The sequence below is a fragment of the Streptomyces sp. NPDC006655 genome (genome assembly GCF_040703965.1).
Taxonomy (GTDB): Bacteria; Actinomycetota; Actinomycetes; order Streptomycetales; family Streptomycetaceae; genus Streptomyces.
Genome location: NZ_JBEYJU010000039.1, coordinates 1 through 57,671, shown reverse-complemented (window position 1 = coordinate 57,671; position 57,671 = coordinate 1). Strand labels below are relative to the sequence as shown.

Genomic DNA, 57,671 nt, shown 5'->3' with positions numbered 1-57,671 from the left:
CCGGGCGCGTTGCGTCAGCCCGTGCGCCACGCGAGGCAGGTCCGTCCGGGCGGCGCCGCCCCGCACGCCGGCTGCCCGCCCCCCGTGGCCCTCAGGCCGCCGGCCGGATCAGTCCCGATTCGTAGGCGAAGGTGACCGCCTGTACGCGGGCGCGCGCCCCGATCTTCCCCAGGACGTTGCTGACGTGGGTCTTCACGGTGGTCGGGGCGATGGACAGCCATTGTGCGATCTCGGCGTTGGTCCAGCCGGAGGCCACGGCGATCAGGACGTCCCGTTCGCGCTGGGTGAGGGTGCCGATCCCCGAGGTGCGGGGGAGCGGGCGGACGGTCTGCTGCTGGCGGACGGCGTCGATGAGTGCGCGGGTCAGCCCGGGCGTGATCACGGCGTCCCCGGTGGCCACCACTCTGATGGCCGCGGTCAGCTCGGCCGGGTCGGCGTCGTTGAGCAGGAAGCCGGCGGCCCCCGCCCGCAGCGCCGCCCAGGCGTCGGCCTCCCGGTCGGCCGCGGTCAGCACCAGCACCCGGGTGGCGAACGGCTGCTCGCGGGGGATCCCCGGAGTGTGCGCCGGGGCGGCCGGGGCGGCCGGGTGGGCTGGATGAGCTGGATGGGCCCGGTGGGTTGGATGGGCCGTGTGGGCTGGATGGGCCGGGTGGGTTGGATCGGCCGGGCGGCTGATGCGCCGGATGGTGTCGGTGGCGTCCGCCCGGGACAGCCTGCTGTCCATCACCACGACGTCGGGACGGAGTGCGGCGCTCGCCCGGATCGCCTCGTCCCCGTCCGCCGCCTCCCCGACGACCGTCAGTCCCGGCTCGGCGGTCAGCAGCATGCGCAGCGCGAGGCGCTGGAGGGACTGGTCGTTGACGACGAGTACGGAGACGGTCTTCTCCCTGCGGGGTTCCACGCGAGGTTCCATGCGAGGTCCGTTCCCTGAACGAAACAGTTTCGTTCACATGCTACGCCCGCAACCGCCCTGCCGGGAGAGGGGGGCACGGGACCGACGCGGCGCCGGCTTCGCGGTACGTGACGCGGGTGCCGGACGTGGGCCCGCGCCCTCGGTGGGCGCGCTTCAGCGCAGGGCGTCGAGAAGGTCCACTCTGTTGGTCGTGATCGAGTCGACGTTCATGTCCAGCAGGCGGCGCAGGGAGCGGCGGGTGTCCGGGGTCCAGCAGGAGACCAGGTGGCCCGTGTGGTGGACGTGCTCGGTCAGGGCGTGGTCGAGCAGGGTGAAGCGGTAGTTGAGGTAGCGGGGGCGGATCGCGGCCAGCAGCACGGGACGGGTCGGGGCCAGCGTCGTGCGGGTCAGGGCGATCTCCGCCGCGGTGTCCGCCGCGCGCACCGCCAGCATCGCCGACGCGTCCCCCGTGTAGAAGACGCGGTCCGTCGCACCGCACTCCCGGACCACGGCCACGATCCTGGCCACCGCGCGCTCGCTCGGGCCCCCGGGCAGGTCGATCATCACCCGGCCGCCCTCCGTGGCCGCCAGCGCCTCGGCGAGGGTCGGGACGCCCCCCGCCGTGAGACCGCGGACCTCGTCCGCCGACAGGGCGTTGAGCGGGCGGTCGTGTTTCCACAGCCGCTTGAGCGTGGCGTCGTGCAGGAGGACGGGGACGCCGTCACGGGTGAGGCGTACGTCGATCTCCACCGCGTCCGCGCCCCGGCGGAGCGCGGAACGCAGCGAGTCGAGCGTGTTCTCACGGAAACGGTAGGGGTCGCCGCGATGGGCCACGGCGGTCACGGTCTGCATGAGCCCATGTTCTCAGGGCCCCGCAGGAGACCGTCGGCCCGTCAGGGGGCGAACCTCGCCCGTCGGGTACGTCAGGGGCGAGCCACGGCATCGGGTACGTCAGGGGCGAGCCACGGCATCGGGTACGTCAGGGGGCGAGCCACGCCTTCGTGTACGCGTCGATCTCGGCCGAGATCCTCGCCTTGCCCGGCTGGTCCAGGAAGGACGCCTCGACCGCGTTCTTGGCGAGGTCGGCGATGCCGTTCTCGCCGAGGCCGAGGAGACGGGCGGCGACGACGTACTCGTTGTTCAGGTCGGTGCCGAACATCGGCGGGTCGTCGGAGTTGACCGTGACCAGGACACCGGCGTCCACGAAGGCCCTGATCGGGTGCTCTTCCAGGGTGCGGACCGCGCGCGTGGCGATGTTGGAGGTCGGGCAGACCTCCAGCGCGATCCGGTGCTCCGCGAGGTGCGCGAGGAGCTTCGGGTCCTGCGCGGAACTGGTGCCGTGGCCGATGCGCTCGGCGCCCAGCTCGACCAGGGCGTCCCAGACCGTTCCGGGACCGGTGGTCTCACCGGCGTGCGGGACGGAGTGCAGACCGGCCGCGACCGCCTGGTCGAAGTACGGCTTGAACTGCGGCCGGGGCACCCCGATCTCGGGACCGCCGAGACCGAACGAGACCAGGCCCTCCGGGCGGAGCCGGTCGTCGGTCGCGAGCCGTACCGTCTCCTCGGCGGCCTCCAGACCCGCCTCGCCGGGAATGTCGAAGCACCAGCGCAGCACGGTCCCGAACTCGGCCTCGGCCGCCTTGCGCGCGTCCTCGATCGCGTCCATGAAGGCCCGCGCGTCGATGCCGCGCCGGGTGGACGAGAACGGGGTGATCGTCAGCTCGGCGTAGCGCACCTGCTGGCGGGCCAGTTCGCGGCCCACCTCGTAGGTGAGCAGGCGGACGTCCTCGGGCGTGCGGATCAGGTCGACGACCGACAGGTAGACGTCGATGAAGTGCGCGAAGTCCGTGAACGTGAAGTAGTCGACCAGCGCCTCGGGATCCGTGGGCACCTTGGAGTCGGGGTGCCGGGCGGCCAGTTCCGACACGATGCGGGGGGAGGCGGAGCCGACGTGGTGGACGTGCAGTTCGGCCTTGGGCAGCCCGGCCACGAAGGCGTGCAGGTCGCGCGGGGCGGCGGGTTCGGCGTGGCGGTCGGTCAAGGGTTCCTCCCCGGAACGGCGCGGGGGCCGCCGGTGGCGGCGGTACGGCCGTGAGCTGGCGCCCTGCGCGGTGATCGGCTGATCGGTGGTTCGGGGTCATCGTAGGCCGGACCGGTGTTCGACATGACCGGGCCTTAGCATGACGGGCGGCACGCGCGTGGGAGAGGGGACACCGACAGATGGCTGACGAGGCGCCTGGGGCTCCGAGGATACGGCTGGACAAGGGCGCGGAAGCGGGGGAGGGGGCCGGGCGGGCGGCGGACGCCGCAGTGACCGGCGACGCCTCGCGGCGATGGGCCGCACCCGCGCCCGCGGGCGGCCCCGGTGAGACGGCGCTGTCCGCCGGCCCGGACACTCCGGGGACGCAGGCACCGTCGCTCCACGACCAGCGGACGGTCGCCGCGCCACCGAACACCCCTCCGGCGTCCGCCGCGAACCCCTTCGCCGCACCGACCGCCCCGCCCCCCGCGCCCGGCCCCAACCCCTTCGCGCCGCCGTCGGCCACCCCTCCGGTGCCGTCCCCCACCCCCTTCGCGCCCCCGCCCCCCGCCCCGACGGAGTCGCAGACCAACCCCTACGCCCCGCCCGGTGCCCACGACGCGCCGCACCCCTACGCCCCGCCCGGTGCCCACGACGCGCCGCACCCCTACGCCCCGCCCGGTGCCCACGACGCGCCGCACCCCTATGCCCCGCCGGTGCCTCCGGTCGGCGCGGCCGTGCCTCCGCCGCCCATCGCCCCCGACGGGCCCGGGCAGGTGCCGTACGGCTACCCGGGCGCGCCCGCTCCCGGCACGGTGCCCGCGGGCCCCGGCTACGGGTACCCCGGTCCTCCGCTGCCGTCGTATCCGGGCGGGCCCGGAGGGTACGGCGGCTGGCCGGGGATGCAGGCCGCGCCCAACAACGGGATGGGCACGGCCGCCATGGTCACCGGGATCATCAGTGCCATCGGGTTCTGCCTGACGCCGGTCGCACTGGTCACCGGGATCCTGGGGATCGTCCTCGGCGTCCTCGGGCGGGCGCGGGTCAGGCGCGGGGAGGCCACGAACCCCGGGCAGGCGCTGGCGGGGATCATCTGCGGGTCGGCGGGGCTGGTGCTGGCCGCCGCGTTCATCGCACTGATCGTCTTCGCCGAGACGCGCAGCTAGCTACGAGGAAGTCGGGACGCGGGGCCGTACGCACGTACGGTCCCGCACCCTCACCCGGGGCCGGTCCCGTCCGCCAGCAGTCGCTCTCTCGCCCCCATCAGCGCGAACCCCAGGAGGTTCGCCCCTTTCCACCGCTCCGGGTCGTCCGCCCCCGCATCCGTCGCCGCCAGGCCGATCCCCCACACCCGGTCCACCGGGCTCGCCTCCACCAGGACGCGGTCACCCGTGCCCAGCAGGAAGTCCCGCAGTCCGGCGTCGGCCGCGAACTTGTGCACGCTGCCCTCGGTCACGATCCCCAGCCGCTCCCGCTGCCAGGTCGCCTCGTCGAAGCCCCGGACCAGACGGCCGGCCTTCTTCGCCTCGGCGGGATGCGCGGCCGCCAGCACCCGGCGCTCCGCCTCCGCGTCCGCGAAAAGCCTCGCCTTGGCCGCCATCATCCAGTGCTCGGCGGTCGCGTACTCGACACCGTCGACCACGAAGGGTGACGGCCACCACTGACTCAGACAGCTCGCCGAGACCTGGCCGTCCGGCCGCGGCCGGTGCCCCCAGAAGTGCAGGTACTTGATCCTGGCCCCCGCCCGGACCGCCCTGATCAGGGCTTCCACAGAATCGATCTCCACCATGCACGCCAGTCTGGCAGGCACCACTGACACTCCGTCCCGCCTTTTCCGTTCCCACTCGACACCTGGTCGACAGATTCCGTCGCGTAACCAAAAGGCAACAACGGAATCACTTGTTGGACTCCCCTTGCTCTGTCAGGATCGGCAGTCAAATCGAGCTGGAGCTACGCCACCCGCCTCTCGGGACGGGCGCACGGCGGAGGAGAAGCGACATGGACAACCCGGGCACCGCCACCCCGGAGACCTTCCCCGCGCAGGAGCGGCTCGCCGGCGGCGCGCAGTACATCGCGGGACGGTTCACCCAGGGCACGTCGGGCCGTACGCACGCCGTCGTCGACCCGGCCACCGGCACGGACGTGTACACCTACGAGCTGGCGAGCGCGGCGGACGTGGACGCGGCCGTGGCCGCCGCACGGGACGCCTTTCCCGGCTGGGCCGGGGCGACCCCCGGTGAGCGGTCCGACGCGCTGCACCGGTTCGCCGCCGTGCTCGCCGACCGCGCCGAGGAGTTCGCCCGCGCCGAGTCGCTCCAGTGCGGCAAGCCGCTGAAGCTGACGCGCGAGTTCGACGTGCCGGGGACCATCGACAACACCGCGTTCTTCGCGGGCGCCGCCCGGCACCTCCAGGGGCAGGCGGCGGCGGAGTACTCGGGCGACCACACGTCGTACGTCCGCCGGGAGCCCATCGGGGTCGTCGGGTCGATCGCGCCCTGGAACTACCCGCTCCAGATGGCCGCCTGGAAGATCCTCCCGGCGATCGCCGCGGGCAACACGGTCGTGCTCAAGCCGGCCGAGCTCACCCCGCTCACCTCGCTCCTCTTCGCCGAGGCCGCCACCGTGGCCGGGATCCCCGACGGTGTGATCAACATCGTCACCGGGACCGGGAAGGAGGCCGGTGAGCACCTCGTCGGCCATCCCGACGTCGCCATGACCTCCTTCACCGGCTCCACCGGCGTCGGCAAGCGGGTGGCCGAGATCGCCACGGCGACCGTCAAGCGCCTCCACCTGGAGCTGGGCGGCAAGGCGCCCTTCGTGGTGTTCGACGACGCCGACCTGGAGGCCGCGGTGCACGGGGCGGTCGCGGGGTCGCTGATCAACACCGGGCAGGACTGCACGGCGGCCACGCGCGCGTACGTGCAGCGGCCGCTCTACGACGCCTTCGTGGAGCGGACGGCCATGCTCATGGAGACCGTCCGGCTCGGTGACCCGTTCGCTCCCGGTACCGACCTCGGGCCGCTGATCTCGCACGCGCAGCGGGACCGGGTCGCCGCCTTCGTGGAACGGGCGCGCGGCTACGCGCGCGTGGTGACCGGCGGCGAGCCCCCGCAGGACGAGCTCAAGAGCGGCGCGTACTACCGGCCGACCCTGATCGCCGACGCGCCGCAGGACAGCGAGATCGTCCAGGCCGAGATCTTCGGTCCTGTGCTGGTCGTGCTGCCGTTCGACACTGATGATGAGGGCATCCGGCTGGCCAACGACACCCCGTACGGACTGGCCGCCTCCGCGTGGACCGGCGGCGTCTACCGCGCGGGCCGCGCGACCCGTGAGATCAAGGCGGGGTGCGTATGGGTCAACGACCACATCCCGATCATCAGCGAGATGCCGCACGGCGGCTACAAGGCGTCCGGCTTCGGCAAGGACATGTCGGCGTACTCGTTCGAGGAGTACACCCAGGTCAAGCACGTAATGTTCGACAACACGGCGGTGGCTCGGAAGGACTGGCACCGCACGATCTTCGGGGACCGATAGTCATACCTCCGGCCGCTCGGTGAACGGCCGTCTTCCCGAAAGGGCATCAAGCGCATGAGGCAGTACGAGCCCGACCGCCCGACCCCGGTCGAAATGGCCGCGATACGGCGCAGCCTACGCACCGGCCGGGCCGCCCTGGGCCGCCGTTCGTTCCTGGGCGGCGCGCTCGCGGTGGGCGGCGTCGGGGCGCTGAGCGCCTGCGGCATCCCCGCGGCCGGCAAGACCCAGGGCGGGGTCTCCGCGGACGACCACTCGGCCAAGGAGAAGGTGGTCAACTTCTCCAACTGGCCCGAGTACATCGACGTGGACGACAGCGGGAAGACCCATCCCACGCTGGACGAGTTCCGCAAGCGGACCGGCATCACCGTCAAGTACACCGAGGACATCAACGACAACGACGAGTTCTTCGGCAAGGTCCAGCCGCAGCTCGCCGCCGGCCAGGACACCGGCCGGGACCTGATCGTCCTCACCGACTGGCTGGCCGCCCGGATGATCCGGCTCGGCTACGTCCAGCAGCTGGACGCGTCCAACCTGCCGCATGCCTTCGCCAACCTGTCCGACCAGTTCCGCAGCCCCGACTGGGACCCCGGCCGCGCCTACTCGTACCCCTGGCAGGGCATCTCCACCGTCGTCGCCTTCAACAAGAAGGCGCTGAACGGCGTCGAGGTGAAGTCGGTCTCCGACCTGCTCGACAACCCCGCGCTCAAGGGCCGGGTCGGACTGCTCACGGAGATGCGGGACACCGTCGGCATGACCATGCTCGACATGGGCATCGACCCGGCGAAGTTCGGCGACGACGACTACGACGCCGTGATCGCCCGCCTGCAGAAGGCCGTCGACAAGGGACAGATCCGCCGCTTCACCGGCAACGACTACACCTCGGACCTCAGCAAGGGCGACCTGGCCGCCTGCGTCGCCTGGGGCGGCGACATCGTGCAGCTCCAGGCCGACAACCCGGACGTCGCCTACGTCATCCCGGACAGCGGCTACATGACGTCGACCGACAACATGATGATCCCCAACAAGGCCCGTCACAAGACGAACGCCGAACGGCTCATCGACTTCTACTACGAGCCCCAGCCGGCCGCGGAACTCTCCGCCTACGTCAACTACGTCAGCCCGGTCGCGGGCGTGCAGCCGTACCTCGCCAAGATCGACAAGGGGGCGGCGAGCAACCCGCTGATCGTTCCCGACAAGGCCATGCAGGCCAAGTCCCATGCCTTCAGGGCCCTCAGCTCGAAGGAAGAGACGGCCTACCAGCAGAAGTTCGCGAAGCTCACAGGGGCGTGACGACACCATGACGAAAGACAGCAGCGGCGACGTCCGCCTCACCGGCATCGGCAAGACCTACGACAACGGCTTCACCGCCGTACAGCCGATGGACCTGACGGTGCCGCAGGGCTCCTTCTTCGCCCTCCTCGGCGCCTCGGGCTGCGGCAAGACCACCACCCTGCGCATGATCGCGGGCCTGGAGGAGCCGACCAGCGGCACCGTGCACCTCGGCGACCAGGACGTCACCCACCTGCCGCCGTACAAGCGGCCGGTGAACACGGTCTTCCAGTCCTACGCCCTCTTCCCGCACCTCGACATCTTCGAGAACGTCGCCTTCGGACTGCGTAGGCGCGGCATCAAGAGCGTCAAGAAGCAGGTCGAGGACATGCTGGAGCTGGTCCAGCTCGGCGAGCAGGCCCGTAAGAAACCGCACCAGCTCTCCGGCGGCCAGCAGCAGCGCGTCGCGGTGGCCCGCGCCCTCATCAACCACCCCAAGGTGCTCCTCCTCGACGAGCCGCTCGGCGCCCTCGACCTCAAGCTGCGCCGTCAGATGCAGCTGGAGCTCAAGCGCATCCAGACCGAGGTGGGCATCACCTTCATCCACGTCACGCACGACCAGGAGGAGGCCATGACCATGGCCGACACGGTCGCCGTGATGAACGCGGGACGCGTCGAGCAGCTCGGCTCGCCCGCCGACCTCTACGAGAACCCGAACACCACGTTCGTCGCGAACTTCCTCGGCACCTCGAACCTCATCGAGGCCGAGGTCGACACGAAGAACGGCGACGACATCGTGCTCAAGGCCGGCGACGGCAAGCTGGTGCTGCCCGAGGCGCGATGTTCGGCGCCCACCACGACCGGCGGCAAGGTGCTGGTCGGGATCCGGCCCGAGAAGATCTCCCTCACCCACGCCGACGACGCGGGCACCATCCCCGAGGGCCGCAACCGGATCACCGGCAAGGTCGCCGACGCCAGTTTCATCGGCGTCTCCACGCAGTACGTCATCGACAGCGCGGTCTGCCCCGAGTTCGCGGTGTACGTGCAGAACGTCGAGCGCGACGGACGGCTCGTCCCCGGCGCCGACGTGGTCCTGCACTGGAGCCCCGCCCACACCTTCGGTCTCGACGCCGCCCAGGACATCGACGCCGGCACCGAGGAGGAGGCCGTCTGATGGCCACGCTCTCCGAGGCGCCGCCGCCCCTGGCGCCCACCGCACCCGAGGCGAAGAAGCCCCCGCGCAGACGCGGCCGGTTCACCCCGTACTGGCTGCTGCTGCCCGGCATCCTCTGGCTGGTCGTCTTCTTCGCGCTGCCGATGATCTACCAGGCGTCCACGTCGGTCCAGACGGGCTCCCTGGAAGAGGGCTACAAGGTCACCTGGCACTTCGCGACGTACTGGGACGCGCTGAGCGAGTACTGGCCGCAGTTCCTGCGGTCCGTCTTCTACGCGGCCGCGGCCACCGTCCTGTGCCTGCTGCTCGGCTACCCGCTGGCCTACCTCATCGCCTTCCGCGCGGGACGCTGGCGGAACCTGATCATGATCCTGGTGATCGCGCCGTTCTTCACCAGCTTCCTGATCCGCACCCTGGCCTGGAAGACGATCCTCGCCGACAACGGCCCGGTCGTGCACGTACTGAACTCGCTGCACGTCCTGAGCGTCACCGACGTCCTCGGCTGGACGGCCGGCGACCGGGTCCTGGCCACCCCCCTGGCCGTCGTCTGCGGCCTGACGTACAACTTCCTGCCGTTCATGATCCTGCCGCTCTACACCTCGCTGGAGCGGATCGACGGACGGCTGCACGAGGCCGCCGGCGACCTGTACGCCAAGCCGTGGACGACGTTCCGGAAGGTCACCTTCCCGCTGTCGATGCCGGGCGTCGTCTCCGGCACCCTGCTGACGTTCATCCCGGCGGCCGGTGACTACGTCAACGCCGAACTCCTCGGCTCGACCGACACCCGCATGATCGGAAACGTGATCCAGACGCAGTTCCTGCGCATCCTGGACTACCCGACGGCGGCAGCCCTGTCCTTCATCCTCATGGCGGCGATCCTCGCCATGGTCACGATCTACATTCGCCGGTCCGGGACGGAGGACCTGGTCTAAATGCCCTTCGTCAACTGGCTCAAGAAAAACCTCGTCGTCATCGCGGGACTGCTGACCCTCGGATATCTGCTCCTTCCGAACATCATTGTCACGGTGTTCTCCTTCAACAAACCGAAGGGGCGCTTCAACTACGAATGGCAGCAGTTCTCACTCGACGCCTGGAAGCAGCCGTGCGGGGTCGCCGACATGTGCGGCTCGCTCTCCATCAGCCTCCAGATCGCCGTCTGGGCGACGATCGGCGCCACCGTGCTCGGCACGATGATCGCCTTCGCGCTGGTCCGCTACCGCTTCCGCGCCCGCGGCGCCGTGAACTCGCTGATCTTCCTGCCGATGGCGATGCCCGAGGTCGTGATGGCGGCCTCGCTGCTCACGCTCTTCCTCAACATGGGCGCCCAGCTGGGCTTCTACACCATCCTGATCGCCCACATCATGTTCTGCCTCAGCTTCGTCGTCACCGCGGTCAAGGCGCGCGTGATGTCGATGGACCCGCGCCTGGAGGAGGCCGCCCGGGACCTCTACGCCGGACCGGCGCAGACGTTCCTCAGGGTCACCCTCCCCATCGCGGCCCCCGGAATCGCGGCGGGCGCGCTGCTGTCCTTCGCGCTCTCCTTCGACGATTTCATCATCACCAATTTCAACGCGGGTTCCACCGTCACCTTCCCCATGTTCGTCTGGGGTTCGGCACAGCGCGGCACGCCCGTCCAGATCAACGTCATCGGTACGGCCATGTTCCTGGTCGCCGTACTGTTCGTCCTGACGTCGATGCTCATCACGAACCGCCGCAACCGGCAAAAGGCATAACCACTTAATTGACTCTGTAGGGAGTTGGAAATCATGGCCCCAAGCGCCATGAGCCGTCAGGCAGATTGGACCACGTCACTCTCTGAAGCACAGCCGGTCGCGTACTGGCTCGAAGACCCCGGCAAGCCCCACCCCGAGCCCGCGCTCACCGGCGCCGACACCTGCGACCTGCTGGTCGTCGGCGGCGGGTACAGCGGACTGTGGACCGCGCTCAACGCCAAGGAGCGCGACCCCGGGCGCGATGTGGTCCTGCTGGAAGGCCACGAGGTGGGCTGGGCCGCCTCGGGCCGCAACGGCGGCTTCTGCGCCGCCTCCCTCACCCACGGGCTGTCCAACGGGCTCGCCCGCTGGCCCGGGGAGATCCACCGGCTCCAGGAGCTCGGCCTGCGCAACCTCGATGAGATCGAGGCCGCCGTGGCCCGGCACGGCATCGACTGCGAGTTCGAACGCACCGGTGAGATCGACGTCGCCACCGAGACCTACCAGGCGTGGGAACTGCGCGACCGCTACAAGGAACTGGAACAGCACGGCCTCGCGGACGACATCGAGTTCCTCGACGCCGACGCCGTGCGCGCCCAGGTCGCCTCACCCACCTTCGAGGCCGGCCTGTGGGACCGGCGGGGCGTGGCCATGCTCAACCCGGCCAAGCTCGCCTGGGGCCTCAAGCGGGCCTGCCTCGCCCTCGGCGTCCGGGTGTACGAGCACACGCCCGCCCTCGAACTGAAGCAGTACGGCGCCGGCATGGCCGTACGCACCCCGTACGGCGTGGTCCGTGCCCGGCAGGTCGCGCTCTGCACGAACATCTTCCCGAACCTGCTCAAGCGGGTCCGCGCCTACACCGTCCCGGTCTACGACTACGCCCTGATGACCGAGCCGCTCACCGCCGGACAGCTCGAGGCGATCGGCTGGCGGAACCGGCAGGGACTCGGCGACTCCGCCAACCAGTTCCACTACTTCCGGCTCTCCGCCGACAACCGCATCCTGTGGGGCGGCTACGACGCCGTCCACCACTACGGCGGCCGGGTGCGCCGCGAGTACGACGACCGCCCGGAGACCTACGCCAAGCTCGCCGGCCACTTCTTCGCGTGCTTCCCGCAGCTGGAGGGCGTCCGCTTCAGCCACGCCTGGGGCGGCGCGATCGACACCTGCTCCCGCTTCTCGGCGTTCTTCGGCACCGCGCACCAGGGGAAGGTGGCGTACGCGGCCGGGTACACCGGCCTCGGCGTGGGCGCGACCCGGTTCGGCGCCGACGTGATGCTGGACCTGCTGGCCGGGGAGGACACCGAGCGCACCCGCCTGGAGATGGTCCGCAGGAAACCGCTGCCGTTCCCGCCCGAGCCGTTCGCCTGGACCGGTATCGCCCTGACCAAGTGGTCGCTGGCCCGCGCGGACGCGCACGGAGGACGCCGGAACCTGTGGCTGAAGGCCATGGACCGGCTGGGCCTCGGCTTCGACAGCTGACGGCCCGGCAGGTGACGGGCCGGCAGGTGACGGTCCGACAGCTGACGGCCCGGGAGGTGACCCGGGTCACCCGACCGGGTCGGTGAAACCCGCGTAATGCTCCCGCAGGACCTCCCTCTCTCCTCGTGGACGCGACGCCCGCGTCCACGAGTCGGATCGGGAGGTCCTCTTGATGACTGGGGCGAAAACGGCGGTCGAATGGCTGGCATCCGTCGCACCGGACCCCGAGTCCTGCCGCTGGGAGTGGGAGCGCAACCCCCTGGGGGTCGCGCTGCTGCCCGCCGGCAGGGCCTGGGACGTGCTGATCCTGCCGGGCGAGCTCGGCGGTCTCACCCTCGACGTGCTCACCCGCGTCCTCGACCGACCGGGGCCCGTCCTGGTCGACTTCGGGGACCACCGGGTGGGCTTCTTCGTACCGCCCGGCACGGCCGCGCGGTGGCTGGGCACGGGGATCCGCGCGGCGGGGGCCGGCACCTGGATCGTGGTGCCGCACCCCGGGCGGTCGGCCCACGGCGTGCGGTGGCTGGTGACGCCGGACGGGTCGGGGACGCTGACGGATCCGGCGCTGCTGGAGCTGGCGATGCACGAGGCCGCCGCCGGCCCGGCCGACGGTGACTAGGCGCCGTTCGTATGCGGATTGTCGGTCGGCCGCGGGTGGGTGGGGGTTGTTCGCGCCCACGCGGCGGAGCCGCACATGTCACAGCCCCGCGCCCCTTTCGGGGCGCTGTTGTGCGGGCGGTTGTGAAGGGCCGTAGCTCTTGACAGGTGAATTGGTCTGGACCAAGTTGAGTGCGCACTCCACCTCCAAGCCCCCCACCCCCGGAGGCACTTGTGGTTCGCGCGAGACCTGTCCTCACCTTTCTCACGGCTCTGCTGCTGGCCCTGCCCGGTGTCACCGCGCTCTCGTCGGCCGCCCGTGCGGCCGATGCGGACCTCGTCGTCAACGGCGGTTTCGAGTCCGGCCTCACCGGCTGGACCTGCACGGCCGGTACGACGGTCGGCTCGCCCGTGCACAGCGGCGGCTCGGCACTCCAGGCAACCCCGGCCGGCAGCGACTACGCCCAGTGCGCGCAGACGGTGACCGTCCAGCCCGGTGCCCAGTACACGCTGTCCGGCTACGCCCGCGGCTCCTACGTCTACCTCGGCGCGAGCGGCACCGGCACCACCGACGTCTCCACCTGGACCCAGTCCGCCCCCGACTGGCAGAAACTCACCACCGCCTTCACCACCGGCGCCTCGACCACCAAGGTCACGATCTACACCCACGGCTGGTACGGCACCGGTGCCTACTACGCCGACGACGTGTCACTCGTGGGCCCGGGTGCCCCCGTCGGCCAGCCGCCCGCCGCGCCCACCGGGCTGCGGACCGGCACCGTCACGTCCACCGGCGTGGCCCTGTCCTGGACCGCGGTCACCGGCGCGACGAGCTACGCGGTCTACCGGGACGGGGTGAAGGACCGGACGGCGACCGGGACCTCGGCGACCGTGACCGGCCTGTCCCCGTCCACCGCGTACAGCTTCCAGGTCACCGCCCTGAACGGCGCCGGCGAGTCGGCGAGGTCCGCCGCGGTGTCCGCCACGACCGCCGCCGGGTCCTCCGGTGGGTCCACCGGCCTGCCCACCCACGCCCTGGTCGGCTACCTCCACGCCTCCTTCGCCAACGGCTCCGGCTACACCCGCCTGGCCGACGTGCCCGACAGCTGGGACGTCATCGACCTGGCCTTCGGCGAGCCGACCTCCGCCACCTCCGGCGACATCCGCTTCCACCGCTGCCCGGTCACCGAGTGCCCGAACGTGGAGAGCGACGCCGAGTTCAAGGCGGCGATCAAGGCCAAGCAGGCGGCGGGCAAGAAGGTGCTGATATCGATCGGCGGCGCCAACGGCCAGGTCCAGCTCACCACGGCCGCCGCCCGGGACACCTTCGTCTCCTCCGTCTCGAACATCATCGACACCTACGGCCTCGACGGCCTCGACGTCGACTTCGAGGGTCACTCGCTCTCCCTGGACGCGAACGACACGGACTTCAGGAACCCGACGACCCCGGTGATCGTCAACCTGATCTCCGCGCTGAAGACGCTGAAGGCCACTTACGGCTCGAAGTTCGTGCTGTCCATGGCGCCGGAGACCTTCTTCGTGCAGATGGGCCACCAGTACTACGGCACCGGCAAGTGGGGCGGCCAGGATCCGCGCTGCGGGGCGTACCTCCCGGTCATCCACGCCCTCCGCGACGACCTGACCCTGCTGCACGTCCAGGACTACAACTCGGGCCCGATCATGGGCCTCGACAACCAGTACCACTCCATGGGCGGCGCCGACTTCCACATCGCCATGACCGACATGCTGCTCACCGGCTTCCCGGTGGCGGGCGACGCCGGCAACGTCTTCCCGCCGCTGCGCCCCGACCAGATCGCGATCGGCATGCCGGCGTCGACCAACGCGGGCAACGGCTACGTGGCGCCGTCCGAGGTCACCAAGGCCCTGGACTGCCTGACGAAGAAGACGAACTGCGGCTCGTACACCACGCACGGCACCTGGCCCGCGCTGCGCGGCCTGATGACCTGGTCGGTCAACTGGGACCGGTACGCGAACTGGGAGTTCCAGAAGAACTTCGACGCCTACTTCGGCTGAGCAGCAGGGCCAGCGCCGTCAGCATGATCGTGCCCAGGCACCAGCTGGCCAGCACGTCCAGCGGCCAGTGCCAGCCGCGGCGGACCAGACCGTAGGAGACGCCGAGGACCAGGGCCGCGCAGCTCCCGACGGCCAGTCGGCGGGCTCGCGCGGAGGGCAGCCAGGGGAGGAGGATCAGGGTCGCGGAGCCGTACGCGATCGCGGCCGTCGCCGTGTGGCCGGAGGGGAAGTAGCCGACCGCCGGGGGCACCACGGGGGTCCCCGGGCGGGCGGTCCAGTCCTTGAGCGGGACGACGATCGCGGGGACCAGGGCCATCAGGACGGCCGCCGCCGTGGGCGGCAGCCACCAGCGGTCCGTGCCGGCGGTACGGCCGCGCCGGCCCACGTAGGCGATCGCGATCACCAGGACCGGGACCGCGACCTGTACGTTCCCGAGGTCGGAGAGGCCCGAGGAGAACCGGTCCGGGTGGACCAGGGCGCTGCTCAGACGGCTGTCCAGGCGCAGCAGGGGGCCGTGCGCCACGACCTGCCAGGTGATCAGCGCGAAGAGGACGGCCGGAAGGCCCATGAGTCCCGCGAGGAGGAGAAGAAAGGAGGTCGGCCGCCCCGGAACAGGGGGGGTGGTTCCGAGGCGGCCGTCCGGACCGGAACGCCGCACGCCCCGGGGGGTTTGGGGCGGGCGACCGTCCGATCGGTGAGGAGATCCGGAGCCGGAGGCCCCGGTTGTGTGCGCGAGGGCACGACCAGGTCGAAGCTGGGGAGGCCCCGTCCTGAAGTCGCCCACAGTCCCCTGTGGGCGGGGTGTATCTCTCATCTGCTCAGAACCTACGGCAGGGTGCGGCACGGCGACAGGCGCAATCGCGTCCCGCCATCCACCTCGCACACCTTCTTCACACGGCCTGACGGGAGCCGCCCAAGCCTCCCACATCCCACCGGACGGGACGGCCGGGGCGGCGGTGACGCACGGGACCGGGCCCCCTGGCGGGGCCCGGCGGAGCCCGGTGGCTCAGATCCGCGCGAAGGCCTGCTCGATGATGTCGAGGCCCTCGTTGAGGAGGTCCTCGCCGATCACCAGCGGGGGCAGGAAACGCAGCACGTTGCCGTAGGTGCCGCAGGTCAGGACCAGCAGGCCCTCCTGGTGGCAGGCCTTCGCGAGCGCGGCGGTCGCCTCCGGGTTCGGCTCCTTGGTGGCGCGGTCCTTGACCAGCTCGATGGCGATCATCGCGCCCCGGCCGCGCACGTCACCGATGACGTCGAACTTCTCGGCCATCGCGGTCAGGCGAGGCTTCATGATCGCCTCGATGTTCTTCGCCCTGGTGTTGAGGTCGAGCTCCTTCATGGTCTCGATGGCGCCGAGCGCACCGGCGCAGGCGACCGGGTTGCCGCCGTACGTGCCGCCGAGGCCGCCGGCGTGGGCGGCGTCCATGATCTCGGCGCGGCCGGTGACGGCGGCCAGCGGCAGACCGCCCGCGATGCCCTTGGCGGTGGTGATCAGGTCGGGGACGATCCCCTCGTCCTCACAGGCGAACCACTGGCCGGTCCGGCAGAAGCCGGACTGGATCTCGTCGGCGACGAAGACGATCCCGTTGTCCTTGGCGAACTGGCTGATCGCGGGCAGGAAGCCCTTCGCCGGCTCGATGAAGCCGCCCTCGCCGAGCACCGGCTCGATGATGATCGCGGCGACGTTGTCGGCGCCGATCTGCTTGGAGATCTGGTCGATGGCCTGCTTGGCGGCCTCCGGACCGGCGTTCTGCGGGCCGGTGGGCCAGCGGTAGGCGTAGGCGACCGGCACCCGGTACACCTCGGGCGCGAACGGCCCGAAGCCGTTCTTGTACGGCATGTTCTTGGAGGTCAGCGCCATGGTGAGGTTCGTACGGCCGTGGTAGCCGTGGTCGAAGACGACCACGGCCTGCCGCTTGGTGTACGCACGCGCGATCTTGACGGCGTTCTCGACGGCCTCGGCACCGCTGTTGAACAGCGCGGACTTCTTGGCGTGGTCGCCGGGGGTCAGCTCGGCGAGCGCCTCGGCGACCTCGACGTAGCCCTCGTACGGAGTGACCATGAAACAGGTGTGCGTGAAGTCGGCCAGCTGGGCGCTCGCCCGGCGTACGACGGCCTCCGCGGAGGCGCCCACGCTGGTCACCGCGATACCGGAACCGAAGTCGATCAGACGGTTGCCGTCGACGTCCTCAATGATGCCGCCGCCCGCGCGGGTGGTGAACACCGGCAGCACGGAGCCGACGCCCTGCGCGACCGCGGCGAGACGGCGGGTCTGCAGCTCCTGCGACTTGGGGCCGGGGATGGCGGTGACGACGCGGCGCTCCTGCGGAAGTGCGGTCATGGGGGGCTCCCTGGTGAATCGTGCGAACCGGCGAGTCCCGGCTGCGGACCGAGTGGTCTTCCGGGTGACTCCGGCGGTGCGTTTTCGGACGCTTTCCTTCTTTCTTCGCAGGCTAGGGCCGGGTGTGGGAGGTGGGCATGCTCCATGTGGGCGTTGTCGGGCCGTGGCGTTGTCCGTCATGGACATAGGGCAGCGGGAGGGACCGTGGCCGGACCGCGAGGCTCCTCGGCCGCGTAAGCGGTGAACTCCCTTGGGGTGAGCGTTAGATTGGCCGCTGACGGTGGACGGAACGGCTGGTCAGGGAGCGAGAGCGATGGACAGCGACGGGACGCGGGACGCCCGGGGCACGCATGCGAATCCTGTGCCCCGTCCGGCGGGACCGCAGGACACGGGCGCCGCGCCGGCCGAGGCGTCCGCGGTACCGACCGAGGCGTCCGCCGGGCCGGCCGGCACCTTCTCGGTGCCGCCGCGGCCGACGGCACCGCCGACGGTGCCCCCGCTGCCGGACGGCGCGGCCTTCCTCGGCTGGCTGCGCACCCCCCGGCCGGAGGCGGCCCCGGGGGTGTGGCGGTTCGGGTACCGGGCGCGGCCCACCGAGGAACCCGAGGCGATCCCGGCCAGGCAGCTGCTGAGCGGCGCGCTGATCGCGTTCCTGGTCGGCTGGCTGCTCTGGTCGCTGCTGTGGAACGGCTACCTGGGCGGCTGGTGGGTGGTCCCGCTGGAGCTGTTCACCCCGGACTCCTGGCGGCACAGCGACGACGCCGTGGGCAACGCGTTCCTCTGGTACGGCTACTACGCGCTGATCGCCCTCGCGATCGCGCTCGTCGTCGGCCGGCTCGGCCGCTGGGGCGAGGTCTGGCGCCGCTACGGCCCGCCCGCCTGGAGCCCGGCCAGGCCGGCCGCCGAGCGGCCGCCCGCCCCCGAGCAGGACCCCGCCGAATTCGTGTACCTCCGGCAGGCCGGCGCGCACGAGGCCGCCGATCGACTGGCCGGGGAGGCGCGTGGCGGGCTGATGCGGGACGTGGACCATGCCCGGATCGCCCGTGCCTGGCAGGGGGTGCAGAGCGGCCGGCACGGCATGGCCGCCTTCTGCGCCGCCGTCGTCAAGGACGGCGCCGCCGCCTGCCTGCACCCCTCCGGCGAACGCGACCTGCCCGCCCGGCACGCCCGGCACGACCTGGTGACCGGCCAGGTCCGGCTGGGTACGACGGCCGACGACCCCCGCAACCCCTACCACTACCGGGGCACCGGCCTCGCCCTCGGCCCCGACCTGCTCGGCACCTCCCTGCTCGCCGTCGGCCCGGCCGGCTCCGGCAAGACCGGCTCCCTGGTCCGCCCGCTCGCCGAGTCACTGTGCCTGCACGCGCTCGCCGGGCGTGCCTCCGTGGTCGTCGTCGGCGCGGCCGGCGCCGGGCTCGGACCCGCCGACGCCTACGACGTCGTCGTCCGCATCGCCCACCCCGAGTCCGTCTACGACCTCGACCTGTACGGCGGCACCACCGACCCCGACGAAGCCGCCGCCATACTCGCCGAGGCCCTCGTCGGCGACCTCGCCGACCCGCACCCCGGCAGCGACAGCCGCCGCTCCACCACCGTCCTCGCCCAGCTGCTCGGCCCCTTCAGGGCGGTGCACGGCCGCTTCCCCTCCGTACCCGAGCTCCGCCAGCTCCTCGACGGCGCGGCCGGCCCGCTGGCCGCCCTCCGCAAGGGGCTCGGCGCCACAGGACACGAGTCGCTGCTGCGCGAACTCGACGCCCGGGAACGGCAGATGGGCCACCCCGGCGACGTGGGCGCGGTTCTCGCCGACCGCATCGCCCTGCTCGACCGTCCGGCGTTCGCCGGCTTCTTCGACACCTCGGGACAGACCCGCCCCTTCTCCCTCAGGGCCCTCGACCACCCGGTCCGGGTCCGCATCGACCTGCCCGAGCGCGGCCACGCCGACGCCTCCCGCATCCTGGCCCGCCTGGTGCTCGCCCAGTTCACGGCGAGCGTGACCGTACGGGACGACCGCTCGCTCTTCGCCTGCCTGCTCCTGGACGACGCTACGGGCGTCGTCACCCCCGAGGCGGTGCGCGGCATCCAGCGGCTGCGCTCGACCAACGCGGGCGTCGCGCTGACCCTCCGTACGCTCGACGACGTACCCCGCCCGCTGCGCGGTCCGCTGCTCGGCGCCGCCGGCTGCCGGATGGCCTTCGCCGGCCTCACCCCCTGGGACGGGCAGGACTTCGCCGAGGTGTGGGGCAAGGAGTGGACCGAGGCCCGGGACGTCACCGACCGGCAGATCATCGCGGAGACCCCGGCCGGCAAGGCGCTGCACGTCGTACGCCGGGTGATCACGGGCAAGGCGCCCACCGCGCGGGCGGTCACCGTACGGCAGGTGGAGCGTGAGCGCTGGTCCGCCTCCGAGCTGGCGCACGGGGTGCCCGCCGGTCACGCCGTCCTCTCCCTGACGACGGTCAAGGGCGAACACGCGCCGCCCCTGCTGGTGGACCTGAGGAGCGGCGTCCGGGTCTGAACGGGGGCGCACGCGTGACCGTACAGTGAGGCAGAATCGACAGTGGCCCTTCGTACGGGACGGCCAAACTGCCCGCTGCCCTGTCGCGACTGTCACGACCGTCCCGACGGTCACGACCGAAGAGAAGACCTGACGGCCCGATGCCACCGACGCTCGCCTCGCTCGTCCACCACTCCGCGCTCAAGCTGACCGTGCGCGCGGGCGAGGGCCGCCTCGACGTGCCCGTGCGCTGGGCCCATGTCAGCGAACTCGCCGACCCGGTGCCGTACATGGAGGGCGGCGAACTGCTCCTGATCACCGCGCTGAAACTGGACGCGGAGGATCCCCAGGCCATGCGGCGGTATGTGAAACGCCTGGTCGGAGCGGGTGTGGTGGGTCTCGGCTTCGCCGTCGGGGTCAACTATGACGAGATCCCCGACGCGTTGGTCGACGCGGCGGAGAAGGAGGGCCTGCCCCTTCTGGAGGTGCCGCGCCGCACCCCCTTCCTCGCCATCAGCAAGGCGGTCTCGGCGGCGATCGCGGCCGACCAGTACCGCGCGGTGACCGCGGGTTTCGCCGCCCAGCGGGAACTGACCAGGCAGGCGCTGAACGCGGGGCCCGAGGGCCTGCTGTCCGCGCTCGCCGCCCAGGTGGACGGCTGGGCGGCGCTGTACGACGCGTCCGGCGCGGTGGTGGCGACCGCACCGGAGTGGGCGGGGCGCCGGGCGGCACGGCTCACCGCGGAGGTGGAACGCCTCCGGGAGCGCCCGGCACCGGCGTCCTCGGTGGTGGGCGGCCCCGATCACGAGGACCGGGTCGAGCTGCACTCGCTCGGGACGGGCCGCCGCCCGCGCGCCGCCCTCGCGGTCGGTACGGCGGCGGCCCTCGGCACGGCCGAGCGCTACGCCGTCCACTCCGCCATCGCCCTGCTCACCCTCACGACGGAACGCTCCCGTTCGCTGCACGCGGCCGAGCAGCGGGTCGGGGAGGCGGTGCTGCGGATGCTGCTCGCCGGAGAGCCGGACCATGCGCGGGCCGTCGCCGGGGACCTGTACGGCGGCCTGCTCGACGCACCCTTCCGGATGCTCGTCGCGGACGCGGGCGGCGAACTGCGGGCCGGCCTCACCGAGGTGGTGGAGTCGGCCGCGGCGCGTTCCGGGGAGGCGGTCCTGGTGGTGCCCGAGGGGGAGGAGCGGCTGGTGGTGCTGGCCGCCGACGGGGGCGCGGCGGTGACGGCGTGCACGGAGTACGCGGCGGCCCGGGAGGCCGCGCGGACGGCGGCCGGCGAGCAGGGCGGCGGAGAGGACGAGGAGCTGGCCGTGGGCCTGTCGGCACCGGCCGGCCCGACCGGCGCCGCGGCCGCCTACAAGCAGGCCGAACAGGCGCTGTCGGTGGCCCGGCGCAGAGGCCGGGTCCTGGTCGAGCACGAGCAGCTGGCCTCGGGCTCGGTGCTTCCGCTGCTGGCCGACGACGCGGTGCGGGCGTTCGCGGACGGCCTGCTGAGGGCGTTGCGCGAGCACGACGCGACCGGCCGGGGTGACCTGGTCGCCTCGCTGCGGGCCTGGCTCTCCCGGCACGGCCAGTGGGACGCGGCGGCCGCGGACCTGGGCGTCCACCGCCACACGCTGCGCTACCGGATGCGCAGGGTGGAGGAGATCCTCGGCCGCTCCCTGGACGACCCGGACGTACGGATGGAACTGTGGCTGGCCCTGAAGGCGACGTCAGGGGACTGACCCGGCGACGGCGCCCCTGCCAAAGCGTCGCACCCGCGCCCGCCACCACTACACCCCGGACAAACGCGCCGCCGCCCCCGGCGACCTACCGTGGACCCGAACGCACACACCCCCAACGCGGAAGGGCCGGGGCCCGCACATGACTTCCACCACCGCCTTCTGGCTCGCCGGCCGCCAGGTCACCGGCGAGGACACCTTCGACGTCACCAGCCCGTGGGACGGCCGTCTCGTCGGCAGGGTCGGCGTCCCCACCGACGCCCAGGTCGAAGAGGCCGTCGCCGCCGCCTACGCCGTGCGCGACGAGTTCGCCGCCACTGCGGCCCACGTACGCGCCGCCGCCCTCGACCACGTCAGCCGCCGCCTCGCCGAGCGCACCGAGGAGATAGCCCAGCTGATCTCCGCCGAGAACGGCAAGCCGATCAAGTGGGCCCGCGGCGAGGTCGGCCGTGCCGTCTCCGTGTTCCGGTTCGCCGCCGAAGAGGCCCGCCGCTTCAACGGCGGCGAGGCCCAGCGCCTCGACACCGACCTCGGCGGCCAGGGCCGGCTCGCGCTGACCCGCCGCTTCCCGAAGGGCGTCGTCCTCGGCATCGCGCCCTTCAACTTCCCGCTCAACCTGTGCGCCCACAAGATCGCCCCGGCCATCGCGGCCGGCGCGCCGATCATCCTCAAGCCGGCCCCGGCCACCCCCCTCTCCGGCCTGATCATCGGCGACCTGCTCGCCGAGACCACGGGTCTCCCGGCCGGCTCCTGGTCGATCCTCCCGGTCGCCAACGACAAGATGGCCGCCCTCGTCCAGGACGAGCGCCTCCCGGTCATCTCGTTCACCGGTTCCGAGAAGGTCGGCTACTCGATCATGGACTCGGTCCCGCGCAAGCACTGCACGCTGGAGCTGGGCGGCAACGGCGCGGCCGTCGTCCTCGGCGACTACGCGAGCGACGCCGACCTCGACTGGGCCGCCGGCCGCATCGCGACCTTCTCCAACTACCAGGGCGGCCAGTCCTGCATCTCGGTGCAGCGGGTCATCGCCGACGCGTCCGTCTACGACCGTCTGCTGCCGCGCATCGTCGCCGCCGTCGAGGCCCAGGTCACCGGTGACCCGGCCGACCCGAAGACCGATGTCGGCCCGCTGGTCAGCGAGGCCGCCGCGGAGCGCGTCGAGGCGTGGGTGAAGGAGGCCGTCGAGGACGGCGCCACCCTGCTCACCGGCGGCGACCGGGACGGTGCCACCTACGCGCCGACCGTCCTCACCGACGTCCCGGCCGACACCACCGTCTCCTGCGAGGAGGTCTTCGGGCCCGTCCTCACCGTGCAGAAGGTGAACGGCGAGGCCGAGGCCTTCGCCGCCGTCAACGACTCCAAGTACGGCCTCCAGGCGGGCGTCTTCACCCACGACGTGCAAACCGCCTTCCGGGCCCACCGCGCCCTGGAGGTCGGCGGTGTGATCATCGGCGACGTCCCCTCCTACCGCGCCGACCAGATGCCGTACGGCGGCGTCAAGCAGTCCGGCGTCGGCCGCGAGGGCGTCAGGTTCGCGATGGACGACTACACCTACGAGCGGGTCCTGGTCCTCACCGGCCTCGCCCTCTGACCCACCCGGACCACCCACCCCGGCCGGAGCCCGCTGTGCGGGGGCTCCGGCCGGTTCCGCTTTCACCGTCCACAGGCAAGGACGGCGACGTTGTCAACCACCGGGTGCGGTGGAGAGCCGGAACGCTGTCGACGAGGCCGGGCGGAATGGGCCGCAGGGCTGGGTGAAGGAGAGCTGCGCCACCGGTTCGACAAGCTCCCGAACCCTCCGGCTGCCCGGGGCATCGCCGGGGAGCCGGCGCATCCGCCGGCCGCGGGGATGGACGCGCTGGTGCGGCGCCTGGGCGTGGTGAGCCGGTCGGTCAGGCTGTTGTCGTCGATCCGTCGGCCAGGGATGCGCCCTGCCGACACGGCGCCGGCGACTGTCACGGGATGAAGACGATCTCCGGGAATCGTGATGAGGGCTGGTTCAGCAGCCGGCGCCGGTGGTGCGTGAGCATCTGATCGGCGAAGGCTCGGGGGTAGGTCTGTTGCCAGGCGACGGCTCGGTCGGGGGCGATGGTGCCGAAGAGGTGGACGAGTTCGGAGGTCGGCAGGGGCAGCACCTGCGCGAGTTGGGGATAGAAGGCCTCGAGGTCGGTGAAGGAGTCGTGGCCGGAGCCGAGCAGGGCGATGTCGCGGTGCCAGCGGTGCAGGTGGGTCCAGAACGTCTGGTAGTCCGGCAGGGTGGCGCGGCTGGACTTGTTGCCGTCCACGATCAGGAAGGGCCGGTCGAGACCGGCTTGGACCACCGGGCCCGCGGCACCCCCGTCGATGTCCATGCCGGCGTCGAATCTGGAGTCGGCGTACATGCTGGAGGCGACGTTGACGCCGCCGAGGGAGTGGCCGAACAGGCCGATCCTGGTCAGATCGAGTGCTTCGGCCAGTCCGCGAGGCACCGGGTGGTGATCGGTGTCGGGGTCGGCACCGTGGCTGAGCGCGTCGAGTTGGTTCAGGACGAAGCTGGTGTCGGCGACGCGCTCGGCGAGCATCGCGGATCCGTCGCCGCGGGCGGAGTCAGGGATCGCGTGGACGATGTGGCCGTCCGGGAACTCGACCTCGCCGGCGTCGTAGGGGAAGTCGATGGTGACCACGAGGTACCCGTGGCTGGCCAGGTCTTCGTCGATGATGGTGGTGTTGTCCCGGGTGGCGTTCTTCCCGGTGGCGTAGACCACGACCGGGATTTTGCGGCAGTCTCGGTCGACCGGTGCGTCCACGTGGGCGTGCGTGATGGGCAGTTCCGCCTGCCCCGGGTGCAGCCCGGTGTCGTTCACGAGGAACTCGGCGCCGGAGGCGGCAGGCATGTAGGGCGCCGCCGGATGGCGGGTGGCGTCCTGTGCGGGGTACCAGATGCTGATCATCAGTGTGCGGAAGGGGTGCGACGGCACCCAGGGTTCACGCCGCGAGGGATCCGTGAGGTGGAGCACGGTTTTGCCGATGTGATGCGGGCCCGTCGGCTCAGGAAGCGTCAGGCGGACGGGTGTGTGCTGCGCGGGTTCGGCCGTTGCTTCGTCGTCTGCCACAGCGGTGGACGCCGAGGCTGCGAGTGCTGCTGCGGCGCAGGCCATCGCTGCGATCACGGGACTGCGCCGGCGCGCGTGGAGCCGACGGCGAACGTTGATGATCATGGCGCCTCCTGAAGAGTCCGAAGGGCGTGTCAGAGGGGTTGTGGTGTCGCCGTGCTCCGTCGGCCCCGGCCCGTGCCCTGAGCGACTGGCACCTTGGGCGTCGGTTTGCCGTGTGGTTCTTGGTTTCACGCGTCGCGCCTTGCCCGCCAGGCGCCGGCGCCCACGAAGACGGCCAGGTAGAGGGCGAGATCAAACAGGGCGAAGCCCAGCGAGGGGATGCGCGCGGCGTGCGGCCCGGTGGGCGGATCGAGGGTGGCCAGCCTGGTGGCCGCGTTGATCGGGGTGAGGTGGTCGGGCAGGTAGGTGCTGCCTTCGAAGGCGCGTGCGATCGGGTAGGCGAGGAAGACCAGGGCGAACACGGCGGCGATGGCTGCGGCGGTGTGCCGCAGCAGCGCGCCGAGGCCGAATCCCGCCATGGCGACCACGGCCATGTACAGACCCGCGCAGGCCACCGCGCGCAGTGCGTGGCCGTCGGTGAGGGAGGCGTTCAGGTGTCGGCGGTGCAGAACCAGTTGGCCGAGCAGGAATGCGGCGAATGCCAGGACGTGCGAGATCAGTAGGGCGAAGGCTCCGAGGGTCAGCGCTTTGGCGGTGTAGACCCGGGAACGGTGCGGGGTGGCGGTGAGCGTGGTGCGGATCATGCCGGTGGAGTACTCGGTGCTGATCGCCAGCACGCCCAGGGCGCCGAGGGCGAGTTCGGCGAACTGGAAGCCGCTGAGCGAGTCGCCGACCGGGTCGAACTGATCCCGGTCGGAGGCGCTCATGGTGGCCCAGTGGCCGGTGACGGAGAGTACGTCCATCAGGCCGACCCCCAGCCCCAGGAGGAGCGCGGCGGCCACGGTGATCGTGGTGGAGCGCATGGTGCGCAGCTTGATCCATTCTGCGCGCAGCAGCGCGGGCAGGCCGGGCGTGCGGTCGGCGAAGGCTCGGGTGGTGGTGGCGCGGCTGGTCATCGAAGATCTCCCTGGGGGTGTCGGCCCGTCAGGTGCGTGCGGTACTCCACCGATGTGGCCGTCAGGCGCATGTAGGCGTCCTCCAGCGAGGCGCCCGGGCCGGCAGTTGCGAGGAACCGCGTGACGTCGGTGTCGGCGAGCAGACGGCCGCGGCCGATGACGACCAGGTGGTCGACGGTGAGTGCCATCTCGCTGATCAGATGGCTGGAGACCAGGATGGTGCGGCCCTCGGCGGCCAGCGACTTCATCAGGGCGCGGATCCACAGCACGCCTTCGGGATCCAGGCCGTTGACCGGTTCGTCCAGCAGCAGTACGGCGGGATCGCCGAGCAGGGCGGCGGCGATGCCCAGGCGCTGGCGCATGCCCAAGGAGAAAGACCCGACCCGCTTGCCGGCCACGCTGGACAGCCCGGTGAGGTCGAGCACGTGGCCGACCCGGTCGACGGGCAGGCGGTTGCTCGCGGCCAGCCAGGAGAGATGGTCGCGGGCGCGCCGCCCGGGGTGAACGGCGCCTGCGTCCAGGAGTGCGCCGACCTCGCGCAGCGGCCGGGACAGGGCGTGGAAGGGCCGGCCGTTGATTAGAGCGCGGCCGGCGTCGGGGGTGTCCAGGCCCAGAATCATGCGCAGCGTGGTGGACTTGCCCGCGCCGTTCGGGCCGAGGAAGCCGGTGATCTTGCCTGGTGCGAGGTGGAAACTGAGGTTGTCCACGGCCGTCTCGCGGCCGAACCGCCTGGTCAGGCCATGTACTTCGATCGCCCGCGGGGAGCTGGGAAGGTTCATGGCCCCCACGGTGCCCGTCGGCCCCGAGCGGGCACATCTGCCCGCGGCCTGGTTGCGCCTATGCCCGTGGGCATACGCCGGTAGGACGATGCCGGCCCTTCGACGCGTGCTTACGCTGGCGGCATGGCTTTTCCCATCGCTCCGCCGCTGCTCACGCGGGTGCGTCCGGCGTGGTGGCGGGCCGCGGACGGCGCAGTGGCCGCCTGTTACGGCGCGGCGGCGGGGCTGCTGCTGGCCAAGCAAGCGGACGCCGTGTTCCCCCTGCTCGGTGCGCTGGCCTGCGCTGTCGCGCTGGCCTGGCCGATCGCGGCACGTTCCCGGTGGCCGGCGGCCGCGTTCCTGGTCTCGCTGCTCGCCCTCGGGGTCGTGGCGGCATGGCAGCCGCGCTCGGCGTCCGCCGCGCTGGTTCCGCTCGGCCTTACGCTCTACACCCTCACCTCGCGCACCAGGCCGCCCGCGGCGATCGCAGCGCTGAGCGGGGCGTTGATCGCAGCGGTGTCGACGGCGCTGCCCGACTTCAGGCACACAGGCGGCGCCGTGTTGTTCGGCTCGGCTTACCTCGTGCTCTGGGCGATCGGGTTCGCTGTGGGGATGAACCGCCGCTACACCGCGCTCGCCCTACGCGCGCAGGCGCAGCAGGCACGCACCGGAATGGAGCGGGCACGTCACCGGCTGGCTCGGCAGCGCATGGACATCGCCAGGGAACTGCACGACGTCGTCGCCCACCACATGAGCGTGATCACGGTGCAGGCAGGTTACGGCGGGATGCTGCTCGAGGACGGCGCGGCCGAGGTGGGCGCGGCAGCGCCCGGTGCGGCACAAGCCCGGGCCGTGCTCTCCGTGATCGAGACCACCGGACGCCAAGCTCTCGACGAAATGCGGCGCCTGGTGGAAGTGCTGCGCGCCGAAGACGGCGAACCGGAGAGCGCCGAGCAGGAAGTCGGCCACGCGCCCGCGCCCGGGCTCGGCGACCTGCCACGCCTGATCGAACGGGCGGCACACGCCGGGGTGCAGGTGAGCGTGACCACGGCCGGGGCCGAGTGCGCGCTGCCGCCCGGCGAGGATCTGGCGGCGTACCGGATCGTGCAGGAGGCCCTGACCAACGTGATCAAGCACGGCGGCGACACGGCCGAACTGCACCTTCGCTTCGGCGAACGGTATCTGGAGATCCAGGTGACCAACGACACTACCAAGTCCGGGTCGGAGCCCGGCCAAGATGCCGCGCGAAGCCCGGGCCGCGGCACGGCCGGGATGCGCGAGCGGGCGGCGCTCTACGGCGGAGAACTCGACGCCGGACCCACCGGCGAGGGCGGCTACCGCATCTGGGCCCGCCTGCCACTGCTCTCTGTGGAGCCCACGACAGATGCACCGGTCCCACCCATGGATCACGGCCCCCGGGCGGTCCGATGAACCAGCGCGTTCTGCTGGCCGACGACCAGCACCTGCTGCGCGCAGGCATCAGCGGCATCCTCGACTCGGCTTCCGACATCCAGGTCGTCGGCGAGGCGGACAACGGTGAGCAGGCCGTCGAACTCGCCCGAACCCTTCGCCCGGACGCGGTCCTCATGGACATCCGCATGCCGGTGCTCGACGGCATCGAGGCCACCCGCCACATCATCACCGCCGAGCCGCAGGCCAAGATCCTGATCCTGACCACCTTCGACCTCGACGAGTACGTCTACGAAGCGCTGCGCGCCGGAGCGAGCGGCTTCCTCCTCAAAGACACACCGCCGCGGCGCCTGATCGAGGCGGTGCGTGCCGTCACCGCCGGCGACACGCTGCTCGCCCCGACGATCACCAAGCGACTGATCACCAGATTCACCGCACGACCCCCGACCCCGACCTCGGTCCCGGAAGGCCTCGCGGCGCTGACCGACCGCGAGCGCGAAGTCCTCACGCTGGTCGCCGGAGGCCTGACCAACGACGAGGTCGCCCGCCGGCTCCACATCGCCCCGGGCACCGCCAAGACGCACGTACGCAACCTGCTGACGAAGCTCGACGCCCGCGACCGCGTCCACCTGGTCATCATCGCCTACCGCACCGGATTGGCCGCGGGCTGAGCGTTTCGCTCGAGGTCCGCAGTCCTCGTTGACCGGCAGCAACAGTTGTCGATTTCGGCGGCCACTCGTCAACCGGCGCCGCCACAGCGCGAGATGCCCTGATGCGCTGTCACCGGCCGCGCCGCGCGGGTGTCAGGGCCGCCGGGCGGCCGCCACCTGGACGAGTGCGGAGGAGGGCGCGGGTACGTGTCGGTCGCTCCGGACCCTCAGCCGGAGAAACCGACGTGCGCGAGCCGCAGTGGGCCGCGCAGTTCGATGTGCAGGTCGTGGACGCCCTCGGCGGCGAGGTCCGCGGTGAGCGTGGTGTAGGCGTACACGTCCGCGGTGGGTTCGCCGAGGGTGAGTACGGCCGTCCGCGCGCCGCCGTCCAGGGAGAGTTCCAGCGTGCCCGCGCCGGAGACCAGCGCCCGGACCGTCGTCACGCCGGTGCCGAAGTCGCAGTCCCGGTAGACGAGTTCGCCGGGCCCGTCGCCCTCAGGGGTGACCGCGTCGCCCGCCGTCTTCGACCGGTCCACGATCGCGGTGCCCGACTGCTCGTCGAAGTCGGCCGCGTCCAGGCCGCGTTCGGCGACGCGACGCGGTACCGCCCGCTCGCCGTCCAGGACCAGGGTCGTACGCAGCCGGATGTCCTCGCTGGACGCGCCCACCAGCACGTCGTACGCGCCCTGCTCCAGGCGGCGGGCGCCGCCCCGGACGTCCCAGAAGGCGAGGGCGGAGAGCGGGACTTCGAAGCCCAGGCCGGCGCGCTCGCCGGGGGACAGGGTGATCCTGCGGTGGTCGAGGAGTTCGCGGCGCGGGCGGGTCACGGAGGGTTCGACGGCGCGGGCGTAGAGCTGGGGCACCTCGTCGGCCCTCACGTCACCCGTGTTGGTGACGGTGCACGAGACCCGGAGCGCCCCGTCGCGCACCTCGGCCGTCAGGTCCGTGTAGGAGAAGGACGCGTAGGACAGGCCGTGGCCGAACGGGAAGAGCGGGGTGCCCTCGAAGTAGAGGTACGTCTGGCGCGAGCCCAGGATGTCGTAGTCGAGGAGGCCGGGCAGGTCGGCGTCGGAGGCGTACCAGGTCTGCGGGAGGCGGCCCGCGGGCGAGACGTCACCGGCCAGCACGCGGGCGAGGGCGGTGCCGGCCGCCTGCCCGCCGTGGGCCGTCCAGAGCACGGCCGGCAGGCCGGCCGGGTCCACCGCGTAGGGGTAGGCCGACGTCAGGGCCAGGACGGTGTTGGGGTTCGCGGCGCGGGCCGCGCGCAGCAGGCGTTCCTGCTGCGGGGGCAGCGCCAGGGTCGTCCGGTCCTCGGTCTCCCGGCCGTTGATGTGCGGGTCGTTGCCCGCGACCACCAGGACGGCGTCGGCCGCGGCGGCCACCCTGGCGACGGTGTCCGCGCCGCGCTCCACGATGATCACGTCGAGGACCGCCGCGTCCTCGGCGGCGACCCGGACCCCGTCCGCGGTGACACAGACGTGGCGACCCGTGCCGAGATGCCGCAGGAGGTGACCGTCGTCGTGGGGTTCCAGGCGGAACGTCTCCTGGACGACCCAGCCGCCGGGCTGGTCCGCGGCGGCGCGCACGAAGCCGTCGTCGGCGACCGAGAGGTAGCGGCCGTCCGGGGCGCGCAGCGTCAGCACCCCCTCGCCCCAGTCGAGGAGGGCGAACTCGGTTCCGGTGGCGTCGGTGCCGAGCGGCGGGAGGTCCGTCCGGCCCGCGAGCAGCGCCGGGTCCAGGGCGCCCGCCGCGCCGCGCACCTCGTCGGCGGCCTCGGGAGCGGGCGGGACGTGCAGGAACGAGCCGTCGGCGAGCTTCAGCCGGACCCGGTCCACGCCCTCCGCGAACTCCACGCGCCCCGCGCCGAACCGTTCGTACAGGCCCTCCAGCGGGGTGGCACGGTGCAGCAGGGTGCCGCTGTACCAGTCGAGCTTGCACTCGTCGGCGAGCAGGCCGACCACGGCGAGCCGGGTGTCGGGCGCGAGCGGCAGCAGGTCACCGTCGTTCTTGAGGAGGACGACCGCTTGCTCCGCCGCCTCCCGGGCGAGGGCCCGGTGCGCCGCGGTGTCGAACTCCGCGGACTCGGCGGTGGGCAGGTGCGGGTCGTGGTCCGGGTCGAACTCGCCGAGCCGGAAACGGACCGAGAGCTGGCGGCGCACCGCCGTGTCGATGTCGGCCTCCGTCAACAGGCCCTCGGACAGCGCTCCGTTGACGCGGGCGATGATTTCCGAGGCGTCCGTGCCGTGGTCGGTGAAGCTGTCGACGCCCGCCAGCAGGGCGGCCGCCGTGGCCTCCTCGTGGGTGTCGAAGTAGTGCTCGTGGTCGACCAGGTTGGACGGCGCGCCGGCGTCCGAGCAGACCAGCAGCTCCTCGTCGGTCCAGGTGCGCAGGTGCTCGCGCAGGTACGGGGAGACGTGGTTGGGACGGCCGTTGACCAGGTTGTACGCGGGCATCACCCCGGCCACCGCGCCCGCCCGGACGGTCTCCTCGAAGGCGCGCAGGTCGTACTCGTGCAACACGCGCGGGCGCACCGAGGAGGAGGAAGTGGCCCGGTCCGTCTCGTTGTTGTGGGCCAGCCAGTGCTTCAGGACGGGGGCGGTGCGCCAGTACACCGGGTGGTCGCCGCGCAGCCCGCGGGTGTAGGCGGTGGCGATGGCGGAGGTCAGCCTCGGGTCCTCCGAGTAGCCCTCCTCGTTGCGGCCCCACAGCGGGTGGCGCAGCAGGTTCACCGTCGGCGCCCAGACGTTGAGGCCCACGCGGTCGTCGCGCGCCCGCATCGCCCGGACCTCCTTGGACACCGCCTCGCCGACCCGGCGTACGAGTTCGGTGTTCCAGGTCGCGCCGAGCCCCACCGCCTGTGGGAACACCGTCGCCGGGCCCATCCAGGCCACCCCGTGCAGGGCCTCCTGGCCGGTGCGGAAGGCGGCGATGCCGAGGCGCTCCACGGCCGGCGTGAACTGGTGCAGGAAGGAGACCTTCTCGTCCAGGGTGAGGCGCCCCAGCAGGTCGTCGATGCGCTTCGCGAACGGCAGGTGCGGATCGCGGAAGGGCGGTGTAGGCGGTGTCTGTGCGGTCACGTGGCGTTCCCCTTGCGCTGGAGCGTCGAGGCCCTTTCGAAGCGCTTCGATGCTCATTCGACGCCGGGGTGGGTGTCAAGGGATGCACACCGCGATTTCAAGCAGCGCATGCGGAGAGGTCACTCCCGGCAGTGCGGAGGAATCTTGGAAGCGACCCTTGTGCACCCCCGGGTGTTCACTTAACCTCGCAGCAACATCGAAGCGCTTCGACTGCTGATTCCGCCCCAGCGATCACCCGACAGGGGCCGGGGGACAGCGGTCGGAGCACCGCTTCTGCTCAGCCAGTTCCACTCGAGACACCGCAGCCGACGGCCACCGCCGGGTGTCCTGGTGCGCCACGAAGGGTTGACGCAATGACGCCGAACGCCGCTTCCGCCCCCTCCGGGCCGAGCCGGAGAAGTTTCCTCGCCTCCACGGCCGTCGCCACCGCAGCGGTGGCGGGCGGGATGCCGCTGCTCGCGGCGTGCGGGGCGTCGGACAGCGGGTCGGGAGGAGGCTCCTCCTCGGGCAAGGACGCGAAGACGCTGCTGCCGTCCTACGTCGCCAACAACGTGGTGACGCCGGACATCCCGGCGAAGAACGGCTCCGCGATCGGTTTCACCGCCAAACTGGACCTGGCGACCCTGAAGACCTCCGTGCCGAAGAAGCTCGGCAAGGGCGGCAAGGTCACCGTCATGTCCCCGTTCTGGGGCTCCCCGCCGAAGCAGGACAACGCCTACTACAAGGCGATGAACGACCTGATCGGCGTCGACGTCCAGTGGCAGAACCAGGACGGCAACACCTACGACCAGAAGCTGGGCGCGGTCCTCGCCTCCAGCGACGTACCGGACGTCGTGGTGGTGCCGGGCTGGAACATGGGCGGCAAGATCCCCACCGCCATCATCAGCAAGTTCGCCGATCTCGGCCCGTACCTGTCGGGCGACAAGGTCAAGGACTACCCGAACCTCGCCGCCATCCCGACCGACGCCTGGCGGCGCTGCATCTTCGGCGGCAAGCTGCGCGGCCTGCCGCAGCCCTCGCCCTATGTCACCGGCATCGTGCCCCTCTACCGCAAGGACATCTTCGACAAGAAGGGGTACCAAGTCCCGCGCTCGGCGGACGAGTTCCTGTCCCTCGCCAAGGAGATCACCGACGCCAAGGCCAAGCGCTGGGCGTGCCTGGACATGAAGTGGACCGCCTTCCAGTCCTTCGGTGTGCTCTCCGGCAGCGAGAAACCGCTCGGCTGGAACCTCGTCGACGGCAAGCTGGTCAACCGCATCGAGACCCAGGAATACCTCGAAGCGCTGGAGTGGGCCCGCAAGCTCTTCGCCGCCGGGGTCGTGCACCCCGACTCCATGCTGGGCAAGAACGCCCCCGACCCGGGACCGAAGTTCGCGGCCGGCGAGTTCCTGATCTACCCCAACAACATCAGCCAGTGGTGGGGCCGCACCGCCGAACAGGCGACCCAGAACCCCGAGTTCAAGATCTGGGGCATGGACATCTTCGGTCACGACGGCGGCGCCCCGCAGCTGTGGGCCGAACAGCCCGCCGGCATCTTCGCCTTCGTCAACAAGAACGCCTCGGAGTCCGTGATCCGCGACGTGCTGGCCGTCGCCAACGTCACCGCCGCGCCGTACGGCACCAAGGAGTACATGCTCACCAACTACGGCCCCGAGGGCACCGACTACACCGTCAAGAACGGCGTGCCCACCAAGACCACCCAGGGCAACAACGAGGTCCTCAACGCCTACGTCATGGTCGCCAGCCCCGCCGCCACCATCGCCCACCCCGACTTCCCCGAGGTCGCCAAGGCCCAGGTCGAGTGGCAGCAGCGGATGGGCGCCTTCACCAAGAAGTCCAGCTTCTACGGCCAGATGATCACCGAGCCGTCCCGCTACACCAACCTCGGCAACGACTTCGAACAGCTGGAAGACGACATCACCCGCGGCCGCAAGAAGATCAGCGACATGCAGCAGGCCGTCTCCGACTGGAAGAGCAAGGGCGGCGACAAGCTGCGCGACTGGTACCAGAAGCTGCTCGACGACAACGGCACTTCGGCGAACTGACCGGGCACCGAGGCAAGGAGAACGGCCGTGTCCCACAGCACGGTGCCTCGCAGCAGAGCCGAGGCAGACGACAGGGCGGGGAGGACTCCGGTGGCGTCCGACGGCACCACCGCAGCCGGCGAGAAGGAGAAGGCCGGGAAACTGAGCCTGCGCCTCAGATTCAGACGCGACCGCACGCTGATCCTGATGACGCTGCCGGCGGTCCTGCTCCTCCTGGTCTTCAACTACCTGCCGATCCTCGGCAACATCGTCGCCTTCCAGGACTACGACCCGTACGTCAGCGACAACGGCATCGTCTCCATGCTGCACAGCGCCTGGGTGGGCGTGGAGAACTTCCAGCAGATCTTCGCGGACTCGGCGTTCTGGAACGCGGTGCGGAACACCCTGGTGCTGTTCTTCCTGCAACTCGTGCTGTTCTTCCCGGTGCCGATCGCCCTCGCGCTGCTCATCAACAGCGTGGTGAGGCCACGGCTCCGGGCGCTCTCCCAGGCGATCCTCTACCTCCCGCACTTCTTCTCCTGGGTGCTGGTCATCTCCGTCTTCCAGCAGATCTTCGGCGGTGCGGGCGTGCTCTCGCAGCTGCTGCGGCAACACGGGTACGACGGACTCACCATCATGACCGACCCGTCGACCTTCAAGTTCCTGGTCACGGCGGAGAGCATCTGGAAGGACGCCGGCTGGGGGATCATCGTCTTCCTCGCCGCGCTGGCCTCGGTCAGCCCCGACCTGTACGAGGCCGCCGCGATGGACGGCGCGGGCCGCTGGCGCCGCATCTGGCACGTCACGCTCCCCGCGCTGCGCCCGGTGATCGCGCTGCTGCTGGTGCTGCGCGTCGGTGACGCGCTGACCGTCGGCTTCGAACAGATCCTGTTGCAGCGCGACGCGGTCGGACCGGGAGCGGCGGAGGTCCTCGACACCTTCGTCTGGTGGAACGGCGTCCGCAACCAGGACTTCGGCTACGCGGCCGCCGCCGGGCTCATCAAGGGCGTGGTCAGCCTCGGCCTCGTCCTCGTCGCGAACAAGGTGGCCCATCTCATGGGCGAGCAGGGGGTGTACAAGAAGTGACCGCCGTCATCGACAAGCCGCCCGTGCGGGAACCCTCCCGGTGGGCCGCGCCGCCCCGGCCGGTCTGGGAGGAGGAGCCCGGCAAGGCCGGTGTGGCCGGCAAGGGCCTCGTCCTCACCCTCGCCTGCCTCGGCGTCCTCTTCCCGCTGTGGATCATCGTGGTCACCAGCCTCTCCTCGCGGAAGACGATCGACGAGGCCGGCGGACTGGTGATGGTGCCCAGGAGCATCACCTTCGTCGCCTACCGGGAACTGCTGAGCGGCGGCCAGGTCACCCGGGCCGCGGTGATCAGCGTCCTGATCACCGTCGTCGGCACGCTGTTCTCGATGACCGTCTCGGTGCTGTGCGCCTACGGCCTCTCGCGCATCGGCTCCCTCGGGCACCGCTGGTTCCTGATGCTGCTGCTCGCGACCATGTTCTTCAGCGCGGGCCTGATCCCGACGTACCTCCTGGTCCAGTCCCTGGGCCTGACCGACACCTACCTCGCGCTGATCCTCCCGAGTGCGGTGAGCGTCTTCAACATCCTCGTCCTGCGCGGGTTCTTCATGGGCATCTCGCAGGAACTCATCGACAGCGCCCGCATCGACGGCGCCGGGGACTTCCGGATCCTGTGGCAGATCGTCATGCCGCTGTCCCGGGCGGTGCTGGCCGTGATCACCCTGTTCTACGCGGTGGGGTACTGGAGCGCCTGGTTCAACGCGTCCCTCTACCTCAACGACCAGGACATGATGCCGCTGCAGAACGTCATGATCCAACTGGTCCAGAAGCAGGAGGCCCCGGTGGGGCTGGGACAGGCGATCAAGACGGGCCAGCTGTCGTACCTGTCGGTGCAGATGGCGGTGATGGTGATGGCGCTGCTGCCGGTCGCGGTCCTGTCGCCGTTCGTCCAGAAGCACTTCAAGAAGGGGATGCTGACCGGAGCGGTCAAGGGGTAGCCGACGTTCGCCTTCCGGGAGGGGTGGCGGGGAGCGCCGGCGACTGCGGGTGCTGCGTGGCTGATCGCGCAGTTCCTCGCGCCCCTGAGGGGGCGCGCTGTCCAGCCGTGTCCTGCATAGCTGCGGGCAGTCGTGCCGCTGGGGCGGCACGGGTGGGCGCAGCGGCGCCCCGCCCGCGCCGGTGCGTGAAACGCCGGTACTCCCGACCGCACCCCGGACCACCACCAACCCACCCACCTCACCGAAGGTCCCCCCATGCCCTCCCTGAGCCGCAGAGCCCTCCTCGCCGGTACGGCGGCAGCGACCGCCCTCACCGCTCTCCCCACCCTCACCGCCCCCGCCCACGCGGCCGGGCCCGAGCCGCAGGCGTACCGCTGGCGCAACGTCGTCATCGGCGGCACCGGATTCATCACCGGTGTCCTCTTCCACCCCAGCGTCCCCGGCCTCGCCTACGCCCGCACCGACATCGGCGGCGCCTACCGCTGGGACGCCCGCCACGCCCGCTGGACGCCGCTCACCGACCAGCTCGGCTGGGACGACTGGAACCTCCTCGGGATCGAGGCCCTCGCCGTGGACCCCGCCCATCCGGACCGGCTCTACCTCGCCTGCGGGACGTACTCCCAGTCCTGGGCGGGCAGCGGCGCCGTCCTGCGCTCGGACGACCGCGGCGCCACCTGGACCCGTACCGACCTCACCGTGAAGCTCGGCGCCAACGAGGACGGCCGGGGCACCGGCGAGCGCCTGCTCGTCGACCCGCGGGACAGCGACACGCTGTGGCTGGGCACCCGGCACGACGGGCTGCTCAGATCGACCGACCGGGGCGCCACCTGGTCGGCTGTCACCGGCTTCCCGCCCGCCCCCACCGCCTCCGGCCAGGGCGTCACCCTGCTCGTCGCGGTCGGCCGTACGGTGTACGCCGGCTGGGGCGACGGCGACGGCGGCGCCACCGCCGTCACCCTGTACCGCACCGCCGACGGGGCCGGCTGGGAACCCGTACCCGGGCAGCCCACCGGCACCGCCGCCAGGATCCCGGTGCGCGCCGCCTACGACCGCCACGCCCGTGAGCTGTACGTGACGTACGCCGACGCCCCCGGCCCCAACGGGCAGGCGAACGGCAGCGTGCACAAGCTCGCCACGAGCCGTGACGAGTGGACCGAGGTCACCCCGGTCCGGCCCGGCGGCACCGACACCTTCGGCTACGGCGGCGTCGCCGTCGACGCCCGCAGGCCCGCCACCGTCGTCGTCTCCACCAACAACCGGTGGACGGCCGTCGACACCCTCTACCGGACCACCGACGGCGGCCGCACCTGGACGTCCCTCAAGGACGCCGCGGTCCTCGACGTGTCCGAGACCCCCTTCCTCACGTTCGGCGGCGACCAGCCCAAGTTCGGCTGGTGGATCCAGGCCGTCGCCGTCGACCCGTACGACTCGAAGCACGTCGTCTACGGCACCGGTGCCACCCTGTACGGCACCCGCGACCTCGTCCACTGGGCCCCGCGCGTCCGGGGCCTGGAGGAGACGTCGGTGCTCCAGCTGGTGTCGCCCCCGGTCGGTGAGGCGCACCTGCTGAGCGGCTCGGGGGACATCGGCGTCCTGTACCACGAGCGGCTCACCGCGTCCCCGTCCCGCGGTACGGCCACGAACCCCGTGTTCGGGTCGGCGACGGGACTCGCGCAGGCCGCGGGCAGGCCGGCGTACGTGGTCCGCACCGGCTGGGGCGACCACGGCAACGGCGCGTACTCGAACGACGGGGGCCGGACGTGGGCGCCCTTCGCCGCCCAGCCCTCCGTCGCCCACGACGCACCGGGGCCGATCGCCACCAACGCCGACGGCAGCGTGCTGCTGTGGTCCTTCGTGCACTGGGACGGGACCCGGTACCCCACCCACCGGTCGGACGACAACGGCACCACCTGGACCGAGATCTCCTCCTTCCCGAAGGGCGCCACGCCGGTCGCCGACCCGGCCGACCCGACGCTCTTCTACGCGTACGACACCGTCACAGGAACGCTACAAGCCAGCACTGACAGTGGCCGGACGTTCACGGCGCGTGCGACCGGGCTGCCCGCCGGGGACAGCCAGTTCCAGCTGGCCGCCGCGCCCGGCCGGTCCGGCGACCTGTGGCTGAGCGTGAAGGCGAACGGCCTGTACCGGTCCACCGACGGCGGTGTCACGTTCGCCCCGGTCGCGAACTGCCCGGCCGCGTACACCCTCGGCTTCGGCAAGGCGGCGCCGGGCGCCGGCTACCCGGCGGTCTACCTGGTCGGCTCCACCGGGGCGGGCACCGCCGTCCACCGCTCCGACGACGAGGCGGCCACCTGGACCCGGATCAACGACGACCGGCACCAGTGGGGCTGGACCGGGCAGGCCGTCACCGGCGACCCGCGCGTGTACGGCCGGGTCTACCTGGCCACCAACGGACGTGGCATCCAGTACGGGGAGCCCAGCTGATGCCGGGGCTCTCCGACGCCACCCGCGGCCGGATCCTCTTCGGCGGTGACTACAACCCCGAGCAGTGGCCCGAGGAGACCTGGCACGAGGACGTCCGGCTGATGAAGGCGGCCGGCGTCAACTCCGTGACCATGGGCGTCTTCTCCTGGGCGAGGCTCGAACCCAGTCCGGGGGTTCGGGACTTCGGCTGGCTGGACCGGCTGATGGACCTGATGCACGAGAACGGCATCGGTGTCGTCCTGGCCACTCCGACCTCCGCCCCGCCGCCGTGGCTGGGGCGGCTGCACCCCGACACGCTGCCCCGGGACGCCGACGGACGTACCGAGTGGTGGGGCGGCCGCCAGCACTTCTCGCACTCCAGCGCCACCTACCGCCGCCACGCCGCCGCCATCACCGAGGACCTCGCCGCCCGCTACGGCGGCCACCCCGCCCTCACGATGTGGCACATCAACAACGAGTACTGCACCGTCGACCACGGCGACGAGGCCGCCGCCGCCTTCCGGCGCTGGCTGCGCGAGCGCTACGGCACCCTCGAAGCCCTCAACTCCGCCTGGGGGACCGCGTTCTGGAGCCAGGGCTACGACACCTGGGACGGCATCCTGCCCGCCCGCCACACGCACTACATGAAGAACCCCGCCCAGGTGCTGGACTTCCGCCGCTTCACCTCCGACATGCTCCTGGAGTGCTTCACGGCCGAGCGGGACATCGTCGCCCGGCACACCCCGCACATCCCGGTGACCACCAACTTCATGCCGCTGTGGATCGGCCAGGACGCCTGGCGCTGGGCCGCCGAGGAGGACGTCGTCTCCGTCGACCTCTACCCCGACCCGCGGGACCCCCTCGGCCCGCAGCACGGCGCGCTCGTCCACGACCTCGCCCGTTCCCAGGCGCGCGGCCCCTGGATGCTCATGGAGCAGGCCGCCGGGCCGGTCAACTGGCGCGGGGTGAACCACCCCAAGCCGCGCGGCCTCAACCGCCAGTGGTCCCTCCAGGCCGTGGCCCGCGGCGCGGACGCCGTCTGCTATTTCCAGTGGCGGCAGTCGAGGCAGGGCGCGGAGAAGTTCCACTCCGGGATGGTCAGCCACGCGGGGGAGGAGGGCCGTACCTACCAGGAGGTCAAACAGCTCGGCTCCGAACTGGCCGTGATCGGCGACCGGGTGACGGGCGGTCGCATCGATGCCGACATCGCGATCCTCCACGACTGGCACTCCTGGTGGGCCGGCGCCCACGAAGGCCGGCTCTCCACCGAGGTCGATCTCCCGGACGTCCTGCACGCCTGGCACCGGGCCCTGTGGGAGTCCAGCCTCACCACCGACTTCGCCCACCCGGAACACGACCTGTCCGCCTACCGGCTGGTGGTCGTCCCGCAGCTCTACCTGCTGACCGACGCCGCCGTCGACAACCTCCTGGCCTACGTCCGCGCCGGTGGCACCCTCGTCAGCGGCTTCCTGACCGGTGTCGTGGACGAGGACGACCGGATCCGCCCCGGCGGCATGGACGGCCGGCTGCGGGAGCTGTTCGGCATCCGCACCCTGCACGAGTGGTGGCCGCTGGACGCGGGGGAGACCGTCGCGTGCCAGGGGTTCCGGGGAACCCTGTGGTCGGAGGAGATCGAGGCCGCGCCCGGGGTCGCGGAGACGGTGCCCTACGTCGGCGGGGAACTCGACGGGCTGCCGGCCGTGCTGCGCAACGGGCGCGCCTGGTACCTCTCCACGCTGCCGGAGCCGGCGGCGTTGCGGGCGCTGCTCCGCGAGATCGCCGCCGGGGCCGGCGTCGCCCCGGTGCTGGAAGGGCTGCCGACCGGCGTCGAGGCGGTCCGCCGGGGCGATCTGCTGTTCCTTTTGAATCACGGGCGTGATCAGGTAAATGTGCCGGTCATGGGAACACACCGAGATCTGCTGACCGGCACCAGCGTCACGGACGCGATCGTGCTCGACCGCTTCGGAGCGGCGGTGCTCGCGCCATGACCGCCAACGGCCCCGTCCACGGCACCTGGGAGCCCGCCCCGGCCGCCCGCTGGGAGGACGCCTTCCTGAGCGGCAACGGCCGGCACGGCGTCCTGGTGTTCGGCGACCCGTACGACGACCGTGTCATCGTCACCCAGCACACCCTGGTCCGCCCGAACGGCGGCGAACACGCCCGTCCACCCCGCCTGGCGGCCGAACTCGCCGACGTCCAGGACAGGTTGCTGGCCGGCGAGGCGGACGCCGCCGAGCGTTTCACCGACGGCCGTCCGCTCCAGTGGGTACAGCCCTTCCACCCCGCCTTCCAGGTCCGGCTGCGCAGGCCGCAGGGCCGGACCGACGGCTACCGCCGCTCCGTCGACTTCACCACCGGCGAGGTCACCGCCACCGCCGCCGACTGGACCAGCAGGGTCTTCGTCTCCCGCGCGGACGACGTGATCGTGCAGCAGGTCACCGGTACCACCGGTCTCGCCCTTCACATCGCCCTCGACCACCGGCTCCCCGGTGCCCCGCACGACCTGGGCATCGGCCACGGCACACTGCGCACCCCCGAGGGCGCCCTGCTCAGCCTCCGCGCCCGCTACCCGGGCAGCGACCGCGCCTACACCGGCGTCACCCTCGTCGCCGTCACCGGCGGCACCACCGAACTGGCCCCGCCCGCCCTCCGCGTGACCGGAGCCGACTCCGTCCTCCTCCTCACCCGGGTCCACCGCCACACCGGCGAACTCGACGTGACCGCCGAGGCACGCGCACTCGGCGACCTCCTCGCCGACGAACGGCCGTACGACTCCCTGCTCGCCCGCCACCTCGACCTGCACCGCTCCGCCTACCGCCGGGTGGTGCTGGACCTGGCCGCCGACCCGGCCGAACGCGCGCTGCCCGGGACCGCGTTGCTCGACCGGCCGCACAGTGCCGCGCTCTTGGAGCGGCTGTTCGCGGCCGGCCGCTACCACCTGCTCTCCGCCGCCGGCCTCAACCCGCCCCGCCTGACCGGCCTGTGGACCGGGGACTGGGACACCGCCTGGTCCGGCGCCTTCACCAACGACGCCAACGTCAACCTCCAGACGGCCTCGGCCGCGGCCGCCGCCCTGCCCGAAGTCACCGAGGCGTGCGCCGCGCTGGTCCAGCGCCAGCTCGGCGACTGGCGGGAGAACGCGCGCGCGGTGTTCGGCGCCCGGGGCGTGGTCGCGCCCGCCCACAGCGACGGCGAGTCCGGGCTGTCGTACCACTTCGACCGGGAGTACCCGCTGCACCTGTGGACGGCCGGCGCCGACTGGCTCCTGAAGCCGCTCGTCGACCACGACGAGATCCGCGGCGAGCGCGATCCGCGCACGGCGGACGCACTCGCCGAGGTCGCCGCGTTCTACGAGGACTTCCTCAGCCGGACCGACGCCGACGGCCACCTGGTGATCGTCCCCTCCTACTCGCCCGAGAACCGGCCCGCGAACGGCAGCTGGGGCGCGGTCAACGCGGCGATGGACCTGTCCGCCGCCCGGCACGCCCTGCGGACGGCGGCCGACTACCACCCGGGTCCCGCCGCCGACCGCTGGCGCGCCCTCGCCGACCGGCTGCCCCCGCACCGGATCAACGCCGACGGGGCGCTCGCCGAGTGGGCGTGGCCCGGCCTCGACGACACCTACGACCACCGCCACCTCAGCCACCTCTACGGCGTCTGGCCCCTGGACGAGATCACCCCGTACGACACCCCGGAGCTCGCGGCCGCCGCCCACCGGGCCCTCGAACTGCGCGGCGCCGAGAACGACTCCGCGCACGGCCACCTCCACCACGCGCTCATCGCCGCCCGGCTCCGCGACGGCGCACGGGTCGCCGCCGCCCTCGGCCAGGTCCTGGACGGGGACTTCTTCCACGCCTCCCTGATGAGCGCCCACTACCCGCACCGCGACGTCTACAACGCCGACGCGGCGCACACCCTCCCCGCCGTGCTCGTCGAGGCACTCGTGCAGTCCACGCCCGACCGGCTGGTTCTGCTGCCCGCGCTCCCGGCGGCCCTCCCGACCGGCCGGCTGACCGGCGTCCGCACCAGGTTCGGGGCCGAGATCGACCTCACCTGGACCCCCGACGGGGCGCGAGCCGTCCTGAAACCGTCCCGGACGCTCCGCGTCGACCTGTGGACTTCCTCCGGCGCGACCCCGCTCGACCTCGTCGCCGGAGAAGACCACGTCCTCACCCTGGGGGCGTGGTGACCACCCCCGCAACTCCCCCCACCCATGGAAGGGACACCATGGCAGCACACACCCTGCGCCGCCGGATCACGATGGCCGTGACCGCCTCCGCGCTGGCGCTCGGAGCCACCGTCGGCCTGGCCTCCGCCCCCGCCTCGGCCGCCGTCTGGAGCTCCTGCGACCAGTGGGCCAGCACGACCCTGAACGGCTACACGCTCTACAACGACATCTGGGGCTCCGGCGCCGGCACCCAGTGCATCTGGGCCAACTCCGGCACCAACTGGGGTGTCTGGGCCGACCACCCCAACACCGGCGGCATCAAGTCCTACCCGAACGCCACCAAGGTGATCAACAAGTCGGTCACCTCGCTCGGTTCACTCTCCAGCGGCTACAACGTCACGGTCCCGTCGTCCGGCGCGTACGAGACCGCCTACGACATCTGGGACACCAGCCACAAGTACGAGATCATGCTCTGGATGAACAAGACCGGAGCCGTCGGTCCGCTCGGCACCTCGCAGGGCACCGTCACCCTGGGCGGCCACACCTGGACCGTCTACAAGGGCAACAACGGCTCCAACGACGTCTTCTCCTTCGTCCGCACCTCGAACTCGTCCTCCGGCACCGTGAACGTCCTGCCGATCCTGAAGTGGATCAAGGACACCAAGGGCTGGTTCGGCAACGTCACCATCGGGGACTTCCAGTTCGGCTTCGAGATCACGTCCTCGTCCGGCGGTCTGAACTTCACCGTCAACAGCGAGAGCGTCAGCAGCAGTTGAGCAGCCGGCCGGCCCCGCGTGCGGTGCGGGGCCGGCCTCCTCGCGGTCAGGCCCGGTCGACCTCGGCGCGCAGCGCGTTGTAGTCGGCGAAGGCCGCGTCGACGTCGGCTCGGGTCAGGCCGTAGCGGGCCAGGTCGTAGGCGTGCACCCGGGTGCCCTTCGGGCGGGCCGTGACGGCCGGGAGGCGGGCCGCGTCGGACTCGGTCCAGCGGGCGCCGACGGCCGCGTAGAGCTTGGGGGCACCCGCGGCCGGGTCGGAGCCCAGCCAGGAGTACGGCACGTCGACGAGCAACTCGCGGGGCACGGCCGCCCGGGCGGCCAGGCCGCGGGAGGCCGAGCGGGCCAGCAGCCGCAGCCAGGTGGCGCCGATCCAGTGCGGGTCGACCGGGCGGGTGTTCACCGCCATCCCGTGCTCGACCAGGCTGCAGAACGAGGCCACGGCGGTGGCCGGATCGCGGTGCGTCCACACGATCGTGGCGTCCGGGAAGACCGCGCGCAACGCCTCCAGGTTCTCCAGGTGCAGCGGTGACTTCAGCACCCAGCGGCGGCGCGGACGGCCGTACTGGAGCACCTGGTAGATCTGTTTGAGGTAGCGGTAGTCCGCCTCGAAGTCACGGGTCTCGTGCCAGGGCAGGTACGCGGGGATCACGGCCTGGGACAGCGGCATCACCGTGTGCGGCAGGGCGAAGGTGCACTCCTCCGGGCCCTCGGGGCGCAGGGCGTGGATGTGCCGGAAACGCGGCGCGAACAGGTTGATCCCGTCCACCAGGCGGCGGGCCGCCGAGATCGCCTTCTCCCGTTCCGCGGGCGTGCGTTCCAGGTCGGGGGCGAGCAACTCCCAGAGCAGCGGACAGCGGTGGTCCGCGGAGAGGGACAGCACGCTGTGCGTGAGCGTGGTGGCGGTGCGGGGCAGTCCCACCACGAACACCGGGGCGGTGACGGGCTCCTGCTCGATCCCGGGATGCGCGGCGAGCAGCCGGCGGACCCGGGCCCGGTTGGCGAGGTGCCGGCCGACGTGTCCGCGTGCGGACAGCCAGCCGACCGGGGTGAGGCGCTCGGCGCCCGCCCAACATCGCAGCAGGTGACGGAAGTCGTCGGTGTACGGCTCGTCGCCCTCGGCGGGTCCGGCCGCGGCGAGCAGCCGGTCGAAGGCCCGGTCCGGAGCGCGGCGGCCGCGGAGGCCGGGCCTGAGGAGCAGGTTGGCGAGCGTCAGGGGGAGCGGGTCCATGGGCACGGGGACGGAACCCTTCGTGGGGGACAGTGGAGGGGATACTGCCTACCCCCTCCAACTGGCCGCCCACACCGTTGAGTTGAGACATTTACCGGTAGGTAACAGGCGGCGTCGTCATCCGGCCGGACTACGCCTCCTCCGTCACCGGCAGCCGCGCGCCGTCCCTCAGGAACAGCGGGATGCGCTCCAGCGGAGCGTCCACCGTCACCGCCGTACCGCCCTCGTACGCGGCACCCGTCCACGCGTCCGTCCAGCGGGCGCCCCCCGGCAGGTACACCGTCCGGGCCGTGGCGCCCGCGGTCAGCACCGGCGCCACCAGGAGGTCCCGGCCGAACAGGTACGCGTCGTCGACCGTCCAGGCGGTCTGGTCCCGCGGGAACTCCAGGAACAGCGGCCGCAACACCGGCAGACCCTCCTCATGGGCCTCCCGCATGACCCGGAGCACGTACGGCTTCAGGCGCTCGCGCAGCCGCAGGTACTTCTCCAGGATCGCGCCGGCCTCCTCGCCGTACGACCACACCTCGTTCGGGCCGCCGGTCATGTCGGGGCCGAGCGGCATGCCCGGGTCACGGAAGCCGTGCAGCCGCATCAGCGGGGACAGCGCGCCGAACTGGAACCAGCGGACCATCACCTCGCGGTACGCCGGGTCGTCCGGGTCGCCCCCGTGGAAGCCGCCGATGTCCGTGTTCCACCAGGGGATGCCGGACAGCCCGGTGTTGAGGCCGGCCGCGATCTGGCGGCGCAAGGTCGCGAAGTCGGTGCCTATGTCACCCGACCAGACGGCTGCGCCGTAGCGCTGGCTGCCCGCCCAGGCCGACCGGTTGAGGGTGACCACCTCCTCGCCCTGCGCCCGCAGGCCCTCGTAGAAGGTGCGGGAGTTCTCGGCCGGGTAGCTGTTGCCGACCTCCAGGCCCGGACCGGTCCAGTAACGCAGGTTCTCCTGGAAGCCGGGCTTCAGCTCCGGCTCGCAGGCGTCCAGCCAGAAGGCCGTGATGCCGTACGGGTCGAGGTAGTTCTCCTTGACCTTCGACCACACGAACGCGCGGGCGTCCGGGTTGGTGGCGTCGTAGAAGGCCACCTGGACGGTCGACGCCACCTCCTTGTCCGGCCAGTCCGCGTGCGCCGTCGGGCCGTACTGGGTGCCGATGAAGTAGCCGCGCTGCTCCATGACGGCGTGGTTCTCGCTCAGTGGCGACACCGACGGCCAGACGCTCACCACCAGCTTGATGCCCAGCTCGTCCAGTTCCCGGACCATCGCGGCCGGGTCCGGCCACTCCTTCGGGTCGAACTTCCACTCGCCCAGGTGCGTCCAGTGGAAGAAGTCGCAGACGATCGCCGAGACGGGCAGGCCCCGGCGTCTGTACTCGCGGGCCACGGCGAGGAGTTCGTCCTGGGTGCGGTAGCGCAGTTTGCACTGCCAGAAACCCGCCGCCCACTCCGGCAGCATCGGCGCACGGCCGGTCACCGCGCTGTAGGCGCGCTGCCCGTCGGCCGGCTCGCCCACCGTGATCCAGTAGTCGAGCTGGCGGGCCGAGTCGGCCACCCAGCGGGTGCCGTTGCCCGCCAGCTCGACCCGGCCGATCGCCGGGTTGTTCCACAGCAGGGTGTAGCCGCGGCTGGAGACCAGGACCGGGACGGAGACCTCCGCGTTGCGCTGGACCAGGTCGAGCACCAGGCCCTTCTGGTCGAGGCGCCCGTGCTGGTGCTGACCCAGTCCGAACAGCTTCTCGCCCTCGTAGGCGGCGAACCGCTGTTCCAGCCGGTGGTAGCCGTTGCCGACGGCCGTGTAGAGGCGGGAGCCGGGCCACCAGAAGTGCGCGCGTTCCTCGGCCAGCACCTCCGAGAGGTCGTCGGTGCGCAGGAAGCGGACCAGGCCCTCGGCGGACACCTCGACGGTCAGGTTCCCGACCGTCAACCGCCCCTCGCCGTCGCTGATCCCGACGGACGACGCGGCCGGTGGGCGCTCGTCGAGCAGGGCGCCCGGCAGGCCGCCGAGGACCGGGCCGCCGAGCCGGGCGCGCACCCGGACCGCGTCCGGCCCCCACGGCTCGATCCGCAGCGTCTCCTGGCGCCCGCTCCACTCCAGGCCGCCGTCCCGCTCACGGAACGTGCCGACGGTGGGGGAGGACTGCGCGAGACTCACCTTGGGCTGGTGGTCCGCGAACTGGATGTCGGCAGGCTGGTTCACGTCAGGTCCTCCTGGAGGAGTGCAGACAGAGGGGTGCCCCGGGGCGGCGGGGCGCTGCGGACGAAACGCTGCGAACGGCTCAGGAGCCGGCCGGCGCCGGTCCCGTGCTCGCCCTCACCGTCAACTCGGGTGCGATCAGCACGACGTCGTCACTGCCCCGGCCGTCCAGCTTGGCGACCAGGTGCTCCACGGCATGGCGGCCCATCTCCTGGGCGGGGATGGCCACCGAGGTGAGCCGTACCGAGGCCTGGACGGCGACCTGCTCCGGGCAGATCGCGACCACCGACACGTCCTCGGGCACCGCCCGGCCCTGCTGGCGCAACAGGGCGAGCAGGGGTTCCACCGCGGACTCGTTCTGCACGACGAACCCCGTGGTGCCCGGACGTTCGTCGAAGACCCGGGCCAGCGTGGCGGCCATCGCGTCGTAGCCGCCCTCGCACGGCCGGTGCAGCACCCCGAGGCCCAGCTCCCTGGCCCGGGACCGCAGGCCGTCCAGGGTCCGCTCCGCGAAGCCGGTGTGCCGTTCGTAGACCGCCGGGGCCTCGCCGATGACAGCGATGTCGCGGTGGCCGAGTTTGGCGAGGTGCTCCACACACAGCGCCCCGGTGGCCCCGAAGTCGAGGTCGACGCAGGTCAGACCCGAGGTGGAGGCGGGCAGGCCGATGAGCACGGAGGGCTGGTCGCTCTCCCTGAGCAGCGGCAGCCGCTCGTCCTCCAGCTCCACGTCCATCAGGATCATGGCGTCGGCCAGTCCGCTGCCGGTGACCCGGCGCACCGCGTCCGGACCCTCCTCGCCGGTGAGCAACAGGACGTCGTAGCCGTGGAGGCGGGCGGTGGTGGCCACCGCGATCGCGATCTCCATCATCACCGGCACGTACATGTCCGTCCGCAGCGGGATCATCAACGCGATGATGTTCGACCGGCTGCTGGCCAGGGCGCGGGCACCGGCGTTCGGGTGGTAGCCCAGCTCCCGGATGCTCTGCTCGACCCGCTGCCGGGTGGTGGCGGAGATGGACCGCTTGCCGCTGAGGACATAGCTCACCGTGCTCGCCGAGACTCCGGCGTGCTGGGCGACCTCGGCGAGGGTGACCATCCAGCTCTCCAAGCTTTGTGAAGCGCTTCGACAGTGCGCATGGCTGACAAGGGCGAGTGAGGGTGATTCGACAGTAGCCCCAGTGGGGGTGGGTGTCCATAGCTTGTCGAAGCGCTTCGACAGACGAATGGGTGACGCGTTCCCGCCGAACCGTCCCCCGCGAGGGCCCCTCGACGCAACACCGGGGTCGACGGGGTGCCCCGATCGGACCGCGAGGACTGGTGGGCGCGGCCCGTTTGGGGTACCAACGATCCAGTAGCACTGGTCGGTAACGAACGGTCCTCAACGTCCCCTTTCGTGGCGAGGTGAGCCTCAATGTCCGCCCCCACCACCAAGAAACCCACCGTCTCCGAGCGGGAGGCCCGCCAGGTGGCGGAGGCCGCCCGGGAACAGCACTGGCGCAAGCCCAGCTTCGCCAAGGAACTGTTCCTCGGGCGCTTCCGGCTCGACCTCATCCACCCCCATCCGCTGCCGGCGGACGAGGACGTGCGCCGCGGCGAGGAGTTCCTCACCCGGCTGCGCGAGTTCTGCGAGACGAGGATCGACTCGGCGCTCATCGAGCGCGAGGCGCGCATCCCCGACGAGGTGATCGCCGGCCTCAAGGAAATCGGCGCCCTCGGCATGAAGATCGACCCCAGGTACGGCGGTCTCGGCCTCACCCAGGTCTACTACAACAGGGCCCTCGCCCTGGCCGGCTCCGCGAACCCGGCGGTCGGCGCGCTGCTCTCCGCCCACCAGTCGATCGGCGTGCCGCAGCCGCTGAAGATCTTCGGCACCCAGGAGCAGAAGGACGCGTTCCTGCCGCGCTGCGCCCGCACCGACATCTCGGCGTTCCTGCTCACCGAGCCGGACGTCGGCTCCGACCCGGCCCGCCTCGCCACCACCGCCGTACGGGACGGCGACGACTACGTCCTCGACGGCGTGAAGCTCTGGACCACCAACGGCGTCGTCGCCGACCTGCTCGTCGTCATGGCCCGGGTGCCGAGGTCCGATGACGGCAAGGACGGCAAGGGCGGCATCACGGCCTTCGTGGTCGAGGCCGACTCCGAGGGCATCACCGTCGAGAACCGCAACGCCTTCATGGGCCTGCGTGGCCTGGAGAACGGCGTCACCCGCTTCCACCAGGTCCGGGTCCCGGCCGCCAACCGCATCGGCCCCGAGGGCGCCGGCCTCAAGATCGCCCTCACCACCCTCAACACCGGACGGCTGTCCCTCCCCGCGATGTGCGTCGGCGCCGGCAAGTGGTGCCTGAAGATCGCCCGGGAGTGGTCGGGGGTCCGCGAGCAGTGGGGCAAGCCGGTGGCGCTGCACGAGGCGGTCGGCTCCAAGATCAGCTTCATCGCGGCGACCACCTTCGCCCTGGAGGCGGTCGTCGACCTGTCCTCCCAGATGGCCGACGAGGACCGCAACGACATCCGCATCGAGGCCGCCCTCGCCAAGCTCTACGGCTCCGAGATGGGCTGCCTGATGGCGGACGAGCTGGTGCAGATCCGCGGCGGCCGCGGCTTCGAGACGGCGGAGTCCCTCAGGGCGCGCGGCGAACGGGCGGTCCCCGCCGAGCAGATGCTGCGCGACCTGCGCATCAACCGCATCTTCGAGGGCTCCACCGAGATCATGCACCTGCTGATCGCGCGGGAGGCGGTGGACGCCCACCTGTCGGTCGCGGGCGACCTCATCGACCCCGGCAAGTCCCTCCAGGACAAGGCGAGGGCAGGCGCGAACGCGGGCGTCTTCTACGCCAGGTGGCTGCCGAAACTGGTCGCGGGGCCGGGGCAGCTCCCCACCTCCTACGGCGACTTCAAGCACGGCATCGACCTCTCGCCGCACCTGCGCTACGTGGAGCGGCACGCCCGCAAGCTGGCCCGGTCCACCTTCTACGCCATGTCCCGCTGGCAGGGCCGGATGGAGACCAAGCAGGGCTTCCTGGGCCGGATCGTGGACATCGGCGCCGAACTGTTCGCGATGAGCGCCGCCTGCGTCCGCGCCGAGCGGCTGCGCCGCGAGGGCGAGCACGGACGCGAGGCCTACCAGCTCGCCGACGCGTTCTGCCGGCAGGCCCGCATCCGCGTCGACGAACTGTTCACCCGCCTCTGGTCGAACACCGACGACCTGGACCGCAAGGTGGTCAAGGGCGTGCTCGGCGGCTCTTACGAGTGGCTGGAGCAGGGGATCGTCGACCCGTCGGGCGAGGGCCCGTGGATCGCCGACGCGACCCCCGGGCCGTCCGCGCGGGAGAACGTCCGCCGCCCGCTGAAGTAGCGGTTCAGCAGTACGTGTCGCTCGGATCCCGCGTCGTCCAGGAGCAGGAGTCGACCTTGGCGCCACTCGCCCTGGTCAGCGTCGCCGTGTCGCTCGTGTTGTTCCACACGTAGGCACGGCGGTTCTGGAACTTGTCCGACGCGGTGTCCGTGCCCCGGCCGGTGTGCACCTTCATCGTCTTGTGGGCGCCGATCTTGACGTCCTTGAAGACGTAGCGGTGGTCGGAGGCGTCCTTCAGGACCCACCCCTTCAGCGAGACGGCCGAGCCGCCGGTGTTCTTGATCTGCACCCACTCGGCGTTGAGGCTGGCGTTGGAGCGGTTGTCGCTGCCGGGGCTGTCGAACCAGACGTGGTAGATGGTCACCCCGCCGGCCGCCTGGGCCGGAGTGCTCAGCACGGTGCCGGTGAGCAGCGCGGCGCCCGCGAGCGCGGGCAGGGCGGCACGTATGTGCGCAGTACGCATGGAAAGATCCCCCCTGGATCCGAATCCGTATACACGGCAGTGGTATCACATGATCTTCACCTGAATCTCACAAAGGGAATTCCGCGTCGTACGACGCCGGGAACCGACGACCCACCCGCCTGAGGGATGCGCTGTCCGCCGGGCCGCCCGTTGCGGCAACAATGGGGGGATGACCGACAGTCCCGCCAGTCCGGCCCCCCTCGCCGACCCGCATCTCGTGTACGACCCGCTCGTGGGTGACGGCCCGAAGGGCGTGGTGATCCTCGGCTCCACCGGATCCATCGGCACCCAGGCCATCGACCTCGTGCTGCGCAACCCCGACCGCTTCCGGGTCACCGCCCTCTCCGCGAACGGCGGCCGCGTCGCCCTCCTCGCCGAACAGGCGCACCGACTGCGGGTGCGGACCGTGGCGGTCGCCCGCGAGGACGTCGTACCGGCCCTGCGCGAGGCGCTGACCGGGCACTACGGCCCCGGCGAACCGCTTCCCGAGATCCTCGCCGGACCCGACGCGGCCACACAGGTCGCCGCCACCGATCCCGCGGAGTGCCACACCGTCCTCAACGGCATCACCGGGTCCATCGGCCTCGCGCCGACCCTCGCCGCCCTGGAGGCGGGCCACACCCTCGCACTCGCCAACAAGGAGTCGCTGATCGTCGGCGGCCCGCTGGTCAAGGCGCTCGCCAAGCCCGGCCAGATCATCCCGGTGGACTCCGAGCACGCGGCGCTCTTCCAGTCGCTGGCGGCGGGCACCCGGGCCGACGTCCGCAAGCTGGTCGTCACGGCGTCCGGCGGCCCCTTCCGCGGCCGCACCAAGGCCGAACTCGCCGACGTGACCGTCGAGGACGCGCTCGCCCACCCCACCTGGGCGATGGGCCCGGTCATCACGATCAACTCCGCGACCCTGGTCAACAAGGGACTGGAGGTCATCGAGGCGCACCTCCTCTACGACATTCCCTTCGACCGCATTGAGGTGGTCGTGCACCCGCAGTCGTATGTCCACTCGATGGTCGAGTTCACGGACGGATCCACGATCGCGCAGGCGACGCCCCCCGACATGCGGGGGCCGATCGCCATCGGTCTCGGCTGGCCCGAACGGGTTCCCGACGCGGCGCCCGCCTTCGACTGGAGCAAGGCCTCCACCTGGGAGTTCTTCCCACTGGACAACGAGGCCTTCCCGTCGGTGAACCTCGCCCGGCACGTCGGGGAGCTCGCGGGCACCGCACCGGCGGTGTTCAATGCGGCCAACGAGGAATGTGTCGAGGCCTTCCGGAGCGGTCTGCTGCCCTTCAACGGAATCATGGAGACCGTCACCCGGGTGGTGGAGGAGCACGGCACCCCTCGTACGGGAACTTCGCTCACCGTGCCGGACGTCCTCGAAGCGGAGACCTGGGCCCGGGCCCGGGCCCGGGAACTGACAGCACTGACGGCGACCGCGGAGGCGCGTGCATGACAGCCCTGATGATGATCCTCGGCATAGTCGTCTTCGTGGTCGGCCTGCTGGTCTCGATCGCCTGGCACGAGCTGGGGCACCTGTCCACCGCCAAGCTCTTCGGCATCCGGGTCCCGCAGTACATGGTCGGCTTCGGCCCGACCATCTGGTCGCGGCACAAGGGCGACACCGAGTACGGGATCAAGGCCATCCCGCTCGGCGGCTACATCCGCATGATCGGCATGTTCCCGCCCGGCGCCGACGGCCGCATCACCGCGCGCTCCACCTCGCCCTGGCGCAGCATGATCGAGGACGCCCGCTCGGCGGCCTTCGAGGAACTCCAGCCCGGCGACGAGACCCGCCTCTTCTACACGCGCGCCCCCTGGAAACGCGTGATCGTGATGTTCGCGGGCCCGTTCATGAACCTCGTCCTCGCGGTGGCGCTGTTCCTCACCGTCCTGATGGGCTTCGGCATCAGCCAGCAGACCACCACGGTCAGCTCGGTCTCCCAGTGCGTGATCGCGCAGAGCGAGAACCGCGACAGCTGCAAGAAGACCGACGCGGCCTCCCCGGCCGCCGCGGCGGGCCTGAAGGCCGGCGACAAGATCCTCTCCTTCAACGGCGTCGAGACCACCAGCTGGAACCAGCTCTCCGACCTGATCCGGTCCGCCCCCGGCAAGGACGTCACGATCGTCGTCCAGCGCAAGGGGCAGGACGTCACCCTGCACGCGAAGATCGCCACCAACCAGGTCGCCAAGAAGGACTCCAGCGGCCAGATCGTCCAGGGCCAGTACGTCACCGCGGGCTTCCTCGGCTTCAGTGCCGCCACCGGCATCGTGCGCCAGGACTTCGGCGACTCCGTGACCTGGATGGGCGACCGCCTCGGCGAGGCCGTCGACTCCATCGCGAGCCTGCCCGGCAAGATCCCTGCCCTGTGGGACGCGGCCTTCGACGGCGCCCCCCGCCAGCCGGACTCCCCGATGGGCGTGGTCGGCGCCGCCCGCGTCGGCGGTGAGATCTTCACCCTCGACATCCCGCCCACCGAGCAGCTGGCGATGGCCCTGATGCTGGTGGCCGGCTTCAACCTCTCCCTGTTCCTCTTCAACATGCTCCCGCTGCTCCCGCTCGACGGCGGGCACATCGCGGGCGCCCTGTGGGAGTCCCTGCGCCGCAACCTGGCAAGGGTGCTCCGCCGCCCGGACCCGGGCCCGTTCGACGTGGCGAAGCTGATGCCGGTGGCTTATGTGGTGGCCGGGATCTTCGTCTGCTTCACCCTGCTGGTCCTGGTCGCGGATGTAGTTAACCCGGTCAAAATCTCCTAGCCACGCACCGTTCGAGGCGGCCCGGGACACCGTGTCCCGGGCCGCTTCCATCGAGTGGGTTTACGGGTGGGGGATGTGCTCGCCCGGGTGCCGGTGCCGTAATCTCGGAGCCTGGAACCCGCTTACGACGGGACCTGGACCTAGATCCACGACTTGGGGTTGCACAGCAGATGACTGCGATTTCTCTCGGCATGCCGTCCGTTCCGACCAAGCTCGCCGAGCGCCGGAAGAGCCGGCAGATCCAGGTCGGCTCCGTGGCGGTCGGCGGGGACGCCCCGGTCTCGGTCCAGTCGATGACGACGACCCGTACGTCCGACATCGGCGCGACCCTCCAGCAGATCGCCGAGCTGACGGCGTCCGGCTGCCAGATCGTCCGGGTCGCCTGCCCCACCCAGGACGACGCCGACGCCCTCGCGACGATCGCGAGGAAGTCCCAGATCCCGGTCATCGCGGACATCCACTTCCAGCCGAAGTACGTCTTCGCCGCGATCGAGGCCGGCTGTGCCGCCGTCCGCGTCAACCCCGGCAACATCAAGCAGTTCGACGACAAGGTCAAGGAGATCGCGCGGGCCGCCAAGGACCACGGCACCCCGATCCGCATCGGCGTCAACGCCGGCTCCCTGGACCGCCGGCTGCTCCAGAAGTACGGCAAGGCGACCCCCGAGGCGCTGGTCGAGTCGGCCCTGTGGGAGGCGTCCCTCTTCGAGGAGCACGACTTCCGGGACATCAAGATCTCCGTCAAGCACAACGACCCGGTCGTGATGATCGAGGCCTACCGGCAGCTCGCCGCCCAGTGCGAGTACCCCCTGCACCTCGGCGTCACCGAGGCGGGCCCGGCCTTCCAGGGCACGATCAAGTCCGCGGTCGCCTTCGGCGCCCTCCTCTCCCAGGGCATCGGCGACACCATCCGGGTCTCCCTCTCCGCGCCGCCGGTCGAGGAGGTCAAGGTCGGCAACCAGATCCTGGAGTCCCTCAACCTCAGGCAGCGCGGCCTGGAGATCGTCTCCTGCCCGTCCTGCGGCCGCGCCCAGGTCGACGTCTACAAGCTGGCCGAAGAGGTCACCGCGGGCCTGACCGGCATGGAGGTCCCGCTGCGCGTCGCCGTCATGGGATGCGTCGTCAACGGCCCCGGCGAGGCACGCGAGGCCGACCTCGGCGTCGCCTCCGGCAACGGCAAGGGCCAGATCTTCGTCAAGGGCGAGGTCATCAAGACGGTGCCGGAGTCCAAGATCGTGGAGACCCTCATCGAGGAGGCCATGAAGCTGGCCGAACAGATGGAGGCGGCCGGCACGGAGTCGGGCGAGCCGTCGGTGTCGGTGGCCGGCTGAGAAGCGCCCCGAAGAGCGCGCCCCGAAGGGGGCGCTGGGGGTCCCCCAGCCGAAGGCTGGGGGAGGAACTGCGCGACCAGCCACACACGGTCCGCACCCGCGTCCCGGCAGGCCCTCCCGGGCTCGTAGGCGCCCAAACGGCAACCAGGGTTGACAGCACCAACCAGCCAACGGCAACCCACACCGGCGCGGCACCGCTCAGCTTCCGCAGGTACAGTGCGGAGATCAAGCAGAACCCCTCAGCGTGAGGCCCCGCACGTGTTGACGCAGACCACCTCACGGGTGCTCGAACCGAGTGACCTGGACGCCGCGCTCGCGGTACTCGACCGCGAGCCGGTCGCGAACGCCTTCGTGACCTCGCGTGTCCAGGTGGCCGGCCTCGACCCCTGGCGCCTCGGCGGCGAGATGTGGGGCTGGTACGAGGACGGCATGCTCACGTCCCTCTGCTACGCCGGCGCCAACCTCGTCCCGATCTGCGCCACCCCCCGCGCGATCCGCGCCTTCGCCGACCGCGCCCGCAGGGCGGGCCGCCGTTGCTCCTCCATCGTCGGCCCCGCCGAGGCGACCGCCCAGCTGTGGCGCCTGCTGGAACCCCACTGGGGGCCGGCCCGCGAGGTCCGCGCCCGCCAGCCCCTGATGGTCACCGACCGCATGTCCGCCGACATAGCCCCGGATCCGTACGTCCGCCGCATCCGCAAGGACGAGATGGAGACGATCATGCCGGCGTGCGTGGCGATGTTCACCGAGGAGGTGGGCGTCTCCCCGCTGGCCGGTGACGGCGGCCTCCTCTACCAGGCGAGGGTCGCCGAACTGGTCGGTGCCGGCCGCTCGTTCGCCCGGCTCGACGAGCACGGCAAGGTCGTCTTCAAGGCGGAGATCGGCGCGGCGACGGCCGAGGCCTGCCAGATCCAGGGTGTCTGGGTGGCCCCCGAGTACCGCGGCCAGGGTCTGGCCGCCCCCGCGATGGCAGCGGTCCTGCGGTACGCCCTCGCCGACGTGGCCCCGCTCGTCAGCCTCTACGTGAACGACTTCAACACGGCGGCGAGAAGGACGTACCTGAGAGTGGGCTTCCAGGAGGTCGGCGCGTTCATGAGCGTGCTGTTCTAGCCCGAAGCCCACGGCGCACAACCCGCACCCGGACGGCGAACCGGAACCCCCTGTAACCTCTCCCCACATGACCCTCGTGATCGGCCCCCTGGACCTCCTCTCGCACGTGGACGAGGCCCTGGCGGTCCAAGCCGTCGCCTTCGGCCTGGGCCCCGACGAGGTAGCGGTCCGCCGGCAGATCGTCCTGCGCCACATGCAGTACCCCGGGGCGAGGGCACTCGGCGCGACGGACGAGGGCCGCCTCGTCGGCTTCGTCTACGGCATGCCCAACTCCCGCACCCACTGGTGGTCCACCGTCGTGGAGCCCTACCTCCGTGCCCAGGGCCACGCCGACTGGCTCGACGACTCCTTCGTCATCACCGAGCTGCACGTCCACCCGCACCACCAGAACCGCGGTGTCGGCCGCCGCCTGATCACCATGATCACCGACGGCGCCGCCGAACCCCGCTCGATCCTCTCCGCGATCGACACCGACAGCCCGGCCCGCGGCCTCTACCACTCGCTCGGCTATGTCGACCTCGCCCGCCAGGTGCACTTCCCGAGCGCCGCCAAGCCGTACGCCGTGATGGGCGCCCCGCTGCCGCTGCGCCGCCGCTGAGCCGATCGCCGATAACGGATTTCCACCGGCACAGCAGGCCCGGCTAACCTCCTAGCCATCAACCTTTCCCGGCAGGAGTACGAGAACCATGGCGAACGCACCGGTCCAACGCATGTCCCACTTGCTGGCGAAGACGCTGCGTGACGACCCGGCGGACGCCGAGGTCCTCAGCCACAAGCTCCTCGTCCGCGCCGGCTACGTCCGCCGCACGGCCGCCGGTATCTGGTCGTGGCTGCCGCTCGGCCTGAAGGTGCTGTCCAACATCGAGCGGATCGTCCGCGAGGAGATGGACGCGATCGGCGCCCAGGAGGTGCTGCTGCCGGCCCTCCTGCCCCGGGAGCCGTACGAGGCGACCGGTCGCTGGGACGAGTACGGCGCCGAGCTGTTCCGCCTCCAGGACCGCAAGGGCGGCGACTACCTGCTCGGCCCCACCCACGAGGAGATCTTCACCCTGCTGGTGAAGGACCAGGCGTCCTCCTACAAGGACCTGCCGGTCATCCTCTACCAGATCCAGAGCAAGTACCGGGACGAGGCCCGTCCGCGGGCCGGCATCCTGCGCGGCCGCGAGTTCCTGATGAAGGACTCCTACTCCTTCGACCTGGACGACGAGGGCCTGGGCACGTCGTACGCCCTGCACCGCCAGGCCTACCAGCGGATCTTCGAGCGCCTCGGTCTCGACTACCGGATCGTCGCCGCCACCGCGGGCGCCATGGGCGGCTCGAAGTCGGAGGAGTTCCTGGCTCCGGCCGAGGCCGGCGAGGACACCTTCGCCGACTGCCCGAACTGCGACTTCGCAGCGAACACCGAGGCGATCTCGTACACGCTGAAGCCGGTCGACGCCACCGAGGTGCCCGCCCTGGAGGAGATCCCCACCCCGGACACCCCGACCATCGAGACCCTCGCCGCGCACCTCGGCGTGCAGGCCTCCGACACCCTGAAGAACCTCCTGGTGAAGGTCGACGGCGAGATCGTGGCCATCGGCGTGCCGGGTGACCGGGAGGTCGACATGGGCAAGGTCGAGGAGCACTTCGCCCCGGCCACCGTGGAGCTGGTCACCGAGACCGACTTCGCCGGCCGTCCCGACCTGGTCCGCGGCTACGTCGGCCCGCAGGGTCTCGGCGAGAAGGTGAAGTACATCGCCGACCCGCGGGTGGCGCCCGGCACCTCCTGGATCACCGGCGCCAACAAGGAGGGCACGCACGCGAAGAACGTCGTGGCGGACCGTGACTTCACCGTGGACGAGTACGTCGACGTGGTCGTGGTGCTGGAGGGCGACCCCTGCCCGAAGTGCGGCACCGGCCTCAAGCTGGACCGCGCCATCGAGATCGGGCACATCTTCCAGCTCGGCCGCAAGTACGCCGACGCCCTCAAGCTCGACGTCCTCGGGCAGAACGGCAAGCCGGTCCGGGTCACCATGGGCTCCTACGGCATCGGCGTCTCGCGCGCCGTCGCCGCCCTCGCCGAGCAGACCGCCGACGAGCACGGCCTGGTCTGGCCCCGCGAGGTCGCCCCGGCCGACGTCCACGTGGTCGCCGCGGGCAAGGCGCTGCAGACCGAACTCGCCCTCGACGTCTCCGAGCGGCTGCGGGAGGCCGGCCTGCGCGTCCTGGTCGACGACCGGGCCGGGGTCTCCCCGGGCGTGAAGTTCACGGACGCGGAGCTCATCGGCGTACCGCAGATCCTGGTCGCGGGCCGCCGCTCCGGCGAGGGTGTGCTGGAGCTGAAGGACCGCAGGACGGGCGAGCGCGAGGAGCTGACGGTGGACGAGGCCGTCGCCCGACTGACCGCGAACTGACCCCGACTCCACCCGACTGACCGCGAACTGACCCCGACTCCACCCGACTGACCGCGAACTGACCCCGACTCCACCCGAGCGGGCCGCCGGTGACATATCCGAAGAGCGTAAGGTATCGAAG

The 57,671-nt window shown here is 71.4% G+C and carries 42 protein-coding genes; 28 read left to right on the top strand and 14 right to left on the bottom strand.

The window, feature by feature from the left end; genetic code table 11:
- Positions 1-91: 91 nt before the first annotated feature.
- The 3 genes from AB0958_RS23105 to AB0958_RS23095 all read right to left on the bottom strand — a co-directional run bounded on the left by AB0958_RS23105 (position 92) and on the right by AB0958_RS23095 (position 3,008).
- Positions 92-913, bottom strand: coding sequence for a response regulator transcription factor (locus tag AB0958_RS23105; RefSeq protein WP_366892346.1), 822 nt, complete (start codon positions 911-913; stop codon positions 92-94).
- Between the two features lie 153 nt (positions 914-1,066).
- Positions 1,067-1,744, bottom strand: a complete 678-nt coding sequence (locus AB0958_RS23100; RefSeq protein WP_366892345.1) for a glycerophosphodiester phosphodiesterase — start codon at positions 1,742-1,744, stop codon at positions 1,067-1,069.
- A 127-nt stretch (positions 1,745-1,871) separates the two neighbouring features.
- On the bottom strand, positions 1,872-3,008 hold the full coding sequence (locus tag AB0958_RS23095) for an adenosine deaminase (RefSeq protein WP_366892364.1): 1,137 nt from the start codon (positions 3,006-3,008) through the stop codon (positions 1,872-1,874).
- Positions 3,009-3,112: 104 nt separating this feature from the next.
- Between AB0958_RS23095 and AB0958_RS23090 the strand changes: the two genes are divergently transcribed.
- On the top strand, positions 3,113-4,078 hold the full coding sequence (locus AB0958_RS23090) for a DUF4190 domain-containing protein (protein ID WP_366892343.1): 966 nt from the start codon (positions 3,113-3,115) through the stop codon (positions 4,076-4,078).
- Between the two features lie 50 nt (positions 4,079-4,128).
- On the opposite strand, the gene AB0958_RS23085 is transcribed toward AB0958_RS23090, so the two are convergent.
- The gene (locus tag AB0958_RS23085; RefSeq protein ID WP_366892342.1) at positions 4,129-4,701 is read right to left on the bottom strand and encodes an NADAR family protein; all 573 of its coding nucleotides are present in this window, start codon (positions 4,699-4,701) and stop codon (positions 4,129-4,131) included.
- A 209-nt stretch (positions 4,702-4,910) separates the two neighbouring features.
- Between AB0958_RS23085 and AB0958_RS23080 the strand changes: the two genes are divergently transcribed.
- From AB0958_RS23080 to AB0958_RS23045, 8 genes are all read left to right on the top strand, one after another.
- The gene (locus tag AB0958_RS23080) at positions 4,911-6,446 is read left to right on the top strand and encodes a gamma-aminobutyraldehyde dehydrogenase (RefSeq protein WP_366892341.1); all 1,536 of its coding nucleotides are present in this window, start codon (positions 4,911-4,913) and stop codon (positions 6,444-6,446) included.
- A 54-nt stretch (positions 6,447-6,500) separates the two neighbouring features.
- Complete coding sequence (locus AB0958_RS23075) at positions 6,501-7,736, top strand: spermidine/putrescine ABC transporter substrate-binding protein (protein ID WP_366892340.1); 1,236 nt, start codon at positions 6,501-6,503, stop codon at positions 7,734-7,736.
- 7 nt (positions 7,737-7,743) lie between these two features.
- Entirely contained in the window at positions 7,744-8,889 is a 1,146-nt protein-coding gene (locus AB0958_RS23070; protein WP_366892339.1) for an ABC transporter ATP-binding protein, read from the top strand.
- The gene (locus tag AB0958_RS23065; RefSeq protein WP_366892338.1) at positions 8,889-9,821 is read left to right on the top strand and encodes an ABC transporter permease; all 933 of its coding nucleotides are present in this window, start codon (positions 8,889-8,891) and stop codon (positions 9,819-9,821) included. The genes AB0958_RS23070 and AB0958_RS23065 overlap by 1 nt, the downstream gene beginning before the upstream one ends.
- Entirely contained in the window at positions 9,822-10,622 is an 801-nt protein-coding gene (locus AB0958_RS23060; protein ID WP_366892337.1) for an ABC transporter permease, read from the top strand. It abuts the gene before it with no gap.
- Between the two features lie 33 nt (positions 10,623-10,655).
- Positions 10,656-12,083: an FAD-dependent oxidoreductase gene (locus AB0958_RS23055; RefSeq protein ID WP_366892336.1), complete on the top strand. Its 1,428-nt coding sequence runs from the start codon at positions 10,656-10,658 to the stop codon at positions 12,081-12,083.
- 172 nt (positions 12,084-12,255) lie between these two features.
- On the top strand, positions 12,256-12,702 hold the full coding sequence (locus tag AB0958_RS23050) for a hypothetical protein (protein ID WP_366892335.1): 447 nt from the start codon (positions 12,256-12,258) through the stop codon (positions 12,700-12,702).
- Positions 12,703-12,914: 212 nt separating this feature from the next.
- On the top strand, positions 12,915-14,711 hold the full coding sequence (locus AB0958_RS23045; protein ID WP_366892334.1) for a glycoside hydrolase family 18 protein: 1,797 nt from the start codon (positions 12,915-12,917) through the stop codon (positions 14,709-14,711).
- Here AB0958_RS23045 and AB0958_RS23040 read toward each other — a convergent pair.
- Positions 14,650-15,525: a phosphatase PAP2 family protein gene (locus tag AB0958_RS23040; RefSeq protein WP_366892333.1), complete on the bottom strand. Its 876-nt coding sequence runs from the start codon at positions 15,523-15,525 to the stop codon at positions 14,650-14,652. The two genes, AB0958_RS23045 and AB0958_RS23040, sit on opposite strands and share 62 nt — an antisense overlap.
- Before the next feature lie 192 nt (positions 15,526-15,717).
- Positions 15,718-17,052, bottom strand: a complete 1,335-nt coding sequence (gene gabT, locus AB0958_RS23035) for a 4-aminobutyrate--2-oxoglutarate transaminase (protein ID WP_132889867.1) — start codon at positions 17,050-17,052, stop codon at positions 15,718-15,720.
- A gap of 313 nt (positions 17,053-17,365) precedes the next feature.
- Here gabT and AB0958_RS23030 point away from each other — a divergent pair, with 313 nt between their 5' ends.
- From AB0958_RS23030 to AB0958_RS23020, 3 genes are all read left to right on the top strand, one after another.
- The gene (locus AB0958_RS23030; RefSeq protein ID WP_366892332.1) at positions 17,366-19,567 is read left to right on the top strand and encodes an ATP-binding protein; all 2,202 of its coding nucleotides are present in this window, start codon (positions 17,366-17,368) and stop codon (positions 19,565-19,567) included.
- Positions 19,568-19,707: 140 nt separating this feature from the next.
- Complete coding sequence (locus tag AB0958_RS23025) at positions 19,708-21,279, top strand: PucR family transcriptional regulator (protein ID WP_366892331.1); 1,572 nt, start codon at positions 19,708-19,710, stop codon at positions 21,277-21,279.
- 139 nt (positions 21,280-21,418) lie between these two features.
- Positions 21,419-22,867, top strand: coding sequence for an aldehyde dehydrogenase family protein (locus tag AB0958_RS23020; RefSeq protein WP_366892330.1), 1,449 nt, complete (start codon positions 21,419-21,421; stop codon positions 22,865-22,867).
- Between the two features lie 364 nt (positions 22,868-23,231).
- Here the strand turns inward: AB0958_RS23020 and AB0958_RS23015 are convergent, their stop codons facing one another.
- From AB0958_RS23015 to AB0958_RS23005, 3 genes are all read right to left on the bottom strand, one after another.
- Positions 23,232-24,206, bottom strand: a complete 975-nt coding sequence (locus AB0958_RS23015) for a hypothetical protein (RefSeq protein ID WP_366892329.1) — start codon at positions 24,204-24,206, stop codon at positions 23,232-23,234.
- A 392-nt stretch (positions 24,207-24,598) separates the two neighbouring features.
- Positions 24,599-25,426, bottom strand: a complete 828-nt coding sequence (locus tag AB0958_RS23010; protein ID WP_366892328.1) for an ABC transporter permease — start codon at positions 25,424-25,426, stop codon at positions 24,599-24,601.
- Positions 25,423-26,205: an ATP-binding cassette domain-containing protein gene (locus AB0958_RS23005; protein ID WP_366892327.1), complete on the bottom strand. Its 783-nt coding sequence runs from the start codon at positions 26,203-26,205 to the stop codon at positions 25,423-25,425. Before AB0958_RS23005 ends, AB0958_RS23010 begins: the two co-directional genes overlap by 4 nt.
- 123 nt (positions 26,206-26,328) lie before the next feature.
- Here AB0958_RS23005 and AB0958_RS23000 point away from each other — a divergent pair, with 123 nt between their 5' ends.
- Positions 26,329-27,615 carry a histidine kinase gene (locus AB0958_RS23000; RefSeq protein WP_366892326.1) on the top strand — a complete coding sequence of 429 codons (1,287 nt, stop codon included), beginning with the start codon at positions 26,329-26,331 and terminating at the stop codon, positions 27,613-27,615.
- Complete coding sequence (locus tag AB0958_RS22995) at positions 27,612-28,265, top strand: response regulator transcription factor (protein ID WP_366892325.1); 654 nt, start codon at positions 27,612-27,614, stop codon at positions 28,263-28,265. Before AB0958_RS23000 ends, AB0958_RS22995 begins: the two co-directional genes overlap by 4 nt.
- A gap of 206 nt (positions 28,266-28,471) precedes the next feature.
- On the opposite strand, the gene AB0958_RS22990 is transcribed toward AB0958_RS22995, so the two are convergent.
- On the bottom strand, positions 28,472-31,321 hold the full coding sequence (locus AB0958_RS22990) for a glycoside hydrolase family 3 C-terminal domain-containing protein (RefSeq protein WP_366892324.1): 2,850 nt from the start codon (positions 31,319-31,321) through the stop codon (positions 28,472-28,474).
- A 353-nt stretch (positions 31,322-31,674) separates the two neighbouring features.
- Between AB0958_RS22990 and AB0958_RS22985 the strand changes: the two genes are divergently transcribed.
- From AB0958_RS22985 to AB0958_RS22955, 7 genes are all read left to right on the top strand, one after another.
- On the top strand, positions 31,675-33,366 hold the full coding sequence (locus AB0958_RS22985; protein ID WP_366892323.1) for an extracellular solute-binding protein: 1,692 nt from the start codon (positions 31,675-31,677) through the stop codon (positions 33,364-33,366).
- Between the two features lie 27 nt (positions 33,367-33,393).
- Positions 33,394-34,431: an ABC transporter permease subunit gene (locus AB0958_RS22980; protein WP_366892322.1), complete on the top strand. Its 1,038-nt coding sequence runs from the start codon at positions 33,394-33,396 to the stop codon at positions 34,429-34,431.
- Entirely contained in the window at positions 34,428-35,366 is a 939-nt protein-coding gene (locus AB0958_RS22975; protein ID WP_366892321.1) for a carbohydrate ABC transporter permease, read from the top strand. The genes AB0958_RS22980 and AB0958_RS22975 overlap by 4 nt, the downstream gene beginning before the upstream one ends.
- Before the next feature lie 255 nt (positions 35,367-35,621).
- On the top strand, positions 35,622-37,814 hold the full coding sequence (locus AB0958_RS22970; RefSeq protein WP_366892320.1) for a sialidase family protein: 2,193 nt from the start codon (positions 35,622-35,624) through the stop codon (positions 37,812-37,814).
- Positions 37,814-39,781 carry a beta-galactosidase gene (locus AB0958_RS22965; protein WP_366892319.1) on the top strand — a complete coding sequence of 656 codons (1,968 nt, stop codon included), beginning with the start codon at positions 37,814-37,816 and terminating at the stop codon, positions 39,779-39,781. Before AB0958_RS22970 ends, AB0958_RS22965 begins: the two co-directional genes overlap by 1 nt.
- Positions 39,778-41,982, top strand: a complete 2,205-nt coding sequence (locus tag AB0958_RS22960; protein ID WP_366892318.1) for a glycoside hydrolase N-terminal domain-containing protein — start codon at positions 39,778-39,780, stop codon at positions 41,980-41,982. Before AB0958_RS22965 ends, AB0958_RS22960 begins: the two co-directional genes overlap by 4 nt.
- Before the next feature lie 38 nt (positions 41,983-42,020).
- Positions 42,021-42,737, top strand: coding sequence for a hypothetical protein (locus tag AB0958_RS22955; RefSeq protein ID WP_366892317.1), 717 nt, complete (start codon positions 42,021-42,023; stop codon positions 42,735-42,737).
- A 46-nt stretch (positions 42,738-42,783) separates the two neighbouring features.
- Here the strand turns inward: AB0958_RS22955 and AB0958_RS22950 are convergent, their stop codons facing one another.
- The 3 genes from AB0958_RS22950 to AB0958_RS22940 all read right to left on the bottom strand — a co-directional run bounded on the left by AB0958_RS22950 (position 42,784) and on the right by AB0958_RS22940 (position 47,249).
- Positions 42,784-43,971 carry a sulfotransferase gene (locus tag AB0958_RS22950; protein WP_366892315.1) on the bottom strand — a complete coding sequence of 396 codons (1,188 nt, stop codon included), beginning with the start codon at positions 43,969-43,971 and terminating at the stop codon, positions 42,784-42,786.
- A gap of 124 nt (positions 43,972-44,095) precedes the next feature.
- Entirely contained in the window at positions 44,096-46,156 is a 2,061-nt protein-coding gene (locus tag AB0958_RS22945) for a glycoside hydrolase family 31 protein (protein ID WP_366892314.1), read from the bottom strand.
- Positions 46,157-46,235: 79 nt separating this feature from the next.
- Positions 46,236-47,249, bottom strand: a complete 1,014-nt coding sequence (locus AB0958_RS22940; protein ID WP_366892313.1) for a LacI family DNA-binding transcriptional regulator — start codon at positions 47,247-47,249, stop codon at positions 46,236-46,238.
- 315 nt (positions 47,250-47,564) lie between these two features.
- On the opposite strand from AB0958_RS22940, the gene AB0958_RS22935 reads away from it, so the two are divergent.
- Positions 47,565-49,508: an acyl-CoA dehydrogenase family protein gene (locus AB0958_RS22935; protein WP_366892312.1), complete on the top strand. Its 1,944-nt coding sequence runs from the start codon at positions 47,565-47,567 to the stop codon at positions 49,506-49,508.
- Positions 49,509-49,512: 4 nt separating this feature from the next.
- On the opposite strand, the gene AB0958_RS22930 is transcribed toward AB0958_RS22935, so the two are convergent.
- Positions 49,513-49,971 (bottom strand): lamin tail domain-containing protein, encoded by a 459-nt coding sequence (locus tag AB0958_RS22930; RefSeq protein ID WP_366892311.1) that lies wholly within the window; start codon positions 49,969-49,971, stop codon positions 49,513-49,515.
- A 169-nt stretch (positions 49,972-50,140) separates the two neighbouring features.
- Here AB0958_RS22930 and dxr point away from each other — a divergent pair, with 169 nt between their 5' ends.
- The 6 genes from dxr to AB0958_RS22900 all read left to right on the top strand — a co-directional run bounded on the left by dxr (position 50,141) and on the right by AB0958_RS22900 (position 57,550).
- On the top strand, positions 50,141-51,421 hold the full coding sequence (gene dxr / locus AB0958_RS22925) for a 1-deoxy-D-xylulose-5-phosphate reductoisomerase (protein WP_366892310.1): 1,281 nt from the start codon (positions 50,141-50,143) through the stop codon (positions 51,419-51,421).
- 8 nt (positions 51,422-51,429) lie between these two features.
- Complete coding sequence (locus AB0958_RS22920; protein ID WP_366892363.1) at positions 51,430-52,722, top strand: site-2 protease family protein; 1,293 nt, start codon at positions 51,430-51,432, stop codon at positions 52,720-52,722.
- Positions 52,723-52,892: 170 nt separating this feature from the next.
- Complete coding sequence (gene ispG, locus AB0958_RS22915) at positions 52,893-54,050, top strand: flavodoxin-dependent (E)-4-hydroxy-3-methylbut-2-enyl-diphosphate synthase (RefSeq protein ID WP_366892309.1); 1,158 nt, start codon at positions 52,893-52,895, stop codon at positions 54,048-54,050.
- A gap of 258 nt (positions 54,051-54,308) precedes the next feature.
- On the top strand, positions 54,309-55,157 hold the full coding sequence (locus AB0958_RS22910) for a GNAT family N-acetyltransferase (RefSeq protein ID WP_366892308.1): 849 nt from the start codon (positions 54,309-54,311) through the stop codon (positions 55,155-55,157).
- Between the two features lie 67 nt (positions 55,158-55,224).
- A complete protein-coding gene (locus tag AB0958_RS22905; protein ID WP_366892307.1) occupies positions 55,225-55,755 on the top strand; it encodes a GNAT family N-acetyltransferase in 531 nt (176 codons plus the stop codon).
- An 88-nt stretch (positions 55,756-55,843) separates the two neighbouring features.
- Entirely contained in the window at positions 55,844-57,550 is a 1,707-nt protein-coding gene (locus tag AB0958_RS22900) for a proline--tRNA ligase (RefSeq protein ID WP_366892306.1), read from the top strand.
- The last annotated feature ends 121 nt before the right edge of the window (positions 57,551-57,671 follow it).

What these genes read in the sequence shown, in the direction of transcription:
- AB0958_RS23105 (WP_366892346.1), bottom strand. Translation starts at nt 913, where the DNA reads ATGGAACCTCGCGTGGAACCCCGCAGGGAGAAGACCGTCTCCGTACTC.
- AB0958_RS23100 (WP_366892345.1), bottom strand. Translation starts at nt 1,744, where the DNA reads ATGCAGACCGTGACCGCCGTGGCCCATCGCGGCGACCCCTACCGTTTC.
- AB0958_RS23090 (WP_366892343.1), top strand. Translation starts at nt 3,113, where the DNA reads ATGGCTGACGAGGCGCCTGGGGCTCCGAGGATACGGCTGGACAAGGGC.
- AB0958_RS23085 (WP_366892342.1), bottom strand. Translation starts at nt 4,701, where the DNA reads ATGGTGGAGATCGATTCTGTGGAAGCCCTGATCAGGGCGGTCCGGGCG.
- AB0958_RS23080 (WP_366892341.1), top strand. Translation starts at nt 4,911, where the DNA reads ATGGACAACCCGGGCACCGCCACCCCGGAGACCTTCCCCGCGCAGGAG.
- AB0958_RS23075 (WP_366892340.1), top strand. Translation starts at nt 6,501, where the DNA reads ATGAGGCAGTACGAGCCCGACCGCCCGACCCCGGTCGAAATGGCCGCG.
- AB0958_RS23070 (WP_366892339.1), top strand. Translation starts at nt 7,744, where the DNA reads ATGACGAAAGACAGCAGCGGCGACGTCCGCCTCACCGGCATCGGCAAG.
- AB0958_RS23065 (WP_366892338.1), top strand. Translation starts at nt 8,889, where the DNA reads ATGGCCACGCTCTCCGAGGCGCCGCCGCCCCTGGCGCCCACCGCACCC.
- AB0958_RS23060 (WP_366892337.1), top strand. Translation starts at nt 9,822, where the DNA reads ATGCCCTTCGTCAACTGGCTCAAGAAAAACCTCGTCGTCATCGCGGGA.
- AB0958_RS23055 (WP_366892336.1), top strand. Translation starts at nt 10,656, where the DNA reads ATGGCCCCAAGCGCCATGAGCCGTCAGGCAGATTGGACCACGTCACTC.
- AB0958_RS23050 (WP_366892335.1), top strand. Translation starts at nt 12,256, where the DNA reads ATGACTGGGGCGAAAACGGCGGTCGAATGGCTGGCATCCGTCGCACCG.
- AB0958_RS23040 (WP_366892333.1), bottom strand. Translation starts at nt 15,525, where the DNA reads ATGAGAGATACACCCCGCCCACAGGGGACTGTGGGCGACTTCAGGACG.
- gabT (WP_132889867.1), bottom strand. Translation starts at nt 17,052, where the DNA reads ATGACCGCACTTCCGCAGGAGCGCCGCGTCGTCACCGCCATCCCCGGC.
- AB0958_RS23030 (WP_366892332.1), top strand. Translation starts at nt 17,366, where the DNA reads ATGGACAGCGACGGGACGCGGGACGCCCGGGGCACGCATGCGAATCCT.
- AB0958_RS23025 (WP_366892331.1), top strand. Translation starts at nt 19,708, where the DNA reads ATGCCACCGACGCTCGCCTCGCTCGTCCACCACTCCGCGCTCAAGCTG.
- AB0958_RS23020 (WP_366892330.1), top strand. Translation starts at nt 21,419, where the DNA reads ATGACTTCCACCACCGCCTTCTGGCTCGCCGGCCGCCAGGTCACCGGC.
- AB0958_RS23015 (WP_366892329.1), bottom strand. Translation starts at nt 24,206, where the DNA reads ATGATCAGCATCTGGTACCCCGCACAGGACGCCACCCGCCATCCGGCG.
- AB0958_RS23010 (WP_366892328.1), bottom strand. Translation starts at nt 25,426, where the DNA reads ATGACCAGCCGCGCCACCACCACCCGAGCCTTCGCCGACCGCACGCCC.
- AB0958_RS23005 (WP_366892327.1), bottom strand. Translation starts at nt 26,205, where the DNA reads ATGAACCTTCCCAGCTCCCCGCGGGCGATCGAAGTACATGGCCTGACC.
- AB0958_RS23000 (WP_366892326.1), top strand. Translation starts at nt 26,329, where the DNA reads ATGGCTTTTCCCATCGCTCCGCCGCTGCTCACGCGGGTGCGTCCGGCG.
- AB0958_RS22995 (WP_366892325.1), top strand. Translation starts at nt 27,612, where the DNA reads ATGAACCAGCGCGTTCTGCTGGCCGACGACCAGCACCTGCTGCGCGCA.
- AB0958_RS22985 (WP_366892323.1), top strand. Translation starts at nt 31,675, where the DNA reads ATGACGCCGAACGCCGCTTCCGCCCCCTCCGGGCCGAGCCGGAGAAGT.
- AB0958_RS22970 (WP_366892320.1), top strand. Translation starts at nt 35,622, where the DNA reads ATGCCCTCCCTGAGCCGCAGAGCCCTCCTCGCCGGTACGGCGGCAGCG.
- AB0958_RS22965 (WP_366892319.1), top strand. Translation starts at nt 37,814, where the DNA reads ATGCCGGGGCTCTCCGACGCCACCCGCGGCCGGATCCTCTTCGGCGGT.
- AB0958_RS22960 (WP_366892318.1), top strand. Translation starts at nt 39,778, where the DNA reads ATGACCGCCAACGGCCCCGTCCACGGCACCTGGGAGCCCGCCCCGGCC.
- AB0958_RS22955 (WP_366892317.1), top strand. Translation starts at nt 42,021, where the DNA reads ATGGCAGCACACACCCTGCGCCGCCGGATCACGATGGCCGTGACCGCC.
- AB0958_RS22940 (WP_366892313.1), bottom strand. Translation starts at nt 47,249, where the DNA reads ATGGTCACCCTCGCCGAGGTCGCCCAGCACGCCGGAGTCTCGGCGAGC.
- AB0958_RS22935 (WP_366892312.1), top strand. Translation starts at nt 47,565, where the DNA reads ATGTCCGCCCCCACCACCAAGAAACCCACCGTCTCCGAGCGGGAGGCC.
- AB0958_RS22930 (WP_366892311.1), bottom strand. Translation starts at nt 49,971, where the DNA reads ATGCGTACTGCGCACATACGTGCCGCCCTGCCCGCGCTCGCGGGCGCC.
- dxr (WP_366892310.1), top strand. Translation starts at nt 50,141, where the DNA reads ATGACCGACAGTCCCGCCAGTCCGGCCCCCCTCGCCGACCCGCATCTC.
- AB0958_RS22920 (WP_366892363.1), top strand. Translation starts at nt 51,430, where the DNA reads ATGATGATCCTCGGCATAGTCGTCTTCGTGGTCGGCCTGCTGGTCTCG.
- ispG (WP_366892309.1), top strand. Translation starts at nt 52,893, where the DNA reads ATGACTGCGATTTCTCTCGGCATGCCGTCCGTTCCGACCAAGCTCGCC.
- AB0958_RS22905 (WP_366892307.1), top strand. Translation starts at nt 55,225, where the DNA reads ATGACCCTCGTGATCGGCCCCCTGGACCTCCTCTCGCACGTGGACGAG.
- AB0958_RS22900 (WP_366892306.1), top strand. Translation starts at nt 55,844, where the DNA reads ATGGCGAACGCACCGGTCCAACGCATGTCCCACTTGCTGGCGAAGACG.